The sequence below is a fragment of the Aerococcus vaginalis genome (genome assembly GCF_053762225.1).
Map to the genome: position 1 here is coordinate 1 of NZ_JBSMYC010000004.1, position 57,671 is coordinate 57,671.

General features: G+C 43.5%; 52 protein-coding genes and 1 pseudogene (1 of these 53 running past the window's edge). 38 read left to right on the forward strand and 15 right to left on the reverse strand.

Annotated features, from left to right (window positions below; all coding sequences use genetic code 11):
• Positions 1 to 683: hypothetical protein (locus tag ACWOEX_RS05170; protein ID WP_455298497.1), on the forward strand; the 683-nt coding region annotated here is incomplete at its 5' end.
• Between the two features lie 165 nt (positions 684 to 848).
• Positions 849 to 2,783 carry a family 20 glycosylhydrolase gene (locus tag ACWOEX_RS05175; RefSeq protein WP_455298498.1) on the forward strand — a complete coding sequence of 645 codons (1,935 nt, stop codon included), beginning with the start codon at positions 849 to 851 and terminating at the stop codon, positions 2,781 to 2,783.
• Between the two features lie 133 nt (positions 2,784 to 2,916).
• Here ACWOEX_RS05175 and ACWOEX_RS05180 read toward each other — a convergent pair whose 3' ends face one another.
• Positions 2,917 to 3,438 (reverse strand): N-6 DNA methylase, encoded by a 522-nt coding sequence (locus ACWOEX_RS05180; RefSeq protein WP_455298500.1) that lies wholly within the window; start codon positions 3,436 to 3,438, stop codon positions 2,917 to 2,919.
• Positions 3,435 to 4,640: an AAA family ATPase gene (locus tag ACWOEX_RS05185; protein WP_455298502.1), complete on the reverse strand. Its 1,206-nt coding sequence runs from the start codon at positions 4,638 to 4,640 to the stop codon at positions 3,435 to 3,437. The genes ACWOEX_RS05180 and ACWOEX_RS05185 overlap by 4 nt, the downstream gene beginning before the upstream one ends.
• Positions 4,641 to 4,807: 167 nt before the next feature.
• On the opposite strand from ACWOEX_RS05185, the gene ACWOEX_RS05190 reads away from it, so the two are divergent.
• On the forward strand, positions 4,808 to 5,878 hold the full coding sequence (locus tag ACWOEX_RS05190) for an NCS2 family permease (RefSeq protein ID WP_455298504.1): 1,071 nt from the start codon (positions 4,808 to 4,810) through the stop codon (positions 5,876 to 5,878).
• Here the strand turns inward: ACWOEX_RS05190 and nth are convergent.
• Complete coding sequence (nth, locus tag ACWOEX_RS05195) at positions 5,865 to 6,494, reverse strand: endonuclease III (protein WP_455298506.1); 630 nt, start codon at positions 6,492 to 6,494, stop codon at positions 5,865 to 5,867. The two genes, ACWOEX_RS05190 and nth, sit on opposite strands and share 14 nt — an antisense overlap.
• 156 nt (positions 6,495 to 6,650) lie before the next feature.
• Between nth and trhO the strand changes: the two genes are divergently transcribed.
• The 6 genes and pseudogenes from trhO to fic all read left to right on the forward strand — a co-directional run bounded on the left by trhO (position 6,651) and on the right by fic (position 11,826).
• The gene (trhO, locus tag ACWOEX_RS05200; RefSeq protein ID WP_455298507.1) at positions 6,651 to 7,628 is read left to right on the forward strand and encodes an oxygen-dependent tRNA uridine(34) hydroxylase TrhO; all 978 of its coding nucleotides are present in this window, start codon (positions 6,651 to 6,653) and stop codon (positions 7,626 to 7,628) included.
• A 126-nt stretch (positions 7,629 to 7,754) separates the two neighbouring features.
• Entirely contained in the window at positions 7,755 to 8,309 is a 555-nt protein-coding gene (locus tag ACWOEX_RS05205) for a GNAT family N-acetyltransferase (RefSeq protein ID WP_455298508.1), read from the forward strand.
• A gap of 35 nt (positions 8,310 to 8,344) precedes the next feature.
• The gene (locus ACWOEX_RS05210; protein ID WP_455298510.1) at positions 8,345 to 8,908 is read left to right on the forward strand and encodes a hypothetical protein; all 564 of its coding nucleotides are present in this window, start codon (positions 8,345 to 8,347) and stop codon (positions 8,906 to 8,908) included.
• Between the two features lie 14 nt (positions 8,909 to 8,922).
• On the forward strand, positions 8,923 to 9,954 hold the full coding sequence (locus ACWOEX_RS05215) for a tetratricopeptide repeat protein (protein WP_455298512.1): 1,032 nt from the start codon (positions 8,923 to 8,925) through the stop codon (positions 9,952 to 9,954).
• 19 nt (positions 9,955 to 9,973) lie between these two features.
• A complete protein-coding gene (locus ACWOEX_RS05220; protein WP_455298513.1) occupies positions 9,974 to 11,221 on the forward strand; it encodes a pyridoxal phosphate-dependent aminotransferase in 1,248 nt (415 codons plus the stop codon).
• Positions 11,221 to 11,826, forward strand: a pseudogene (fic, locus tag ACWOEX_RS05225) (protein adenylyltransferase Fic). The gene ACWOEX_RS05220 and the pseudogene fic overlap by 1 nt, the downstream one beginning before the upstream one ends.
• A gap of 51 nt (positions 11,827 to 11,877) precedes the next feature.
• Here fic and alr read toward each other — a convergent pair.
• Positions 11,878 to 13,026, reverse strand: coding sequence for an alanine racemase (gene alr, locus ACWOEX_RS05230; RefSeq protein ID WP_455298514.1), 1,149 nt, complete (start codon positions 13,024 to 13,026; stop codon positions 11,878 to 11,880).
• Positions 13,027 to 13,066: 40 nt separating this feature from the next.
• Here alr and ACWOEX_RS05235 point away from each other — a divergent pair, with 40 nt between their 5' ends.
• Positions 13,067 to 13,393, forward strand: coding sequence for a hypothetical protein (locus ACWOEX_RS05235; RefSeq protein ID WP_455298516.1), 327 nt, complete (start codon positions 13,067 to 13,069; stop codon positions 13,391 to 13,393).
• Between the two features lie 74 nt (positions 13,394 to 13,467).
• On the opposite strand, the gene ACWOEX_RS05240 is transcribed toward ACWOEX_RS05235, so the two are convergent.
• Positions 13,468 to 14,568, reverse strand: coding sequence for a M24 family metallopeptidase (locus ACWOEX_RS05240; protein WP_455298518.1), 1,101 nt, complete (start codon positions 14,566 to 14,568; stop codon positions 13,468 to 13,470).
• 171 nt (positions 14,569 to 14,739) lie between these two features.
• On the opposite strand from ACWOEX_RS05240, the gene ACWOEX_RS05245 reads away from it, so the two are divergent.
• The 10 genes from ACWOEX_RS05245 to ACWOEX_RS05290 all read left to right on the forward strand — a co-directional run bounded on the left by ACWOEX_RS05245 (position 14,740) and on the right by ACWOEX_RS05290 (position 28,988).
• The gene (locus ACWOEX_RS05245; RefSeq protein WP_455298519.1) at positions 14,740 to 15,747 is read left to right on the forward strand and encodes an ABC transporter ATP-binding protein; all 1,008 of its coding nucleotides are present in this window, start codon (positions 14,740 to 14,742) and stop codon (positions 15,745 to 15,747) included.
• Positions 15,747 to 16,712, forward strand: coding sequence for an ATP-binding cassette domain-containing protein (locus tag ACWOEX_RS05250; protein ID WP_455298521.1), 966 nt, complete (start codon positions 15,747 to 15,749; stop codon positions 16,710 to 16,712). Before ACWOEX_RS05245 ends, ACWOEX_RS05250 begins: the two co-directional genes overlap by 1 nt.
• Entirely contained in the window at positions 16,712 to 17,674 is a 963-nt protein-coding gene (opp4B, locus tag ACWOEX_RS05255) for an oligopeptide ABC transporter permease (RefSeq protein ID WP_455298523.1), read from the forward strand. The genes ACWOEX_RS05250 and opp4B overlap by 1 nt, the downstream gene beginning before the upstream one ends.
• A 12-nt stretch (positions 17,675 to 17,686) precedes the next feature.
• On the forward strand, positions 17,687 to 18,637 hold the full coding sequence (locus tag ACWOEX_RS05260; protein ID WP_455298525.1) for an ABC transporter permease: 951 nt from the start codon (positions 17,687 to 17,689) through the stop codon (positions 18,635 to 18,637).
• 189 nt (positions 18,638 to 18,826) lie between these two features.
• A complete protein-coding gene (locus ACWOEX_RS05265) occupies positions 18,827 to 20,623 on the forward strand; it encodes an oligopeptide ABC transporter substrate-binding protein (RefSeq protein ID WP_455298526.1) in 1,797 nt (598 codons plus the stop codon).
• A gap of 217 nt (positions 20,624 to 20,840) precedes the next feature.
• Positions 20,841 to 22,640, forward strand: coding sequence for an oligopeptide ABC transporter substrate-binding protein (locus tag ACWOEX_RS05270; RefSeq protein ID WP_455298528.1), 1,800 nt, complete (start codon positions 20,841 to 20,843; stop codon positions 22,638 to 22,640).
• Positions 22,641 to 22,774: 134 nt separating this feature from the next.
• A complete protein-coding gene (gene rpiA / locus ACWOEX_RS05275) occupies positions 22,775 to 23,458 on the forward strand; it encodes a ribose-5-phosphate isomerase RpiA (protein WP_455298530.1) in 684 nt (227 codons plus the stop codon).
• A gap of 165 nt (positions 23,459 to 23,623) precedes the next feature.
• Positions 23,624 to 25,294 carry a peptide ABC transporter substrate-binding protein gene (locus tag ACWOEX_RS05280; protein ID WP_455298531.1) on the forward strand — a complete coding sequence of 557 codons (1,671 nt, stop codon included), beginning with the start codon at positions 23,624 to 23,626 and terminating at the stop codon, positions 25,292 to 25,294.
• 183 nt (positions 25,295 to 25,477) lie between these two features.
• Complete coding sequence (locus ACWOEX_RS05285; protein WP_455298533.1) at positions 25,478 to 27,145, forward strand: peptide ABC transporter substrate-binding protein; 1,668 nt, start codon at positions 25,478 to 25,480, stop codon at positions 27,143 to 27,145.
• A gap of 184 nt (positions 27,146 to 27,329) precedes the next feature.
• Positions 27,330 to 28,988: a peptide ABC transporter substrate-binding protein gene (locus ACWOEX_RS05290; protein WP_455298534.1), complete on the forward strand. Its 1,659-nt coding sequence runs from the start codon at positions 27,330 to 27,332 to the stop codon at positions 28,986 to 28,988.
• A 133-nt stretch (positions 28,989 to 29,121) separates the two neighbouring features.
• Here the strand turns inward: ACWOEX_RS05290 and ACWOEX_RS05295 are convergent, their stop codons facing one another.
• Positions 29,122 to 29,475 carry a DUF3899 domain-containing protein gene (locus tag ACWOEX_RS05295; protein WP_455298536.1) on the reverse strand — a complete coding sequence of 118 codons (354 nt, stop codon included), beginning with the start codon at positions 29,473 to 29,475 and terminating at the stop codon, positions 29,122 to 29,124.
• Positions 29,476 to 29,539: 64 nt separating this feature from the next.
• Here ACWOEX_RS05295 and opp3b point away from each other — a divergent pair, with 64 nt between their 5' ends.
• From opp3b to dhaM, 7 genes are all read left to right on the forward strand, one after another.
• Positions 29,540 to 30,484 carry an oligopeptide ABC transporter permease gene (gene opp3b, locus ACWOEX_RS05300; RefSeq protein WP_455298537.1) on the forward strand — a complete coding sequence of 315 codons (945 nt, stop codon included), beginning with the start codon at positions 29,540 to 29,542 and terminating at the stop codon, positions 30,482 to 30,484.
• A gap of 1 nt (position 30,485) precedes the next feature.
• Positions 30,486 to 31,532, forward strand: a complete 1,047-nt coding sequence (gene opp3C / locus ACWOEX_RS05305; protein ID WP_455298538.1) for an oligopeptide ABC transporter permease — start codon at positions 30,486 to 30,488, stop codon at positions 31,530 to 31,532.
• 10 nt (positions 31,533 to 31,542) lie between these two features.
• Entirely contained in the window at positions 31,543 to 32,667 is a 1,125-nt protein-coding gene (locus ACWOEX_RS05310) for an ABC transporter ATP-binding protein (protein ID WP_455298539.1), read from the forward strand.
• Complete coding sequence (locus ACWOEX_RS05315) at positions 32,667 to 33,644, forward strand: ABC transporter ATP-binding protein (RefSeq protein WP_455298541.1); 978 nt, start codon at positions 32,667 to 32,669, stop codon at positions 33,642 to 33,644. The genes ACWOEX_RS05310 and ACWOEX_RS05315 overlap by 1 nt, the downstream gene beginning before the upstream one ends.
• Before the next feature lie 103 nt (positions 33,645 to 33,747).
• Complete coding sequence (gene dhaK / locus ACWOEX_RS05320; protein WP_455298543.1) at positions 33,748 to 34,734, forward strand: dihydroxyacetone kinase subunit DhaK; 987 nt, start codon at positions 33,748 to 33,750, stop codon at positions 34,732 to 34,734.
• Between the two features lie 13 nt (positions 34,735 to 34,747).
• On the forward strand, positions 34,748 to 35,332 hold the full coding sequence (dhaL, locus tag ACWOEX_RS05325) for a dihydroxyacetone kinase subunit DhaL (protein ID WP_455298544.1): 585 nt from the start codon (positions 34,748 to 34,750) through the stop codon (positions 35,330 to 35,332).
• Positions 35,325 to 35,705, forward strand: coding sequence for a dihydroxyacetone kinase phosphoryl donor subunit DhaM (gene dhaM / locus ACWOEX_RS05330; protein WP_455298545.1), 381 nt, complete (start codon positions 35,325 to 35,327; stop codon positions 35,703 to 35,705). The genes dhaL and dhaM overlap by 8 nt, the downstream gene beginning before the upstream one ends.
• 47 nt (positions 35,706 to 35,752) lie before the next feature.
• On the opposite strand, the gene ACWOEX_RS05335 is transcribed toward dhaM, so the two are convergent.
• Positions 35,753 to 35,914: a hypothetical protein gene (locus ACWOEX_RS05335; RefSeq protein WP_455298546.1), complete on the reverse strand. Its 162-nt coding sequence runs from the start codon at positions 35,912 to 35,914 to the stop codon at positions 35,753 to 35,755.
• Positions 35,915 to 36,047: 133 nt separating this feature from the next.
• Between ACWOEX_RS05335 and ACWOEX_RS05340 the strand changes: the two genes are divergently transcribed.
• Complete coding sequence (locus ACWOEX_RS05340; RefSeq protein WP_455298547.1) at positions 36,048 to 37,229, forward strand: hydroxymethylglutaryl-CoA synthase; 1,182 nt, start codon at positions 36,048 to 36,050, stop codon at positions 37,227 to 37,229.
• Here ACWOEX_RS05340 and ACWOEX_RS05345 read toward each other — a convergent pair.
• Positions 37,226 to 38,521, reverse strand: coding sequence for a hydroxymethylglutaryl-CoA reductase, degradative (locus ACWOEX_RS05345; RefSeq protein ID WP_455298549.1), 1,296 nt, complete (start codon positions 38,519 to 38,521; stop codon positions 37,226 to 37,228). The two genes, ACWOEX_RS05340 and ACWOEX_RS05345, sit on opposite strands and share 4 nt — an antisense overlap.
• Positions 38,522 to 38,637: 116 nt before the next feature.
• On the opposite strand from ACWOEX_RS05345, the gene pyrR reads away from it, so the two are divergent.
• The 3 genes from pyrR to ACWOEX_RS05360 all read left to right on the forward strand — a co-directional run bounded on the left by pyrR (position 38,638) and on the right by ACWOEX_RS05360 (position 45,975).
• Positions 38,638 to 39,171 (forward strand): bifunctional pyr operon transcriptional regulator/uracil phosphoribosyltransferase PyrR, encoded by a 534-nt coding sequence (gene pyrR / locus ACWOEX_RS05350; protein WP_455298551.1) that lies wholly within the window; start codon positions 38,638 to 38,640, stop codon positions 39,169 to 39,171.
• Between the two features lie 158 nt (positions 39,172 to 39,329).
• On the forward strand, positions 39,330 to 43,574 hold the full coding sequence (locus ACWOEX_RS05355) for an endo-alpha-N-acetylgalactosaminidase family protein (RefSeq protein WP_455298552.1): 4,245 nt from the start codon (positions 39,330 to 39,332) through the stop codon (positions 43,572 to 43,574).
• 124 nt (positions 43,575 to 43,698) lie between these two features.
• On the forward strand, positions 43,699 to 45,975 hold the full coding sequence (locus ACWOEX_RS05360; RefSeq protein ID WP_455298554.1) for a glycoside hydrolase domain-containing protein: 2,277 nt from the start codon (positions 43,699 to 43,701) through the stop codon (positions 45,973 to 45,975).
• 120 nt (positions 45,976 to 46,095) lie between these two features.
• Here ACWOEX_RS05360 and ACWOEX_RS05365 read toward each other — a convergent pair whose 3' ends face one another.
• A complete protein-coding gene (locus tag ACWOEX_RS05365; RefSeq protein WP_455298556.1) occupies positions 46,096 to 46,737 on the reverse strand; it encodes a 50S ribosomal protein L25 in 642 nt (213 codons plus the stop codon).
• Between the two features lie 209 nt (positions 46,738 to 46,946).
• On the opposite strand from ACWOEX_RS05365, the gene ACWOEX_RS05370 reads away from it, so the two are divergent.
• The 6 genes from ACWOEX_RS05370 (at position 46,947) to coaBC (ending at position 52,596) form a co-directional block, all read left to right on the forward strand.
• On the forward strand, positions 46,947 to 48,158 hold the full coding sequence (locus ACWOEX_RS05370) for an NADH-dependent flavin oxidoreductase (RefSeq protein ID WP_455298701.1): 1,212 nt from the start codon (positions 46,947 to 46,949) through the stop codon (positions 48,156 to 48,158).
• 12 nt (positions 48,159 to 48,170) lie between these two features.
• Positions 48,171 to 49,178, forward strand: a complete 1,008-nt coding sequence (locus ACWOEX_RS05375; RefSeq protein WP_455298558.1) for an LLM class flavin-dependent oxidoreductase — start codon at positions 48,171 to 48,173, stop codon at positions 49,176 to 49,178.
• 66 nt (positions 49,179 to 49,244) lie between these two features.
• On the forward strand, positions 49,245 to 49,580 hold the full coding sequence (locus ACWOEX_RS05380) for a glycine cleavage system protein H (RefSeq protein WP_455298560.1): 336 nt from the start codon (positions 49,245 to 49,247) through the stop codon (positions 49,578 to 49,580).
• Positions 49,581 to 49,668: 88 nt separating this feature from the next.
• Positions 49,669 to 50,475 carry a protein-ADP-ribose hydrolase gene (locus ACWOEX_RS05385; RefSeq protein WP_455298562.1) on the forward strand — a complete coding sequence of 269 codons (807 nt, stop codon included), beginning with the start codon at positions 49,669 to 49,671 and terminating at the stop codon, positions 50,473 to 50,475.
• On the forward strand, positions 50,468 to 51,379 hold the full coding sequence (locus ACWOEX_RS05390; protein ID WP_455298563.1) for a deacetylase SIR2: 912 nt from the start codon (positions 50,468 to 50,470) through the stop codon (positions 51,377 to 51,379). Before ACWOEX_RS05385 ends, ACWOEX_RS05390 begins: the two co-directional genes overlap by 8 nt.
• Positions 51,373 to 52,596 carry a bifunctional phosphopantothenoylcysteine decarboxylase/phosphopantothenate--cysteine ligase CoaBC gene (gene coaBC, locus ACWOEX_RS05395; protein ID WP_455298564.1) on the forward strand — a complete coding sequence of 408 codons (1,224 nt, stop codon included), beginning with the start codon at positions 51,373 to 51,375 and terminating at the stop codon, positions 52,594 to 52,596. Before ACWOEX_RS05390 ends, coaBC begins: the two co-directional genes overlap by 7 nt.
• A 70-nt stretch (positions 52,597 to 52,666) precedes the next feature.
• Here coaBC and def read toward each other — a convergent pair whose 3' ends face one another.
• Positions 52,667 to 53,242: a peptide deformylase gene (gene def, locus ACWOEX_RS05400; RefSeq protein WP_455298565.1), complete on the reverse strand. Its 576-nt coding sequence runs from the start codon at positions 53,240 to 53,242 to the stop codon at positions 52,667 to 52,669.
• A 116-nt stretch (positions 53,243 to 53,358) separates the two neighbouring features.
• On the opposite strand from def, the gene ACWOEX_RS05405 reads away from it, so the two are divergent.
• Complete coding sequence (locus tag ACWOEX_RS05405; protein WP_455298566.1) at positions 53,359 to 53,763, forward strand: NusG domain II-containing protein; 405 nt, start codon at positions 53,359 to 53,361, stop codon at positions 53,761 to 53,763.
• Positions 53,764 to 53,824: 61 nt separating this feature from the next.
• On the opposite strand, the gene ACWOEX_RS05410 is transcribed toward ACWOEX_RS05405, so the two are convergent.
• The 5 genes from ACWOEX_RS05410 to ACWOEX_RS05430 all read right to left on the reverse strand — a co-directional run.
• Positions 53,825 to 54,778, reverse strand: a complete 954-nt coding sequence (locus ACWOEX_RS05410; protein WP_455298567.1) for a UbiA family prenyltransferase — start codon at positions 54,776 to 54,778, stop codon at positions 53,825 to 53,827.
• 15 nt (positions 54,779 to 54,793) lie between these two features.
• Complete coding sequence (locus ACWOEX_RS05415) at positions 54,794 to 55,747, reverse strand: UbiA family prenyltransferase (protein WP_455298568.1); 954 nt, start codon at positions 55,745 to 55,747, stop codon at positions 54,794 to 54,796.
• Between the two features lie 25 nt (positions 55,748 to 55,772).
• The gene (locus ACWOEX_RS05420; RefSeq protein WP_455298569.1) at positions 55,773 to 56,834 is read right to left on the reverse strand and encodes an FAD:protein FMN transferase; all 1,062 of its coding nucleotides are present in this window, start codon (positions 56,832 to 56,834) and stop codon (positions 55,773 to 55,775) included.
• Between the two features lie 79 nt (positions 56,835 to 56,913).
• On the reverse strand, positions 56,914 to 57,420 hold the full coding sequence (locus tag ACWOEX_RS05425) for an FMN-binding protein (protein WP_455298570.1): 507 nt from the start codon (positions 57,418 to 57,420) through the stop codon (positions 56,914 to 56,916).
• A 74-nt stretch (positions 57,421 to 57,494) separates the two neighbouring features.
• Positions 57,495 to 57,671, reverse strand: the end of a protein-coding gene (locus tag ACWOEX_RS05430; protein WP_455298571.1) for a polyprenyl synthetase family protein. It continues 813 nt past the right edge of the window; 177 of the gene's 990 nt are visible here — the last part of the coding sequence; its start codon lies off the right edge, out of view; the stop codon is at positions 57,495 to 57,497.

Genomic DNA, 57,671 nt, shown 5'->3' on the forward strand with positions numbered 1-57,671 from the left:
TCAATGGTGAAGAAAAAGACCAGAACCCAGATGGTTCATGGGACAAGATCACTCCAGCAGACAGCAACACGCCAAACCCAAGTTACAGTGAATTGACAGAGCAAGTTGGGACTCCAATCAACGTTCAAGTTGGTGTCAATGGTGAAGAAAAAGACCAGAACCCAGATGGTTCATGGGACAAGATCACTCCAGCAGACAGCAACACGCCAAACCCAAGTTACAGTGAATTGACAGAGCAAGTTGGGACTCCAATCAACGTTCAGATCGTAGACGACGAAACGGCGAAGTTCCAACAACCCGATGGTTCATGGGTAGAAGTTTCCTTGAAAGATCTTCCAATCGATAACGATACGCCAGATGCACCAGTTGTTGAAGAAGAGTGGGTAGACGCAGAAACACCATCTACAGATACGCCTGGTAAGGATGACTCAGCAACCGGAAACGGTCATACACCAGATACTGAAGCACCTTCAAACAATGATAGTGTGACAGGTAATGGTGTCGTTGATGGTGCTGTAGTTACAGATGATACAGTTGCTCAAAACGGCAACCAAACATCTGAAGATCAAATGACTCAAGCACAGAGCACCTTGCCACAGACGAACCTTGGTTTGGCAGGGTTAGGACTTGGTGCATTGATGACTGGTATCGGTTCTGCCTTCGCATTGAAGAAAAAACACTAATAAGGTGAACTAATATTCATCTTTATAACAATATTAAGAGCTCCGGACTCATTGAGTTTGGGGCTCTTTTTTGATTTCTCGGATAACGCTTTATTAATTGTATTTATTTAAGTATAATGAAATGTGATTGTAACCGCTTTATGAAAAAATGGACGGAGGCTAAAAATGTTTGGGAAAAATAATCGCGTAATGCTTGATAGAAAAAATAGTGATCACGTGCGTCGCTATGCAATTAAACGTTTATCGGTCGGCGTGGCTTCAGTAGCTGTGGCAGGATTTTTGATTGGTGGTCATTCTGCTGTAGATGCTGCAGAAACAAGTCACGCAGAGGATATTCAATGGATTGATGAATCCGAACTAAAAACAGAAGAAGTCAGCGTCATTGAAGAAGAAACGATACAGTCTTCAGGATGGATTGAAGATAATGAGCAGGAAGTCCAAGATTATGAAGAATTAATTCCAGAAACAACTGAGAAATCGACACAGATTGAAGATCAAACGCTGGAAGATACTGAAGTTGAGACTCAGGCTGTTGGCGAAGAAATTACGCCAACATGGGTAGATGAAGATGAGGAAGAACCAGTAGATGAGGAACAACAGCAACAGGTAGAAGGGGATACGGCAATGTCTCCTGAAGCTGATGATGAATATGTTCATAAAGAGGCTGTAGTAACACCTAAACGTGTATACTCCATCGACGCTGGTCGTCGTTCATTTACTACCGACGAAGTGAAACATATCATCGATAAGATGAGTGAGTTAGGTTATACGGATCTACATTTGTTACTAGGTAATGATGGTTTCCGTTTCTTCCTTGATGATATGAGTGTTACGACTGAAACAAAGACATACACAGATGAAGAAGTGCGCGAAGGTTTGATCGCTGGTAACAAAGAATTTGGTCAGCGTAAAGGGTACAAACCAGCTGGTGGCCGTGAATACTTCACTCAGGATGAAATGGATGAATTGATGGCTTACTCCAAAGAAAAAGACATCAATATTATTCCAGGAATCAACAGTCCAGGCCACATGGATGCGATCGTGACCGCGATGGAAGCTATCGGTATTGAAGATGCGCGTTTCACATTAAAAGGTAAGGGATCAAACACAACATTAAATCTCGCTGGTGAAGAAGCTGTAGCTTTCACCAAAGCATTGACGAAGAAATACATCGACTACTTCAAAGCCTATGACCATGTTGAAATCTTCAACTTCGGCGCGGATGAATACGCGAATGACTTGGGTAGTGCGCTTGTGAGCGGTAATGGTTTCGATACCTTGATTGCGAACGATCTCTATGATGACTTCATTCAGTACTTGAATGATATGGCCGCACAGATCAAAGATGCTGGTTTACGTCCAATGGTATTCAATGATGGTATCTACTACAACAAGACAATGGATCAAGGTGATATCGACACGGATATCCTCGTATCATTCTGGACAAGCGGTTGGAATGGTTACAACCCGGCCAGCGCAAGTTTCTTGGTAGAACAAGGTTTTGACATCTTGAATACTAACGATAACTGGTACTTCGTCATGGGACGTCACCAGAAAGATCAAGGTTGGTACTCTCTGGAAATGGCCAAAGAAGGTATGGATAAATTTGGCTTCGATGACGTCCTCGGACAAGACGGCAAAGAACTACCAACAGTCGGTAGTATGGTGGCCTTCTGGGCTGACGAACCAGGAAAAGATTATGTTGAAAAACGTATCGATGAACACCTCGAACTATTCGCAGAGAAAAATGCGGATGCCTTTAGTGATGATAAAATTGATAAACATTCAGATAAGACACATGGTGCTGAAGATTCTATAACTACCATTGCAGGCGAAGGTGAGATCGACAAGCATTCAGACAAAACGACTGGCGCCGAAGACTCTACAACAACTGTTGTAGGCGAAGGCACAGTGGATAAACATTCTGATAAAACGAATGAAGCAAAAAATGTCACGAACGTCATTATCACAGAAGCTGCTACACCAGCTGAAGGCGCAACTGCAACATTGCCACAAACTGGCTTCGCAGCTGCAGGTTTGGGCTTAGGTTTAGCGATGACTGGTATTGGTGCTGCCTTCTCATTGAAGAGAAAACACTAATCAGATGAACTAACATTCATCTTCATAACACCCCTGAGAGCTCTGGACTCACTGAGTCTGGAGCTCTTTTTGGTACATGAAACAAAAATCACACGACCAATGCGTAGGGCGTACGATTTTGTTTTGTACAAGATCATTTCAATAAGTCAGCAAGGGTTAGTTCATCTTTATCTCCTTTTTTCCGTATGGATTTATACTTTTTGAGGACTGAAATGAGCTCGTTAAAATTTTTATTCCAGAAATCAAAATTTTCATCGAAACTCTTAATATTTTTGAGATCGTTGTAGTGCTGTTTAGCATAGTCGCTGGGTTTGATTGATTTCTTGTCGTTGGACCATGTTTCATAGTCATCGTGATAAATGATATGTAAAATTTCGATTTCAGGACGTGTACGGACATTATAAGTTGCTTCTACTTTTACTGAATAAGCTGGTGATAAGTTGAAGTTTTCTTTTCTAGAATCAAGTACACGATAAATCGTTACTTTCTCACCAAAGCTTTTGTTTAGATGATGCTTAGCGAATGATTTGGCGCTTCGGGTTCGTAAGACTTTTTCTTCTATTAGATCTTCATAATCAAATTTTAATGCATGATGATCTAATAATGCGGTTAAGATGGCTTGTTCAGCGGCTCCCTCAGCGATTAATGCGATCATTCCCCATTCACCGCCTGTCGTGTCGCTTTTTTCAGAGCCATATAAGCGTCATAGTTTGGCGCGGTATCCCCAAGATAATTCGAATCGAATACATCCGTGCGATTGAGATCCTTGCGAACATCAGCGCGAGAATAACGTTGTAGCGCAAAATGACGATCACGTTTGGTGAAGTAGATTTCATCATTCAGTTCGATACTACTCAATAACTCTGAATAGTGCGTACTGAAGATCAATGTTGCGTGATGTTTATTGATGGTTGGGTCAACAAAATATTCAATAAACGATTGTACGATCACATGATTGAAATGATTCTCTAATTCATCGACGAAGAGTATACCACCAGTTTGGAGAGTGAATAATACATTACCGTATAGCGTCACCCCTTTTGCTGTACCCGATGAGAGGTAATGTTCAATCGTTGCGAAGTTCGTTTCGGTGTATTCTTCCGGATGATTTTTAAATTTTAGACGATAGAAAAGCGTACGCTCTCCATCGTCATTTTTCAGTTTTTCAATTTTTAAGTATTCGATAGTCGGATCTAAAAATTGTAAGATTTCACCAGGTACATCAGAGGGATAGAACAATGCATTAACATTGGTGAACGCTAAGGTATCGATAATAAACGGAATCTGGTATTCGTTCTGATTGACGATCGTTCTGAATATAGAATCATCATTAGCGAGCATAGATGCCGCCACATCATCAAGTTTATTTCTATCAATCTGTGGTTTCTTAACTTCTGAAAAGTCAAAGAGCTGTTTTTTAGGCATCGTCTTTTTGGCTTTCTTTTGATAAATTTTTTCCGAAATGATCAGCCATTGGTTCATCGCTGAACGTTCGAAGGTAATCACATCTTTATAGATGATGCCATCTGATCCATAGAGATAGATCGTGAAAGTGATAGGCTGTTTACCGATAAGCACATCCGTCAGCGGTGTCTGATCAATTGATTTATGATGCAGTAACAAAGTTAATACACCAATAATTGTTTTCAGAATTGTGGTTTTTCCTGTCGCATTTTTCCCGATTAATGTAATGAGCTGGTTTGTCCACACGTTATTGAAGAGATGATGCAGTCTATCCTTATCATCATCTAATACGCGATCTTCATTGACTAGGGAAAATATCGTATTGTCCTCAAACATGGGATGACCAGAAATCTCTAATTGAAGTAGATTGAGTTTCTTTTCCTCAGTATGCATGATGATAACCTCCTATTTACGTCATTATACTGTATCAAATCGGTATTTAAAACAGATTTTATGGTTTCAACGCTAAATTTTAGTGTTTTTTGGTTATACAATATCAGCTATCTACTTTCATTACTTTCGTATAAAATAGGATTATCTTTTTTCAAAGGAGTAGTGTTATGGCGGAATATATTCAAGATATTTTGGCAGTGTTAGGGCAGTCGCTGAATAGTATCTCGCAAGGGGTTATGGCGATGGGACTCGGTTTTTCGATGACGGCGAGTGCATGGGCGTTCGCGATTGCGGCGGTGTTGAGCGTAGTGTTTACAAACGTCGCACCGTTATCGTTTCAGGCAGAGTCTTTGGCGTTGATCGGAACAATCGGTGAGGATTCGAGAGAACGTCGACACATTTTGATCTGGTCATCGATCTTATTGCTTTTGGTGGGAATGACCTCCTTCTCAAACTGGCTCGCTGATTTTGCGGGTGAGCAAGTTCTTGCCGGTATGATGGCAGGGGTCGGACTCATGTTATCGAAGATCGGCTGGCAGAATATTCAAGATGAGCGTGCGGTCGGCTATTCTTCATTAGCGATTGCGCTCGTTGTCTATCTAGTAACAGGCAACTTGGCATGGACGGTAGTAGCCTCCGTGCTTGGTTCGAGTCTGGTTTATTATGTGATGTATCGTGACGATATCAAAAAAAGCGCAACCGAGACGGCCGATCAATTGGAGAAACCAATTAAACCAGTACTGTCATTCAAGATTGCGCGTGGGGTATTGAGTTTTGTGACGTTGAATATTGCGGGGAACTTGTCTTACGGTTTGATTACTGGTCAGATGACGGGGATTACGCCGAACCCTGCCAATATCAATCATATGAATATTATCGAAGGGATCAGTAACTTTGTGTCAGCGCTCTTCGGTGGTGCGCCGGTTGGTGGTGTGATTTCAGCGACGGGTGCAGCGCCGCATCCAGTATTCGCGAACGTCTTAATGACGGCATTGATCGCATTCGTAATGTTCATCAAGTTATTGCCGAAGATGAGCCGCTACATTCCGAAAGAATCACTCGCTGGCTTCCTCTTCATTCTCGGTGTTTTTGTGGTCTTCCCGGATAATGCCGTTGCCGCGTTGACGGCAGGCAGTTTGGTTGGTGGGCTCACAATCATTCTCACCGCGATTACCGATCCGTTCATGGGATTAATGGCAGGAATTATTCTGCAATACGCTTTACTTATTCTTCAGTAAGGCACGTGTAGAGTTGTGGATAGTTTTCGCATTCTGAATTCTTCGGATGACAGATCTGACGGCCGAAGAGAATCATCGCGAGATGCGCATCGAGCCATTCGGATTCCGGCAGACATTCGCAGACGCGTTTTTCGATTTGGCGCGGTGTCCAGTTCGGTTCAGCGATGTGATGATGTTTGGAGACGCGTGAGACGTGCGTGTCCACTGCGAATGCAGGAATATCGAAACCGACGCTCAGTACGACGCTCGCCGTTTTGCGTCCGACGCCTGGGAGTGATTCGAGCGCACGGCGATTGTCTGGCACTTGTCCTTGATAGTCGTTGACGAGTTTCTGTGCGGTTTGAACGAGATATTTCGACTTATTATGGTAGAGGCCGATTGTTTTAATGTAGGGTTCGATGATTTCAGGTGTGGCTTTTGACATGGCTTCCGGTGTTGGGAAATCTTGGAATAAGTCTTTGGTGACTTTATTGACGGCGATGTCGGTCGTCTGCGCACTGAGCAGTACCGCACAGACGAGCTGGAACGGGTTCTCATAGTTCAGGGCCGGTTCAGCGTTTGGGAATAATTTAATGATTTCTTCGATGACATGGCGGGTGCATTCTTTGGTAAGCATGGTGATCGCTCCTTCGTAAACTTCTGTGTTAATTATAGCAAAGTTTAGCATCCGTCTGTGATTTGACACAATGAATTACCGTCAACTAAAATAGAAGAGCGAATGTGCGTTTTGCGCACTGACGATAATGATTATAGGTGAGAAAGAGGCAAGAACATGTCAGAAGAAACACATGATTTTCAAGTATTACTCTATTACAAATACACACCGATCGAAAACGCTGAAGAATTCAAGAATCAAGAACTCGAATTCTGTAAATCTATCGGTTTACGCGGCCGTATTTTGATCAGTGACGAAGGGATTAATGGAACGGTTTCTGGTCCTAAAGAAGTGACTCAGAAATACATGGATCACATGCACGCGATGGAACAGTTCTCAGACTTATGGTTCAAGATCGATGAAGCAGACGGTTACGCGCACAAGAAGATGTTTGTGCGTTACCGTCCAGAGATCGTTTCCTTGAAGTTAGAGGATGATATCGATCCAAACCAAACGACAGGTAAACATTTGAAACCAACTGAATTCCGCGATGCGATTTTGGATGATGAAACGATCGTTATCGACACACGTAATGACTACGAATACGATCTCGGTCACTTTAAAGATGCCGTACGTCCAGATATCCGTGCCTTCCGTGAGTTGCCACAATGGCTCCGTGACAACAAGGAACAGTTCATGGACAAGAAAGTTGTCGTTTACTGTACCGGTGGTGTCCGCTGCGAGAAATTGTCCGGTTGGATTCTTCGCGAAGGCATCACCGATAATGTCGGTCAGTTGAACGGTGGGATCGAAGCTTACGGTCAGGATCCTGAAACACAGGGTGACCTCTGGGAAGGTCAGATGTACGTTTTCGATGACCGTATTTCCGTACCGATCAACCACGTGTCACCATCAATCATCGGCCGTGACTGGTTCGACGGTACACCATGTGAACGTTACGTGAACTGTGGTAACCCAGAATGTAACCGTCAGATCTTAGCATCCGAAGAAAACCAAGAGAAATACCTCGGTGGCTGCTCCCACGAATGCCGTGTTCACCCACGCAACCGCTTCGTTGCGAAGATGGGCTGGTACAAGGCAGAAGTTGAGCGTCGCTTGGAAGCTATCGGTGAATCTCTACCGGTAAATGCTTAATTTTTGATTAAACCCTCTGTATTTTTAGGTCAGAGGGTTTTGTTATGCCGTCTATTGGGGTGGTTTCATGCTATAATTGTGTATAGCATTATGAACAGTTTGCCGAAGTGAGGAGGGAAGAGAACGATGAACCATATGGGAACCAAAACAATCGAGAGCGAACGCCTGTTACTGCGTCGTTTCCATCTCGATGACGCCCACGCCATGCATCAACGCTGGGCGGGTGATTATCAGTTGACCGCTCATATGTCCTGGCGTACGCACGATACGGTTCGCGAGTCAGAACGTGTGATTAAGAATTGGCAGGTCAAATACGCCAAACGGAAGTTCTATCACTGGTGCGTCGAAGTCAAAGCGACACATGCAGTGATCGGTGAAATTTACGTACGTCGTCTCCACAAAAAAGTGGACGGTGTAGAATTGGAATTCTGCATTAATGATGCGTATCAACTGGATAGTCTAACAGCTGAAGCGTGTCGGATCGTTATTCACTTTCTCTTCAATCAAGTGCAGGTGAAACGCATCGAATGTAATATGCCAACCAGTGATGTTGATAAACAAAGGTTTGTTGAAGCGCTCGGTTTTCAGCATGAAGGGCGCAAACGTTTCGGTGTGAAGACCAATCACGGCTTGGATGATCTCGAACTATACAGTCTCCTGCGCGGCGAACAGATGCAGTAAGTTTCTCAGTCAGGACCAGAGAGAGAAGGCTATTCATGAAAATCGATGAACTTTATAGTAAATTAGGTGAGCTAGGTTTTATCGAGAAGGATTACGTCGCGATAAAACACTACGCTAGGCAGAAGAATGGCGAAGAAGAACAGGAAGTATCCCATCGCGTCCTGAAAATTTATAGTGAGCAGGGGAAGATTGCGGAAGTGGTATTGGATTATCCATACATGATGCGGACCGATTATCCAGACTTTGCGCGGTTGAATATGTTAGAGCAGCAAGCGCTCGTCAGCATTCTCAGCGAATTTATGCAGACGCCGGTGACGGAACGCCAGAGTGAAATGTATTTTGCGTACTATTTCGATCTCAATCACCTGCCGCACTTTATCAAGAAACTCCCGAATGGTCGCTTGTCCGACGAAGTGATTCCGACCGCGTATTTGCGGACATTGTCGGATGAAGAATTACAGAAATTTATCTTTACGATGTCTGAAATGATGCAGTTCCCAGCAGACTATCGCCCACGACTCGATTCGGAGTCGTTCGTGAAGGTGATGTCTCACGAAGAGATGTCGGAAGAAATCAACAACCACAATAAAGGAAAATGAGAGGATTGAAATCAATGGATGATCAGCTACTCGAAAAAGTCAAAGCACACCTTTCCGGCGATCCTGAAGTGGATGTGTCGTATGCTTACGAATGCGTGCGCGGACACTTTGATCAGTTGCGTGACGATCCGGAATTTTTAGAACGATTGGTAACGGTATTGGGCGATCAATATCCTGATCGCCGTGAGATGATTAGTGATCTCTGGCACGATATTATCGATCGTTCCGATGAAAAATTTATCGATAAGATGTTCCGTCTGGTCGATCAAGATGAGGCGACACGTGCACAGTTTGAGATGAATTTCTTCATTTCAGCGATGGAGGAAGAATTCAAACAGTACAAACCGACGATGAATGTCCGTGACCTCAGCATCTATCGACCGGTCGATCTCTTTGAATTTAATTTCCATGAACCGCTAGAAACAGAACTCAGACAGACGCCGCGTGATTATTCTGGGATTTATATCTCCTATGCGCGTGTCTTACAAGCGGCGAATGAATGGCAAGAAGCGACGGAAGCCTACCAACAGGCACTGCTCTGGAATCCGTACAACGTGATTGCGATGTTAGATCTCGCGCATTTGTATCTCCATCTGAATCAATTCGGAATGTGCTATGCGACGGCGTTAAATGCGTTGAAACATGCGTTGCGTCCAACCGATCTCGCGCGTGCCTACTATTACATCGCCCGTTTCTACCAGAAGAAGGGTGATCAGGAAACCGCAATGAAGATTTTGCGTATTTCTGAATACTGGGAGCCACACGGTAAAACGACCGACCGTCTGAAGAAATTTGCGGAAGAATACACACTACCAGCAGAAGTCATCAGTCGCGAACAGATCGAAGAGATTCTCAGTCAATGTCATCTCGGTTATTATCCAGATAGCCACCATTTGAACGGGTTGAAGGCGTTTGCGAGTCGTCTCAAAGTGGTCGGTGACGTGAACGGTGCCTTGAAACTCTACCGTTACTACCAAGAACTCGTTCGCACTGAAGACGAAGCTGTCGATCAAATCATGAAATCTCTCGAAAAACAAGTCAATTAATTAGGAAGCGGGAAAGGCCATGTCCTTCATCAAAGAAAATATCAACAAGGTTCCAATTGCGGATCCAGTATTCAGTATTGTCGAAAAAGCCAACGCAGCCAAAGCACGCGATGGCAAAGAAAATGTTGTTGATGCAACGATCGGTACGTTATATGGCGAAGACGGTAAGATTATTGCTTTCGATAGTGTCTTCAAACCGTACGATGCAATCAGTAAAGACGTCAAAGCAGCGTATGCATCAAGTTTTACCGGGAATCCCTCCTTCCGTAAACAGGTTTACAACTGGGTGCTCGGTGATGTGAATTCAGCACTGGCTCATTCTGTCGTTGCTACACCAGGGGCGAGCGGTGCGATTTCAGTGACCATGAGTTCGGTATTGGAAGCGGGCGAGACGGTTATCTTGCCAGAGATCGCTTGGGGTAGCTACAAGCTCATGGCGGAAATGAGTAATTTGAAGCAGGCGACCTACCAATTATTCGATGGTAATCACTTCAACTTGGACGACTTTAAACGTGTCTGTCGTGAAGTGATGGCTGAGCAGGAGCGTCTCTTCGTGGTGATTAATGACCCGTGTCAGAATCCGACAGGGTACTCACTTTCCGTTTCCGAATGGGAGGAAGTTGTGGTGTTCTTGAATGAATGTGGCGAAGAAATGCCGGTCGTTCTCTTGAATGACATTGCCTACATCGATTACGCCTACGATCTCGAACACAGTCGTGATTACATGGAAACGTTCAACCAGTTTAACGAGAATGTGATGGCGGTATTGACGTTCAGCTGTAGTAAAGGGTTTACCTCATACGGTTTGCGTTGTGGTGCGGCGATTATCTTGGCACAGCATCAAGAGGCCGTTCGCGAAGTCGAAATCATCTTGGAAAAAGAAGCGCGTGCCATCTGGAGTAATATCCCGAATGCTGCGATGGAGAACTTCACGTATGTGACGACTGAGAACTACGATGCTTTCATGGCAGAAAAATCTGTGGCGATCGACTTGTTGAAGAAACGCAGTGATATTTTCGTTTCCGAAGCGAATGCATGTGGCCTACCGTACTACCCGTACAAAGAAGGGTTCTTCGTGACATTGGAAGTGCCTGACACGAAGATTCGTGATCAGTTCCACGCCGAAATGATGAACCAAAACATCTTCACGGTGAAATCAAACAAAGGAATCCGTGTGGCGGTATGTTCCTTGAGCGTCGAATCTTGTCACGGTTTGGCACCGCGTATGAAGCAGATCTTGGATGACGTTGTCGTGCAAAATCAATAATGGTTTTAGAAAATAAATTAAGACTGATATCTGATGCTGCTTTAGCAGAGGCAGAAGAACGACTCAGTAAACAAAAGGCGATTCAGTTATTTGATGAGGGAATACTTGATAACGCTGAAGCGGGAACGTTTAACACGCTCGCCTTAATTCATTGTTATTTATTTGAAGAAATGTATGAATTCGCCGGCAAGAGACGTACGGTCAATCTCGCAAAAGGTAATTTTCGTTTTGCGTCCGTGATGTATCTCGACGCCGCGTTGCAGACGATCGAAGCGATGCCGTAAGATTCATTTGGTGCCATCATCGAAAAGTATGTCGAGATGAATATTGCACATCCCTTTCGAGAGGGGAATGGTCGCAGTGTGCGATTGTGGTTGGATCATCTGTTGAAACAAACGATTGGACAAGTCATTGATTGGCAACAAATTGATAAACAGGACTATCTGCAGGCGATGATGCGCAGTCCGATTAATGATTTAGAAATTAAAACATTATTGCGCAGCGCATTGATAACCGACACGGATAGGCGTGAAACATATATGAAAGGGATCGACCAGAGTTACCATTATGAAGGTTATCATACCTACCGTGCTGAAGATCTCTAAGCACACAAAAACACCGAGCGCAATTTGGCGTTCGGTGTTTTGTTTTGGGGATTAGTATTCGTATTGACGTGGGACACGTTCACTGATGGCACAGACGACTTCGTAATCGATGGTTTCGAGTGGGACGCTCATCGTATTAATCGAATTAAAGGCATCGTCGTTCTGACCGAGCAGGGTGACGGTCGTACCGATCGACAATTCCTTAGGTAGGCGCACCATACATTGATCCATGCACACGCGGCCGATGATTGGACAGCGTTCGCCATCAATTAACACTTCAAATCCTGAAAGTTTGCGGTTGAAGCCATCCGCATAGCCGACTGGAATCGTACCGATCCATTCACCAGGTTCAGCAGTGTAAGTTGCACCGTATCCGATGGTATCTTCCTGTTCCATCTGTTTGACCCAGACGAGTTCGGTCTCCCAGGACATCACTTGTTTCAAGTCGACATCTTCGGGTAGCGTGTGTGCACCATTCGATGGGTTGATGCCGTAGAGTGCACAACCGAGACGAATCATATCGAGAGACTGTTCGGGACGCCAGATCGCCATGGCGGAGTTGGATTGGCTGATGATCGGGCGTTTTGATAATTGACTGAAGTCGAGTTGATCGATGATTTCTGTGAAGCGCGACGTCTGCATTTCGGTATGATCAACTTCCATCGTGCTGTCACCGTCTGCGGTTGATTGATGCGTGAAGATACCTTCGAGACGGAAGCTGTCTTCATGTTCTGTGATAAAATCAATAATTGCTTGGCCATCCGCGGCGTTCCGCACACCGATACGTCCCATACCGCTGTCAATTTTAAGGAAAATCGGTAAAGCTGGCACACCGGCTGGTTTAATATCTAACGCTTGTTTGAGCCATTCAACGGATGAAATCGTCACGGTGATGGATTCCGCAGCGTGCAGCCAAGCATCTTCGACAGCGGTATGACCGAGAATCAGAATCGGTTTAACGATGCCGGCCTGACGAAGTTCCAGCGCCTCATCACTGATGGCAACATTAAACATATAAATAGCATCGTCTTTTTCGAGATATTCTGCGACGGGAACTGCGCCGTGACCGTATGCATCAGCTTTGATGACTGCAGATATTTTGGTGTTTTCGGACAGACGGCGCTTAATCGTCTCTAAATTATGACGCAATGCGGGAAAAGATATTGTACAATGTGTAGGACGATGTGTTCCTTGAACCATGAATGACATTCCTTTCTTGAGTGATAACGGAGGTGAAGAGATGCGCAGACAAACGTATCGCGAGGGTGTCAAAGCACGCAAGCGTGAACAGAAACGCAATGAACGACAGAAGATGAAGCGGACCGTCGAACAGGATACGGCGACGTTCGATCGTGAGCAGTTCACGGATACGTCGGTGGCGCACTGTGACGACTCGCTCCAAGTGCAGAGTACCACAGAAATCTTCTATGAAAAGCAGAAGCGCAGACAGTGGTTCTGGTCGGGAAATTCTTATTCCTGGCGCCACGTTCTCGTCCTCGTTCTAATTATTATTGCGGTTTGGCTCGTCATCTGGCTGTTACCTGGCGTTATCGATATATTATTCTAGTAAACAAAAAGCATGATACCGAAATGCTTCACACAAAATCAATGTGCGACGTCTCGAATCATGCTTTTTTATGATTATTTTGTTTTTGGTTCGATGACTTGTAGTTCTTTGGTGTAGTGGTTAATCACTTCCGGACCTTTTTCGGTAGCGATCAGAAGATCTTCGATACGAACGGCCGTGTTACCTGGAAGGTAAATGCCCGGTTCAACAGAGAAGCAGTTACCCGCTTGAATTTTGGTCTGGTTACTTGAAGACACGTCACCTTTTTCGTGTGTTTCACGACCGATGAAGTGACCGATACGATGCGTGAAGTATTCACCGTAACCTTCAGCGTCGATGTGATCGCGACCGGCTAAGTCAACTGCTGACAATGCTTCGCCGACTTTGGCTGCTTTAAGTCCGCGTTCCTGCGCTTCGAGAGTAATATAGTAGATTTTCTTCGCTTCTTCACTCGGTTCGCCGTAGTAAACCGTACGTGTCATGTCCGAGCAGTAGAAGTCATGACGGCAACCAACGTCAATGACCACGGAATCGCCCAGTTTAGGTAAACTGTCGTCCGGTTCGTGGTGTGGATCCGCACCATTCGCACCATATGCGACAATCGGTTCGAAGCTGAAACCTTGGTTGGCGCCTTCCTCTTTGTAGAGGCGGAGTAACTCATTGCAGGCTTCGATCTCGCTGACACCATAAGGAATGACTTCCTTGATCAAACGTTCAATTGCGCGGTCGTTGATTTCAGACGCAATGCGCATTTTTTCTTGTTCCTCCGGTGTCTTGATCGCACGTTGGTCATCGACAATATCACTCGCTACCGCGAAGATGATCTCAGGATACGCCTTGATTAACGGCAATAACTGACCGGCAATCATTTGCTTGTCGACACCGACCTGCTTGGCGCTGTCGAAGAGACCGGTGCCTTTGAGGATGTCGATCGGTGCATCGCTATCGTATACCCATGTCACATCGACGCCCTCGGGATCATCGAATACAAATAATTTATTAGCAAGCAATTGTGGCGTACCGGATTGTGGCACGAGGAACAACCATAGACGTTCCATCGGGTCGAATTCAATGTTTAGATAATAGGAAATCGCTCCAGGATCGCTCACGATCATTACGTCGAGAGATGCTTCCTGGAGGTGTTGTTGTAGTGTTTCAATCTTTGTTTGTGCCATCACGCAAACCTCCTTGATAGAATGATTATAGCATAGTCGTGTTATCATATAGATAAATCTAAGAATCTTTTACAAATTGTTGAAATTGTTTATCATTTACAGTAATATATTACACAATTCGTAAAGAATATTTATACAAATCAAAAAATACAGAGGGAGTTGAGGGAGCCGATGAGTCAGGAAGAGTTGCTACAGGTGAATCATTTGAGTACGGGTTATCGTACGGGTGATAACTATTATAATGCGGTTGATGACACATCAATTACGCTGCATCGCAATGAAGTGCTCGCGCTTGTTGGGGAATCAGGCTGTGGAAAGAGTACACTTGCGACCTCCATTGTCGGATTGCATGATGCCAAAAACACACGCATTACTGGAGAGGTTCTCTATAAAGGGAAAAATTTATTAGAGTACACGGAAGACGAATATAACGAATTACGTGGCCGTGATATCGGTATGATCTTTCAGGATCCGATTGGGTCATTAAACCCATTGATGACGGTCGGTGAACAGATTAGTGAATCATTGTTTTATCACTCCGATTTGAATAAACAACAGCGCTATGAGCGTGTATTAGAATTATTGGATCGGGTTCAAATTGTAAATCCTAAACGTGTTTATAAACGTTATCCTCATGAATTGTCCGGTGGGATGCGCCAGCGTGTAGTGATCGCTCTGGCGTTGGCGAATGATCCGAATATTATTATCGCCGATGAACCGACCACCGCATTGGACGTTATTATTCAAGCCGAAATTTTACAATTAATGACAGATATCCAGAAGAAGAGCGATTCCGGTATTATCCTGATCACTCACGACTTAGGTGTGGTGGCGCAGATGGCGGATCGTGTCGCGGTGATGTATGCAGGGCAGATTGTGGAAGAAGCGGACGTATTCACACTCTACAAAAATCCGCTGCATCCATACACGCGCTCATTAATGAAGTCAATCCCTCAAGATCTAGACGGTGGCGAAGCGCGTGACAATCTCCATGTGATTCAGGGAACGGTACCATCACTCAGAAATATTCCGCGTACGGGCTGCCGTTTTGCGGATCGTATTCCATGGGTGCCTGCAGAAGCACATGAGGAAAATCCAACGTTACATGAAGTAGAACCAGGACATCTCGTGAGATGCACGTGCTGGAAGGATTTCGAATTTGAAGATGGTGAAGCATAATGTCAGTGATTGAAATTCAAAACTTAAAAGTTCACTTCCCAATCCGCGGCGGTTTTTTCAACACGATTCAGGATTGGGTGTACGCCGTTGATGACGTTAGTTTGTCAATCGAACCTGGTAAAACATATGGTTTAATCGGCGAATCTGGCTCAGGAAAAACAACGATAGGTCGTGCGATCGTTGGCTTAGAAGATGTCACCGATGGAAAGATTCTCTACGATGGTCAGGACGTCACCCACAAGGCACGCAGTAAACGTGGAAAATTAAAGGAATTTAACCAAGCCGTACAGATGATTTTTCAGGATTCAACGTCGGCCTTGAATCCTAAAAAACGCATCATCGATATTATTAAGGAACCGATTATTAATTACTCCGAGAAAAAATTGAGTGATCAGGCGATGAAACATCGTGTGATTGAATTATTAGAAATTGTCGGCTTGAATGAGGAGTCACTCTATAAATATCCACATGAATTCTCTGGTGGACAGCGTCAGCGTATCGGTGTGGCGCGTGCAGTCGCCAGCGATCCTAAATTAATCATTGCGGACGAACCGACATCGGCTTTGGACGTGTCGGTGCAGGCGCAGGTGTTGAACTTCATGAAACAAATCCAAGATGAATATAATATTAGTTATTTGTTCATTAGTCATGATTTAGCGGTGGTCCAGCATATGGCGGATCATATTGCGATTATGCATCACGGTCGTTTTGTGGAACAGGGAACACGTCGTGAAATCTTTAGAGATCCGACACATATTTATACGAAACGATTATTAGCGGCGATTCCACAGACGGATCCAACGAAACGTCAGGCAACACTTGAGTTGCAACGCCAGGTTCAAGCAGAAGCTGCACAGAATCATTTACGTTACTATGACGAGAATGATCGTGCGTATGATTTGATGTCAATCAATGCTGAACATTATGTTGCGTTGAATCCGAATAGTAATCGAGGTGAAGAATAATGTGGAAAACGGTTTTACGAAGAGTCCTATTGATGATTCCACAAATTATTATTTTAAGTGTCATCGTATTCGTCATTGCACAGATGATGCCGGGGGACCCTTTCTCTGGAAAAATTAACCCGAACACCGATCCTGCCCAGATCGAAGCCTTACGTGAGCAATTGGGATTGAACGATCCCGTTCTCGTACAGTATGGTCGCTGGGTGAAGAATGTTTTTCAAGGGGATTTCGGTCAGAGCTTTACGTATAAAGTGCCCGTCACCCAGTTAATCGGCCAACGTGTCGGGAATACGATTTGGTTATCGATTTTAACGTTGATTTTGACGTATGCGATCGCCTTACCACTCGGCATGCTCGCAGGACGCTATGATAATTCCAAATTGGATCGCGGTGTCGTGTTATACAACTACATCAGTTATGCCATTCCAACGTTCGTTCTCGCATTATTATTCGTCTGGATTTTCGGTTACAAGCTCGGTTGGTTCCCAACACAGGGATCGGTGGATCTTGGGATTGCGAAAGGCACTTTCCAATATGTGGCCAATCGTTTCTATCATATGATCCTACCAGCGATTACGGCCGCATTGCTCGGAACGACAGGGATCATCCAGTATTTGCGTAGTGAAGTCATTGACTCCAAGCATGAGGATTACGTTAAGACGGCGCGTTCTAAAGGGGTACCCGTTGAAAAAGTTTATTCCAAACATATTTTCCGTAATTCGATTTTACCGGTCGCCTCATCATTCGGTTACCAGATTACGGGGTTGATTGGCGGGTCAGTATTTATTGAAAATATCTTCGCCTATCCGGGAATGGGACAGTTATTTATTCAATCGATTACTAGCCGTGACTACAGTGTCGTACTCGCAACGATGCTTCTGACAGGAATCATGGTACTCTTTGGGACGTTGATTTCAGATATCATCTTGAGCATCGTAGATCCTCGAATTCGTATTGATTAGGCGGTGAAACACATGTCAAAATTAAAAAAACAACAGGAAACTATCGATAATGCAAAGGATATTGCTGTGGTAGATTCACCGCAAGTATCAGACGATCAGCCGGAACAAGCGATCGGTTGGCGTGTCATTGCACGCGAATTTATGAAAGATAAAGTCGCTTTATTCTGTCTTATCTTATTACTCGTTCTTATTTTTGGGATTTTCATCTGGTCATTCTTTATTGACCAAGAAGAAGTTATGACGGTCAGTTTATTAGACTACTATATGCCGCCGAGTGCCGAGCATTGGTTCGGAACCGATTCGGGCGGTCGCGATATTTTCGGTCAGCTAATTATCGGGGCGAAAAATTCGATCTTAATTGCGATTTCAATCACATTAATTACGAGTGTTATCGGTATTATTGTCGGTCTCGTGGCAGGGTACTACGGTAGCTTCGTTGATAATGTCATTATGCGTATTATCGACTTTATTATGATTTTGCCACTCGACATGATCATCATTGTTTTTGTCACATTGATCCGTGACTACAATGTTTCTTCCTTTATCTTTATTATGTCGGCCTTCAACTGGGTCGGACAGGCGCGTCTGATTCGTAGTCAAGCACTATCCGAAAGTCGTCGCGATTATGTCAGTGCGTCGAAAACGATGGGGACGTCCGATTTTACCATCATGTGGCGTGAGATTATGCCGAACCTCAGTTCGTTGATCATTGTCAATCTGACCTTAAACTTTGCCGGAAACATCGGTATCGAAACCGGGCTCTCTTACTTGGGATTCGGGTTACCGACTTCTGTGCCGAGTCTCGGAACATTAATTGGTTATGCACAATCGCCAGATATTTTAGCGAACCGCGCCTGGGTTTGGTTGCCGGCATCGCTCTTGATTCTAGTGATGATGATTTCAATTAACTATGTCGGACAAGCCTTGAAACGCTCTGCTGACGTGCGTCAGCGTCTAGGTTAGGCTCTGTACAATCTATTGTTTCAAACGCTATGGTTATTCGCCGTAGCGTTTTTTGTTGCGTGATGCTATTGGTGTTCCTTGTAGACCTTTTTGTGAATTTTTAATATAAACGCTTGCAATTAGTAAGCACTATCCGTTATACTCTAGAATACATTTTCATAAAATACTGTAACGAAGGGAATGAGAAGTATGTTCAAGAAATGGCTAATCGGATTATTAGCGACAAGTAGTTTGGTGGTTGCAGGCTGTGCTAGTCAGGATGCTGGAGATAACTCAAATGGAACGGAGAAAACTGCTGAAACGGGACCGGCTGTTGCGATCAATGAATCCGTTGAGCATGAAGGCGAACCGATTGAAGGCGGAACGCTGAAAGTCGCACTTGTGCATGATTCTCCATTCCAAGGGGTATTCAGTGAAGTCTTCTCAGAAGAGGGTTACGACGGTAACTTAATGGCCTATTCACATGAAGGCCTATTCCACATCGATGAGAACTATCTCGTAACGGATGGTGGAGCCGCAAATATGTCAATCGATGAAGAAAATAAGATCGTGACCGTCAAATTGCGTGATAATCTCAAGTGGTCTGATGGGGAACCTGTGACAGCCGATGATGTGATTTTTAGTTATGAAATTCTTGCTTCACCTGAAGCTAACAGTGAATACTTCGATATGACGGAAATGAGTAATTTAGAAGGTGTACTCGAATATCGTAACGGCGAAGCGGATCATATCTCAGGACTCGAAAAAGTTGACGATCAAACGGTTAACTATCATATGAAAGAAATCAATATGGATATTAAGTATGGTGGCGGCGGTTTATGGAGCGAGGTGCTGCCGAAACATTACCTAGAAGATATCACGGTTGATGAATTATCCGCGAGTCCGCAAATTCGTCAAAAACCAGTCAGCTTTGGGCCGTTCCGTGTCAAGGAAGTTGTTGAAGGGGAATCGGTTGAGTACGAAGCTAATGAGTATTACTACCGCGGACGACCAAAATTGGATAAAATCCAACTAACGCGTGTCCCAAGTACTAACATTGCTTCAGCATTGCAGAATCACCAGTTTGATATGGTAAGTGCGATGCCGAGAGATAGTTACGACCAATACAAGGATATCTCAGGTTACGATTATCTCACAGCGCCGGCCTTGCAGTATGGATTTATGGGATTCAAACTTGGGAAGTGGAATGCTGACAAGGGAGAGGTTGAACCTGATCCAAATGCGAAGATGGCGAATCCAAAATTGCGTCAGGCGATGGGATACGCGCTAGATAACGATGCAATCGGTCAGCGCTTCAATCATGGATTAACATGGAATGCGAATTCCGTCATCGTTCCTGGATTCGAAGACTTGCATGATAAAGAACAGCCAGGCTTTTACTATGATCCAGAAAAGGCGAAACAACTACTAGACGAAGCAGGCTATGAAGATGTTGATGGTGATGGACTGAGAGAAACACCTGAAGGCGAAAAACTGCAGATTAATATTGCGATGGGTGGCGGCAAACCGACGAGTGAACCGACTGCGCAGTATTACATACAGGCGTGGAAAGAGGTAGGCTTAGATACACAGTTAACGAACGGCCGTTTATTAGACTTCCAGGATCTGATTCAACGCATCGATAGCGACGACGAAAGTGTTGACGTGTTTATCCTATCGTGGGCATTGGGTAATAATCCGAAGCCACAATCGTTCTCTCGTACCACACAGCAGAACACGCCACGTTACGCAACTGAAGAGAGTGATCAGCTGTTAGAAGCGATCAGTAGTCAGGAAGCCTACGAAAACGATGACTATCGTCGTGAACAGTATAAGAAATTCCAGCAATACATGGTAGACGATCCAGCAGTGATTCCATTGAATTACTTGATGTATGTGACGCCTGTGAACAAGAGTGTGAAAGCATACAACTCTTCCAGTGCGGATACCGAACGCACGAACTGGGCGGATGTACAATTGGTATCTGAAGAACCATTGTCAGAGTAAGAATAAGCATCATTATCGAATAACAAGACATTGAACCGGTAAGGCCAACGTGTGCCTTTACCGGTTTTTGTTTTATATAAAATCTTCCGCCATAAAAATTCAGAAAATATTAAATTTATATAAATAATTGTTGAAGAAAGAATAAAAACATGTTATTATCTAAATTGTCAGAAAAAAGAGAATAATTGAATTTTTACAAAAGAAGGGGAAGTTGTATATGAAGTTCAAGAAATGGATGATCGGGCTAGCGACCTTGAGTGCGCTAGCCATCGCTGGATGCGGTAATGGCCAAAGCGATGCCGATACGAGTAATCAAGCTTCAGCAGAAGGTCCAGCAGTCGGAATTATGGAAGAAGTACAAAATGAAGGCGAAGCGATTGATGGGGGTACATTGAAGGTCGCGTTAGTCACCGATGCACCTTTCCAGGGTATTTTTAGTTTCTCATTAGCATCGGATGCTTACGATACACAATTGATGCAATTCTCTCACGAAGAATTGCTCAAGACCGATGAAAATTTCCAGATCACCGATCAAGGACCTTCAAAGGTTGAGATTGATGAAGAAAATAAAACGGCAACCTTGACCTTGCGTGATAACTTGAAATGGTCAGATGGCGAACCGGTAACAGCAGATGATGTGATTTTCGGTTATGAAGTGTATGCTTCACCGGATTCGCAGAGTTTACATTTTGACCTTGAAGAAAATGGTAATGTCGAAGGTGTCGAAGAATTCCACAATGGTGAAGCCGATCATATCTCTGGTATCGAAAAAGTCGATGATCATACGGTGAAATATCATTTGAAGGAAATTACACCAGATCTGAAATACGGTGGCGGCGGATTACATAGCGAAGCACTGCCGAAACATGATTTGGAAGATATTCCAGTGGAAGAATTGTCATCAAGTCCACAATTACGTCAACATCCAATCGGCTTCGGTGCCTTCCGCGTGACGCAAATTGTAGATGGTGAGTCCGTAGAATATGAAGCGAATGAGTATTACTACGGCGGTAAACCGAAGATTGATAAAATTCAACTGACTCGTGTACCGTCTGCGAATATCGCTTCAGCGCTGAAGAACCAACAGTATGATGTTGTTTTAGGGATGCCGAACAGTAGCTATGAAGACTACAAAGATGCAGCAGGCTACGACTTCTTAACCGTTCCAGCAATGGCATACTCCTTCATGGACTTCAAGTTAGGTAAATGGAACGATGAAAAACGAGTCGTTGAACCGGATCCAAATGCAAAAATGGCCGATCCAAAATTGCGTCAAGCCATGGGTTACGCTGTTGATAATGATGCGGTCGGTGAACGTTTCTACCACGGTTTAAGCTGGAATGCCAATTCGCTTGTCGTGCCAAGTTTCCAAGATTTACACGATAGTGAACAGAAAGGGTTCTACTACGATCCAGAAAAAGCCAAACAATTATTAGATGAAGCTGGTTATAAGGATACCGATGGCGACGGTTTACGTGAAGATCCAGAGGGTAACAAACTAACGATCAATTACGGTATGGCAGGTGGTGACGCTGTTGCTGAACCACAGTCACAATACTACATGCAAGCATGGAAAGAAGTCGGACTAGACGTTCAATTGACAGACGGACGCTTACTCGATTTCAATAACTTGAGCGATCGTATAGAGAATGATGATGATAGTATCGATGTGTTCATGCTAGCGTGGTCAGTGGGTACCAATCCAAAACCAGAAAACTTCTCTCGTACGAGTCAAATGAATATGACACGTTACGCTACCGAAAAAAGTGAAGACATCCTGGCACAGATGAGTACCACTAAAGCCTTCGAAGATGAAAACTACTACAAAGAGTTGTTCAAAGAATGGCAACAATACAATGTGGACGATCCGGCAGAGATTCCATTGCGCTTCTCGGTTGAGGTCACACCAGTCAACAAACGTGTGAAATTCTTCAATGCGTCAAATGACAATACAAAAGCCACCATAGCGAACTGGGCGACGGTAGAATTGACCGCAGACGCACCAGTCGCTGAATAGAAAAACATACTACTTCCCACTCATATAATAAATTCACAGTATGTTTTATTAAGCGAAAGTCATGAATAGGCTTTCGCTTTTTTGGTTTTCGGGATAAAATGGGCAGATAGAGTATTTTTAAAAGGAGTATATCAATGGAAGATAAAGCATTAGTTGGCCAATCTGCCGCGAAATTGGTTGAAAATCACACGACGGTTGGGATCGGTTCCGGCTCAACCGCACAATACTTCATCGTAGCCTTGGCTGAACGCGTGAAAGATGAAAACTTGGAATTGACACTCGTCGCCACTTCTGAAGAATCCAAAAAACTCGCCGAATCTCTCGGTATGCCAGTGAGCGACATGACTGATATCGATCACGTGGATTTAACGATCGATGGGGTGGATGAATTCACTGATAATAACGATGGAATCAAAGGTGGTGGTGGCTGCCTTCTCGAAGAAAAAATCGTAGCGATCAATAGTGAACGTGTCGTCTGGCTCGCTGAAGAACGTAAACACGTGGAAACACTCGGTCAATTCCCATTGCCGATCGAAGTCATCAAAAATGGTAGTGAACAGTTGAAGGAACGTTTGGAAGCGAAAGGCTACAAACCAGAATGGCGTATGACGGATGAAGGCGAACGCTTCCGAACCGACAACGATAATTACATCTTGGACTTACACCTCGAACAGATCGATGATCCGAAAGCTCTAGCATTGGAACTGATCCAAATGGTCGGCGTTGTTGAAACTGGATTGTTCCTAGGAATTACGGAGCGTATTCTCTTAGCACGTGACGGTAAAGTTTACTGGAACGACGGGGAAAGTTTCGAATAATAGATGACAAATGAATAAAAGGAAAGGGTACTCAGTAATTGATATTGGGTACTCTTTTTTTTACTTTTGAAACATATAACTAATTTATCATAAAACGCTTGATTAAATTTTCAGAATTTATTAAAATATATTCAACGTTCAAACAATATGTGTTGAGGAGGATGCATGATGAGAAAATTTAAGCGTGGAATGTTGATTGGTTTGGCTGCTATTGCACTAGCGGCGTGTGGGTCGGGGAATAGTACATCTGATAATAATAGCGGCGATAGTGCTTCGAATAGTGAGGATAAACAAGTCCTTAACTGGAGTGAAAGTGCTGAATTACCAACAATGGATACCACAATGGTAGAAGATGTTGCCAGCAGTGATATCTTAGCGAATACTACGGAAGGATTATATCGCAAGACTTTAGAGGAAAATGAATATGAGAATGCAATGGCTATCGGGGATCCTGAGATTAGCGAAGATGGTAAAACATACACCTTTAAACTTCGTGAAGATGCGACTTGGTCAAATGGTGATCCAGTAACTGCCAATGACTTTGTATTTGCATGGCAACGTTTTGTTGATCCAGAGCAAGCGGCACCAATGAACTTTCTGATTGATGGGTTAGTTGCTAATGCAACAGAAATTATTGCAGGTGAAAAACCAAAAGAAGAACTCGGGGTCAAGGCTGTTGATGATCACACGTTGGAAGTCACTTTTGAAAATGTGTACCCATACTGGAAACAATTATTATCAATGACCTCTTTTGCGCCTCTAAATCAAAAATTTGTGGAAGAGAAGGGTGATCAATACGGGACAAATTCAGATAACACCCTCTATAATGGACCATTTATTCTTGATAACTGGGATGGTACAGGCTTAGAGTGGCAGTTAGTGAAGAACGATAGCTATTGGGACAAGGATAAGGTACAACTCGACCAAATTAACTACAATGTCGTTAAAGAAACGAATACAGCAATGAACCTATTCCAATCTGGTGAAATTGATTACGCACCAATTAGTGGCGAGTACGTACAGCAAGTTCAGGGTGATCCGCAGCTTAAAGAGTTAGCAGAATCATCAGTTTTCCATATTCAAATGAATCAACAAAGAGATGGTGGGGAAACGCCATTAGCTAATGAACATATTCGTCGTGCCATTACGAGTGCGATTGATCGTGAAAGTTTAGTTAAAGATGTTTTGAAGGATACCTCAATTCCATCTAATTACTTTGTTCCTAAAGGCATGACGAAGGATGAAGAAACAGGTAAAGATTTCCGTGAAATTAGCGGTGAGAACATGACACAATTCGATCCAGAATTGGCACAAGAAGAATTCAAAAAAGGTTTGGAAGAAATCGGTCAGGATAGCATTCAGTTAGAATTGCTTGGTTATGATACGGACGCGGCAAAGAGTAATATGGAATTCTTGCAAGGACAGCTGCAACAGAACTTGCCAGGACTAACGATTCAGATCACTTCTGTGCCGTTCAAGAATGGAATCGCTAAAATGAATGCTGGTGAATACGATATCAACTTGAGAGGTTGGGGTGCAGACTTCGCAGATCCAATTAACTTCTTAAGTCTGTATGAACAAGGTAACTCACAAAACACTGGAAGTTACGAAAACCCAGAATACAACCAGTTGATCCAACAGGCACAAAATGAAACAGATGCTTCTAAACGTCTAGAGATGTTAGCAGAAGCAGAAAAAATCTTGGTAGAAGATGATGCAGCAGTCGCACCACTTTATCAAAGATCCCAGAGCTACTTGTTGAATGACCGTGTACAGAATGTTGGACTATATCCAGTAGGTGACCACGTTAGCTTTAAATGGGCATCAGTAAAATAGAGATATAGGGATTGATACTTGAATGCAGAACACTTGGTTTGTCGCCGAGTGTTCTTTTTTATTGAAAAAATGTCGTGATCGTAAAAAGTGATCATTAAGATAGTTTATTCCTACTTGTGTAAATTGTCAGAATTAAGTAAACTGTATCAAACTTTTAATACTAAATTTTAAGGAGGAAAAGAGATGAAGGGTTTAAAACGAGGGGTATTGATCGGACTCGCTACTATTGCCTTGGCAGCGTGTGGATCGGGGAATGATGCATCTAATAGTGGCGGTGGCGGCCAATCTGCTGATGGCGATGGCAAACAAGTATTAAATTGGAGTACGAGTTCAGAATTGCCAACAATGGATATTACCATGGCAAGTGATACAGCAAGTAGTAACATCTTAGCGAATACGAGTGAAGGCTTGTATCGTAAGACGCTAGAGCCAGATACGTATGAAAACGCGCTAGCTACTGGAGAGCCAGAAATTAGTGAAGACGGAAAGGTATACACGTTCAAACTTCGCGATGACGTGAAATGGTCGAATGGCGATCCAGTAACAGCTAATGATTTCGTTTACGCATGGCAACGTATGGTTGATCCTGACCAAGCAGCACCGATGAACTTTTTAATAGAAGGTTTTGTAAAGAATGCCACAGAAATCATTGCTGGTGAAAAACCAAAAGAAGAACTTGGGGTCAAGGCAGTTGATGATCATACGTTGGAAGTCACTTTTGAAAATGTATATCCATATTGGAAGCAATTGTTATCCATGTCATACTTTGCGCCTTTGAACCAGAAGTTTGTGGAAGAGAAAGGTGATCAATACGGAACAACTTCTGATAATACGCTCTACAATGGCCCATTTATCTTGGACAACTGGGATGGTACAGGTTTGGACTGGCAATTAGTCAAGAATGATAGTTACTGGGATAAAGATAACGTGAAGTTGGATCAGATTAACTATAATGTCGTTAAAGAAACCAACACAGCGATGAACTTGTTCCAATCCGGCGAAGTAGATTACGCACCAGTTAGCGGTGAATATGTGCAACAGGTTGAAGGAGATCCACAACTGAAAGAATTACCGCAAGCTTCCGTATTCTATGTACAGATGAATAGAGAACGTGACGGTAAAGAAACACCTTTAGCAAATGAACACATTCGTCGCGCTATCTCCGCAGCGATTAACCGCGACAGTCTGATCAAAGATGTACTGAAAGACAGTTCTCTACCAGCGACCTACTACGTGCCGAAAGATATGACAATCGACGAAAAGACTGGGAAAGATTTCCGTGAAATTAATGGCGATCAGATGGTGAAATTTGATCCAGAATACGCTAAAGAAGAATTTAAGAAAGGACTCGAAGAACTCGGTCAGGATAGCCTTCAATTAGAATTGTTAGGATATGACTCTGATACAGCGAAGAGCATCTTGGAATTCATGCAGGGACAACTCCAACAGAACTTGCCAGGATTGAGCATTCAAATCACTTCTGTACCATTCAAGAATGGATTAGCAAAGATTGATGCTGGGGATTATGACTTGAATGTTAGTGGTTGGTCTGCAGACTTCTCTGATCCGATTAACTTCCTGAGTCTCTACCAAAAAGGGAACCCGCAAAACAGCAGTGGCTACGATAATCCAGAATACGATGCATTGATCCAACAAGCACAGAATGAGACGGACGCTTCGAAACGTCTAGATCTTTTAGCAAAAGCTGAAAAGATGTTAGTCGAAGATGATGCAGCCTTTGCGCCACTGTATCAAAAAGCAGCGAGTTACTTACTCAACGAACGTGTTGAGAACGTAGGATTGTACCCAGCAGGAGACAACTTGAGCTTCAAGTGCGCGTCCGTAAAATAAACTAAAAATTAACACCAATTCCAGAGGTATTTCGTTTGATAAATGAACGGAATACCTTTTTATGTGAGGAAAAATAACATGATCTATAAAAACTATCATAATAAATAGGATATAGTCTTGCGAAAAGGTTCAGAATTCGATAAAATATAATCAATATTCAAAGATGGTTATGAGGGGGAGAAGTATGAAAGGATTAAAAAGAGGCGTGTTAATCGGATTAGCCGCCATTGCATTAGCAGCCTGTGGGTCAAATGGTGATTCTTCTAATGGTGGCAATGCATCTGGTGGTGAAGGTCAACAAGTCCTCAATTGGACAGAAAGTGCCGAATTACCAACGATGGACGTTACACTATCGAGTGACACGGCAAGTAGCAATATTTTAGCGAATACGAGTGAAAGTTTGTATCGTAAAACGCTAGAACCGAATGAATACGAAGATGGTATAGCGGTCGGCGATCCAGAAATTAGCGAAGACGGTAAAGTGTATACTTTTAAACTTCGTGAAGATGCCAAATGGTCGAATGGGGAACCTGTCACTGCTAATGATTTTGTCTATGCATGGCAACGCTTTGCTGATCCTGAGCAAGGGGCTTCAATGAACTTTTTGATGGACGGATTGATTGAGAATGCAACTGAAGTCATGGCAGGTGAAAAACCTAAGGAAGAACTTGGCGTTCGGGCAGTTGATGATCATACGTTGGAAGTGACGTTTGAGAATGTGTACCCGTATTGGCAACAGGTACTCTCTATGACTTACTTCGCACCTTTGAACCAAAAATTTGTGGAAGAAAAGGGCGATAAATATGGTACAACATCCGAAGATACGCTCTACAACGGACCGTTTATTTTGGATAATTGGGACGGTACGGGTCTCGAATGGCAGTTAGTGAAGAACGATAATTACTGGGATAAAGATACCGTACAGTTAGATCAAATTAACTACGATGTTGTTAAAGAGACCAATACTAGAATGAACTTGTTCCAATCTGGGGAATTGGACTACGCACCAATCGGTGGAGAATATGTTCAACAGGTTCAAGGGGATCCACAACTCAAGGACGCTCCGGTAGCAGGTGTGTTTTATGTTCAAATGAATAGAGTACGTGATGGTGAAGAAACGCCTTTATCCAATGAACATATTCGTCATGCGATTACGTCCGCAATTGACCGTGAAAGTTTAGTACAAAATGTTGTTCAGGATAATTCAATTCCATCAAATTACTACGTGCCAAAAGATATGAGCTTTGATGAAGAATCAGGAAAAGATTTCCGTGAAATCAATGGTGATAATATGGTTAAATTTGATCCTGAATATGCCAAACAAGAGTTTGAAAAGGGATTGGAAGAACTTGGGCAGGATAGCATTCAATTAGAGTTACTCGGTTATGATACAGATGGAGCGAAGAGTGCTATGGAATTCCTACAAGGGCAATTGCAACAAAACTTGCCAGGATTGAGCCTTCAGATCACTTCCGTACCATTCAAGAATGGAATTGCCAAAATCAATGCTGGTGATTATGACATCAATGTGAGTGGATGGGCAGCCGACTTTGCGGATCCAATCAACTTCTTAAGTCTTTACGAGAAGGGTAATCCACAGAATACTAGTGGTTATGATAACCCCGAGTATGATGCATTAATCGAACAAGCTCAAAATGAAACGGATGATACCAAACGTTTGGAAATCTTAGCACAGGCAGAAAAAATGTTAATTGAAGACGATGCAGAACTGGCACCACTGTATCAAAATGTACAAAGTTACTTATTGAATGAACGTGTTGAAAATGTAGGTATCTTCCCAGCAGGAGATAAATTGAGCTTTAAGTGGGCATCGGTTAAGTAATAAGTGTCTAAACAAAAAAGAACACTTGGCGGTGTATAACTGCTGAGTGTTCTTTTTCGATAAAATGACTTAAAAAGTGCGAATATTGTATAAAAAATGTAATTTTCGCACATATGAACGACGATTTGTGGTATTATTTCCCTAATAGCCAAAAGATTACTGCAATTATCAACCAAAGACTACCGATGAAGAGACCTTTGATGTACCAATGTCCAATGCGACGAGATAGTGGTTGCTTTGGCTCGGTGTCATCTGATGTCGCTTCTCTTGGTGAGAACAGTCGCGTACCGACGCGTTGCCACATTGCATAGAAGGTATCGAACGTTCCATCGTTCAGCACCCACATGAAGAGACAGACGATGAGGACGGTCGCACTGAATGCGAAAAAGTGGTTACTGAGAGTTGTCCAGAGTGAATCATCGGACGGTATGATGAGTGCAGTAAACAGAGGCAAAAGGCAAAATGCTAGGGACCAAAATTTATTCATGTAATATCCTTTCTACGTCATTATGCTATTTAAATTAATTATACCTTAGGAGGTGAAACAATCGATGAAATCATATGCAAAGTTTCTTTTGAGACGTATCTTTTTTATGATTCTGACATTGTTTTTAATTGCGAGTGTCACATTCTTCTTAATGAAGTTACTACCAGGGACACCATTTACAAACGAAAATAAATTGTCACCAGACCAGATCTATATCATGAACGAAAAGTATGGGTTGAATGATCCGTTAATTGTTCAATATGGGAATTATATGTTGAATTTGTTGAAGGGTGACTTAGGCATTTCCTTCCAGTTCAACAACACACCAGTGACACAGTTATTGAGTAATCGTATCGGGCCATCTCTACAGCTCGGTGCACAGGCAATGGTTGTCGGAACACTCATCGGGACGGTATTCGGTGTGCTATCTGCCATGTACCGTAATAGTTGGATCGATTCTTCATTGACTTTCCTATCTATCCTAGGTCAGTCAATTCCAAACTTCGTGTTCGCAGTGGTTCTTCAGTTGATCTTTGCGGTGAAATTAAATTGGTTCCCAATCGCATTGTGGGATCAGGGATTTATGAGCTCTGTTTTACCAACGATTGCTCTAGCAATTGCACCGCTCGGAACTTCGGCACGTTTCGTACGTACTGAAATGGTCGACGTGATGAGTTCAGACTACATTGAATTGGCACGTACGAAAGGGTTGAGTACCACATCCGTAGCGTTTAAACACGGTGTGCGTAATGCGTTGATTCCGCTGGTAACGATCCTCGGACCAATGGCGATCGCATTGATGACTGGTTCGATGGTTGTGGAAAACATCTTCTCCGTACCAGGGATTGGGGAACAATTCGTTAAATCAATCACGACGAATGACTACCCAACAATTATGGGTGTGACATTACTTTACTCAGGATTATTAGTGTTTATCTTATTAGTGGTCGACATCTTATACGGAATTATCGATCCACGTATTCGTGTCAGTTCAGAAGGAGGTCGTTAAGATGAGTGAAAAAGTGACGACAAACTATCCAGAAATTAGTGCAGATAAATTCCGTCCAGCTGGTGATAATAGTACACATCACGAAGCTGAAAAAATTGCTGCACCATCTTTGAGCTTCCTCCAAGATTCATGGCGCCGTTTGAAGAAAAATAAAGTCGCTGTTTTCTGTTTGTTCGTATTGATTATCGTGTCAATCGTCGCATTTTTAGCGCCGGTCTTAGCACCATATAACTATGCGGAACAGAATCCATCCTTTTCAAACTTGCCACCAAAGATTCCAGGATTAGAAACCCTCGGTATCTTTGATGGTACGCAGAAGAATACGTTAGGGACGGCAATTGATGTCTACCAGAATAAAGGTGTTCCAGAGGGGACTTACTTTTATCTTGGTACGGATGCGCTCGGTCGTGACCTGTTATCGCGTATCTTATACGGTACCCGTGTATCATTGATTATCGGTTTTGTGGCAGCAATCTTGAACTTGTTCATCGGTGTACCATACGGCATTATTTCCGGTTGGTGCGGCGGCAAGATTGATACAGTGATGCAACGTATCATTGAAGTGCTCTCCGGTATTCCTAACTTAGTGGTCGTTATTTTGCTCTTGTTAGTGTTGCGCCCAGGGATTATCTCTATCATTATCGCGTTGGCATTGACCGAATGGATCACTATGGCCCGTTTAGTTCGTGCGGAAACATTAAAGGTTAAGAACATGGAGTATGTCCTCGCAGCAAAGAGTCTCGGTGAATCACCGTTCAAGATTGCGATTAAACATATCTTGCCGAATATTTCCGGTGTGATTATTATTCAAACGATCTTCGCGATTCCATCGGCCATCTTCTTCGAAGCGTTCTTGAGCTTTATCGGTCTCGGTATTCCGGCGCCGGAAGCTTCGCTCGGTACGTTGATCAACGATGGTTACAAGACATTCCGCTTCTTGCCACACTTGATGTGGTACCCAGCTGGTGTTCTTTGTATCGTAATGATTTCGTTCAACATGTTGGCTAATGGTCTGCGTGACGCGCTCGACCCTAAGACAACAGATTAGGAGGTAAGCCATGAGTGAAAAAATATTAGAAGTCAAAGACTTAGAAATTGGATTTGACACCTTTTCCGGTGAAGTCCAAGCGATCCGTGGCGTCTCCTTCGATCTGAAAAAAGGTGAAACACTGGCCATCGTGGGGGAATCCGGTTCAGGTAAATCCGTAACGACACGAAGTATTATTAAGTTGTTGGCATCGAATGCGAACTACAATAACGGACAGATCCTATTCCACGGTGATGATCTATTGAAGAAATCTGAAAAAGAAATGCAAGACATCCGTGGTAACAACATCTCGATGATTTTCCAGGATCCGATGACCAGTTTGAATCCAGTCATGCGTATTGGTGATCAGATTGCTGAACCGATTCGTATTCACCAGAACGTGTCTAAGAAAGCAGCACGTGAGCGCGCACTGGAATTGTTGAAGGCAGTGGGTATGCCAAACGCTGAAAAACGTATGCGTGACTATCCGCACCAATTCTCCGGTGGACAGCGTCAGCGTATCGTGATTGCGATTGCGATGGCGAGTGAGCCGGAAATTTTGATCGCTGACGAACCGACAACAGCGTTGGATGTAACGATTCAGGCGAAGATTTTGGATATGATGAACCAATTGAAGGAAGAAAAGGAATCCTCCATCATCTTCATCACGCACGACCTCGGTGTTGTTGCGAATATCGCTGATCGTGTCGCCGTTATGTATGCCGGAAAGATTGTAGAGTACGGAACTGCCGAAGAAATCTTCTACAACCCGCAACATCCATATACGTGGGGATTGATTACTTCTATGCCAACGCCTGACACAGAGGATCGTTTATTATCTATTCCAGGGACACCGCCAGATTTATTGGATCCGCCAAAAGGTGATGCCTTTGCCTTGCGTAGTGATTATGCGATGGCGATCGATTTCGAAGAAAAACCGCCATACTTCCAGTTGTCTGAGACGCATGCAGCTGCCACGTGGCTCTTGCACCCAGATTGTCCGAGTGTGGAACCACCGCTTGAGATTTTGAATCGCTATAAGACCTTCCAACATCTCAAACAAGAAGGAAAAATCGAAAATATCACATCAGTTGGTACAGTGAAAGACCAATATCAACGTTATTTGGAATCAAAAAGTAAGGGGGCAGACGCCTAATGACAACAGAACGACAACCATTACTTGAAGTCAAACACTTGAAACAATACTTCAATGCGGGGACCAAGAAGGAAGTTCGCGGTGTCGATGACGTCTCCTTCGAAATCTATCCGGGTGAAACGTTCGGACTTGTTGGGGAGTCCGGTTCTGGTAAGACGACAACCGGTCGTACCATTATGCGCTTATTGGAACCGACAGATGGTGAAGTTAACTTTGATGGTACTAACGTCTTAGATCTCAAATCTCGCAGTGAGATGCAGCAGTTCCGTAAAGACATGCAGATGATTTTTCAGGATCCTTATGCTTCATTGAATCCACGTATGAAAGTGGAAGATATCATTGCAGAAGGATTGGATATCCATGGTTTGGCTGGTAATAAAGAGGAACGTAAAGCGCGCGTCAGAGAATTATTAGAGACGGTAGGATTGAATGCGGAACATGCGACACGTTACCCACATGAATTCTCAGGTGGGCAGCGTCAACGTATTGGTATTGCGCGTGCGATTGCGGTTGATCCAAAAATGATTATTGCCGACGAACCGATTTCGGCGTTGGACGTATCGATTCAGGCACAGGTCATCAATTTATTGGAAGAACTCCAAGACAAATTTAACTTGACGTACTTATTCATCGCTCACGACCTCTCAATGGTGAAATACATCAGTGATCGTATCGGCGTTATGTACAAAGGTAAATTAGTCGAACTCGCTGAAGCGGATGAATTGTACTACAACGCCTTGCATCCATATACGGAGAGTTTATTGTCCGCAGTGCCATTGCCGGATCCAATGTACGAGGCAACTCGTCAGCGTATCGACTACGACCATCAAGACTTTACAGGAAACGAAGAAATGCTGGAAGTTGTTCCAGGACACTTCGTATATACTGAACCGGATAAGTTGTACGAATTAGTCAACAAACATGCCGCAAAGTCTAAATTAGATAAAAACCAAACCACAATTGAAAAAATCAATTAAAAAAGTATTAAAACAGAGCTTCTGCCTGAAAAATAGGCGAAAGCTCTGTTTTTTGTTGGTATAATAGATTGAAATGAAAGCGCTAAAGAAAGAAGGCTAGACAATGAAAAAGATTATTAATCAAACAGATACGGTTGTCTCTGAAATGGTCAGCGGACTCGTACGCACACACGATGAACTTGTCCATCGCATTGAAGGTACAGAGGTAGTGGCGCGTAATTTACCACATTCAGGAAAAGTTGGCTTAATATCAGGTGGCGGTAGTGGTCACGAACCGGCGCATGCTGGCTTTGTGGGAGAAGGGATGCTTTCTGCGGCCGTCTGTGGAGAAGTTTTTACTTCGCCAACACCAGATCAAATTCTAAAAGCTATTGAAGAAGCTGATGAAGGGGCAGGCGTGTTCATGATCGTTAAGAATTATTCTGGCGATGTCATGAACTTCGAAATGGCTGAGGAAATGGCCGAAATGGAAGATATTACAGTTAAACATATTGTGGTTGACGATGATATCACTGTCGCTAAGACGGCTACCCAGGGGCGTCGCGGTGTTGCGGGGACAATTCTTGTACATAAAATTTTAGGTTATGCTGCTCAACGAGGCTATTCGCTCGATCAGATCAGCGAGCTCGCAGAACAACTCGTCGCCAATATTTGGACGATTGGCTTGGCGTTATCTGGTGCAACCGTACCAGAAGTCGGTAAACCAGGTTTTGAATTAGCTGATGACGAGATTGAATTTGGTATTGGTATTCACGGTGAGCCAGGGTATCAACGTGAAAAAATTCAACCCTCTAAAGCCATGGCTAATGAACTTGTGGACAAATTATTATCAGAAGTCGCAACGAATGCGCCAAAAGGTTATGGTATTTTAGTCAATGGTATGGGTGCTACGCCACTTATGGAACAATATATTTTTGCAAATGATGTGATGGATTTACTTGAGAATAAGGAAATGACGGTAGCGTTCAAAAAAGTCGGTAATTTGATGACATCGATTGACATGGCTGGGATTTCTTTGACCATCATTGCGTTGCAAGATGATCTCTGGGTAGAAGCGCTCAACGCACCAGTTGAAACGATCGCATGGTAGGAGGTAATGATCGATGAATACAGAACAAGCGATGACATGGCTCAAAATTTTTAACGAAAGAATTCAAGAGAATAAGGCTTATTTATCTGAACTCGATACACCAATCGGCGATGGCGATCATGGGAGTAATATGGCGCGTGGCATGTCAGCATGCATGGAAATGTTAGAGAAACAATCACCGGAAACTAGTGCAGAGGTATTGAAGACAGCTGCTATGCAGTTGTTGAGTAAAGTTGGTGGGGCATCTGGTCCGCTGTACGGCTCTGCTTTTCTCGGTATGTCTAGAGCAGCAGACGGCACGCTTGCGGATATGATTCAAAATGGTGCTGATCAAATTGCGCATCGTGGAAAATCAACAACAGGTGAAAAAACGATGCTTGATGTCTGGACACCAGTGGCAGAAAAGTTACATGATGAATCATTGGCAACAGAATATATTCAATCGTTGGTGGAACAAACAAAGGATATGAAAGCCACAAAAGGACGTGCTTCCTACTTAGGAGAACGCTCCATCGGTCATATTGACCCAGGCGCTGCATCATCTGGATTATTATTTGAAGCACTGGTTGATGCGTTAGCAGGTGAAAACAATGAGTAAAGAAACAGTAGGTATTGTACTGGCCTCACATTCAAAATCACTGGTGGAAGGTGTGATTCAGCTACTCGAAGCAGTCGGACAAGATGTTTCCTTAACGTATGCTGGAGGATTGCCAGATGGTGACTTAGGATCTGATTTTGAAACCGTTACAACAGCGATTGAAAGTAATGAAAAAGAACAGTTATTAGCTTTTTATGATCTCGGTTCTGCTAAAATGAATTTAGAAATGGCTGCAGAAATGACGGATAAAAAAGTACAACTGATGGCCACAGCCTTTGTGGAAGGTGCTTATACAGCGACTGCTTTGTTGCAGGCAGATGCTGAAATCGATGAGATTATGGCACAATTAGATGATGTAAAGATTAATAAATAACCAACATAAAACCGTGTAGCGTGGGATGCTACACGGTTTCTTTATGCTTAGTGTTTCGCTTTAGCTGGTGATTTCGCGAGTTTTTTCTGTTTCTTCGCTTCGCGTTCTTTTTCGTCTTCTTTGTCCATCATACTCTTAATGGCGATACCAGCGATTAAAGTGACATACCATAAAATTTTGAGGTTACGTTTCTTCTGTTGGCTACTCATAGTCATGTTCCTTTCTTTTGGGACTTCTTCGTCAGTATATCAAAAAAGTTACTTTAAGGCATATCAAAACCGTGTGATTGCAATGTGTGATAGAATAATTCAGTATAACAATTTTGAGAAGGAGCGACCATCTATGACAGTAGTAGGTATAGACAAGATTGGATTCTACACTGCCCCATATTATCTCGATATGACCGACTTGGCTCACGCTAGAAATGAAGAGCCTGACAAATTCAAAATCGGCTTAGGCCAAGAAAAACAAACTGTGACGCCTGTGACGCAGGATGCGGTCACTTTAGCAGCAAATGCGAGCGAACCGATTTTAGACGATACCGATAGAGAAAAGATTGATTTAGTAATCTTTGCGACAGAGAGCGGTGTCGATCAATCAAAAGCGGGTGCTATCTACTTGCATCATTTATTAGGCATTCAATCACATGCGCGTTCGATCGAAGTAAAGGAAGCGTGCTACAGCGGTACGTATGGTTTGCAGGCAGCCTGTGATTATATCCATCGCCATCCCGAGCGTCGTGCATTAGTCGTTGCCTCTGATGTGGCGCGTTACGGACTTAAGAGTGGTGGCGAAGCAACGCAGGGTGGCGGTGCCGTCGCTATGGTTGTGAGCGCTGATCCACGTATTGCAGTGGTGAATGATGATGCCGTCTTTTCATCAAAAGATATCATGGATTTTTGGCGTCCAAACTACCGTAGTACAGCGGTAGTCGATGGGCACTATTCTAATGAACAATATCTCGCACAGCTGATGGATGTTTGGGGTGCTTACGAACAACGTACCAATAAAGCATTAGCTGATTTTGATGCCTTGTGCTTCCACTTGCCATATACCAAAATGGGAATCAAAGCGATGCGTGAATTGATCGCAAATGAAAACGTGCCTGAAGAAGATCAGACACGTTTGAATGAGAATTTAGAGATTAGCCGTTACTATAATCGCTATGTGGGGAACTTGTATACGGGCTCGCTCTATCTCAGTCTATTAAGTTTACTTGCACGTACGGATACATTGGCAGCTGATGATACGATCGGTATGTACAGTTACGGTTCCGGTGCAATGAGTGAGTTCTTCTCATTAACTTTGGTTGACGGTTTCCAATCTGAAATTGATCGCCAGGGTATCGAAGAATTACTCGATGCACGCCAGAAAGTTTCTGTTGCTGAATACGAAGAATTATTCAGTGAAGAACGTCCGACTGACGGTAGTCATGTGACATTTGAGCCACACAATGACGGTGATGTTTTCCGCTTATTAGAGATGGAGGGACATCGTCCACATTACGGCAAATCAAACGCTTAGTGTGTTTGTCGCCATTCATTTAATATACGAATCGCCTCGTCTTCACTGACGTGTGCGACATCATCAAATTGGGCGCTGACCGGTTGAATTTCTTCCGGTTTGGCGCCTATTTTTGTGAGCAGTGTGCGGAGTTGGAGTTTCATATGGCCGTGCTGGATCCCTTCACCGACCAGTGCACGTAAGGCCGCAAAATTCTGTGCTAAGCCAACAGCAGCGATAATACCCATTAAAGTTTCCGCATTTGGCTGACGTAATAATTCATGTGCTGTCTGTGCGGTTGGATGCACTTTGACCGAACCACCCACTGTCCCAATTGGCATCGGCAGTGTTAATTCACCGTTAAGTGTTTCATTTTCCATATCGAGCGTCCAGGTGGCGAGACCGCGGTATGAGCCGTTGTGTGCGGCGTAAGTGTGTGCGCCAGCTTCAATCGCGCGCCAGTCGTTACCACTCGCTAAAACGACCGCATCGACACCGTTCATAATCCCCTTGTTGTGGGTTGCAGCACGGTAAGGGTCTGCTTGTGCAAAATCAGATGCCTGGGCGATGCGTTTAGCTACACGTGGTTGTTTTGGCTCTTTATCTAGTGCTTCAAATGGAATCTGAACCTTTGCGGTGACGAGACTCTCAGTCGCAAGGTTCGAAAGGATAGCCATCAGTACTTCTGGGGTTTGATCAATCAATGTTTGGAAGTGTTCAGTGAGGTACTGTCCGGTTGCTTCTAACATCGTATTGATCGTATTAGCACCCATTGCTTCTTTGGTATCAACGACGAAGTAAAGGATATAGAAATCACCTTTATATGCCGTCTTGATATCTACAGCACCACCGCCGCGTTTGACAAGGCTCGGTTTCATACTATTGGTGAATTCGAGGACGTCAGATTTATGCGCAGCCATCCACTCATCCAAAGTCTCGGCATCATCTGAATGAATATTTGAAAAAGCGAGTTGCCCAATCATGCGACGGGAGTGGATCGTCGTTTGGATCCCACCGTTTGCGCGCATGAAACGTGCGCCGTTGCTAGCAGCGGCGATGACGCTCGGTTCCTCGATGGCCATCGGAATGACATATTTCTCACCGTTGATTAAGAAATTAGGCGCAACACCGAACGGTAGGGCATAGCGTCCAATCACGTTCTCCGAGAGTTGGTCAGCGAGTGCGACGGGTAGCGTCTCCCCGTTTAATAGTGCGGTGTACTGTTCGTCAGTGATAAGTTTCTGATCTTTTAGAATCTGTAGCCGTTCAGTGACTGGTTTTTGATAAAAATGATGAAAGGTTTGATTAGCCATCAGAAAGCCCCCTTATTTATGGTTACGATCCCAGTATAACAAATTTCACAAAAAAGCGAGTCAACGTGGCGTGTGGTCTATGCTAGAATAGGTAAGATTATATGGAGGTGAATGGTGTGAGTGAAAAACAATTACTTGATGTGAATGATATGAAGCGTGCGTTGACACGTATGACATATGAGATTCTCGAACGTAATCACGGGACAGAGAATTTAGCCATCGTCGGTATTAAGACGCGTGGGGAAGTGCTGGCTAAATGGATTCAAGGGCGTCTCTACGAACTCGAAGGTATCGAAGTCCCATTCGGTGTGTTAGATATCAGTGGTTATCGAGATGATCAGGATGGCGTACGCGATGTCAAAATCTCGAAAGACGCATCAGATATGAACTTCGATGTGAATAACAAACACATTTTTATTGTTGATGATGTGTTGATGACGGGACGTACCGTCCGTTCAGCAATGGACGCGTTGATCGATTACGGTCGTCCAAGCAAAATGTCTCTAGTGACATTAATTGACCGAGGTCACCGTGAATTACCGATTCGTCCGGACATTGTCGGTAAAAATATCCCAACCAATATCAAAGAATCCGTACACGTCTACGTGCCATCTATCGACGAAAAGACGGGTGTATTCTTATCACAGTAATAAAAAATCTCCTAGCTCTAGACGCATGGTTGTCGAAACTGGGAGATTTTTTTTGTAAGTGAATTCATAATTTATAATGAAAGCGATAACTTAATATGTTAACATATGTGAGTAAATGTATTTGTTAGTGTTTGTTTTTGAGAGGAGGAATAACCTATATGGTAAGTCGCAATAATCATTTAATGCGTGCAAATCGCATGAATGATAAGAAACACCGTTTTGCTGTGAAACGTTTATCGATCGGTGTTGTGTCTGTATTTGTTGGATCGGTCTTTGCTTTATCTAACCAACAAGCACAGGCTGCGGGAGTAGATACGGAAATTCCAACAGCGGAGCAAGTGGATGAAGTTAAAGCTAGCTTCTCCGATGTGAGTGAAATCGCAACCCTCGAAGACATTGAAACGAGTGAAGCTGTTGATCAGACGATCGCTGCTCCTGTAGAGGAAGAAGAAACTGACGTCGAAAAAGAAGTCATCGATGAAAAAGCACTAGCAGCTGATGCAGAAGTAGAGGCAGAAACTGAAGAAGTCTCAGAAGAAGAAGTCTCAGAATCTAAAGAAACAAAAGAAATCACAGCTTATGCGAATGATGACGCAGATACTGAAGAAGAGGTTAACGATGATATTGCTGATGAAGCAGTAATCGCATCTGAAGATCTCAAAGCAGTTATCGACACGCATTTCCCACGCGTGAAGGAATACACCTACAAGGGAGACTACTTCCAAGGTGCGGTTAACGAATTTAACGTGATCGCTGTAAACGGTCAGGCAGTTGCACCAGATGTTGAATTTGAACAAATCGATGAAAAGACCGCACACTACAAGATGTCCATCTTGGACGAAGCTAAGAATATCAATGCATCCTTGACGGTAGAATTGGCAGTCGACAAGAATGCGTTGAAATTCAAAGTTATCGAACTACAAAACCACAATGATGTTGTACCAGGCGAAACAATCGATGACACTACTAAATTGTTAGAAACCATCGCCTTCCCTGACTACTTGATTTCCATCTCCAATGAAGAAGAGGGCGCACACTTTGATGGTGCTAAGATGTCCGTAAATACGCACCAATCTGGAGACCGCCACTTCGATATCAATGGTGAAATCTCAAACAATGATCTTGGCGGTTACATGTATGGCTTCTTAACCAACGGAAACACTAGTGCCGGGGTTTGGACAAACTCACAGTATAGCTTCAGTAGTAGCTACACGAACGACTATACGCGTTTAACAGTGGCACAGCAGGATGCTAATGTCGGTATTCTCGCTTCACCATACTACTATCAGCGCCATCACGAAGGTAAAGTTTACGATGAACGTACGTTCAATGAATTACCAGAAGCGATGGTTATCTTTGCGGACGACTTGAATGAAGACGGTACTGTTGATTGGCAGGACGGTGCGATTGCCTACCGTGACGCAGATGGTGTGAATCATCCATACGGTTACGAATCGGTTCCGGAATTGGTTGCTTACCGTATTTCGATGAACTTCGGTTCTCAAGCACAAAACCCATTCTTAATGGCTTTGGACAATGTGAAGAAGATTGCGTTACACACAGACGGCCTCGGTCAATCCGTTCTCTTGAAGGGTTACGGTAGTGAAGGTCACGACTCTGGTCACTTGAACTATGCAGACGTCGGTGAACGTATGGGTGGCGCTGATGATCTCCGCTTCTTAATCGAAAAAGGTAAAGAATGGGGCGCACGTTTCGGTGTTCACGTGAACGCATCTGAAACATACCCAGAATCACAATACTTCGAACCAGATCGTCTACGTAAAGATAACAACGGTAACTATGCGTACGGCTGGAACTGGCTCGATCAAGGGATCAACATCAATGCCCGTTACGACCTCGCATACGGCCGTTTCGATCGTTTCAAAGACTTCAATAAAGTTGTCGGCGATGATCTCGACTTCGTTTATGTCGACGTTTGGGGTAACGGTCAATCAGGTGACAACAACGCTTGGATGACACACCAATTAGCGAAAGAATTAAACGATCTCGGTTACCGTGCAGCCTTTGAATGGGGTTATGCGGGTGAATATGACTCTACCTTCCAACACTGGGCGGCCGACTTGACATACGGAGGTTACACATTCAAGGGTGTCAACAGTGATATTGCGCGTTTCATCCGTAATCACGAAAAAGACTCATGGGTTGGTAACTACCCACAATACGGTGGTGCCGCATACTACCCATTGCTCGGTGGTTATGACATGAAAGACTTCGAAGGATGGCAAGGACGCAGTGACTATGCGGCTTACATCCACAAACTATACGAAGTGAACTTGCCTTCTAAATTCATCCAGCACTTCAAAGTGGTGAAATGGGAAAAAGGTTCGCCTCTAACATTCACCTTCACTGAAGATGGCAAAGAGAAGAAATATGACTACACACCAGATAAACACATCGTATTAAAAGACGATGATGGTCGTGTATTGGATATTACACGTCAATCAATGGATCCATCTAACAAAGGATTCAAGAAACGTACGATCACATTGGATGGCCGTACCGTGATGGATGGCGATGCTTACTTGATTCCATGGTCATGGGATGCGAGTGGTGAAACACTTGAAAACGACAAGTACTACTACTTCAACTTGGCTGATGGTGAAACCACATGGACATTGCCAGATGAATGGGCAAACAAAGAAGTTTACGTTTACGAATTGACCGATACGGGTAAACAAAACGAACAGAAGATTACCCTTGACGGTACAACCTTGACGTTGAACTTGAAGAAAGATACGCCATACGTTGTTTACAGTGAACCTGCTACAGATCCAGAAGTGGTATGGTCTGAAGGTATGCACATTGTCGACCAAGGATTCAACAGCCGTAATTTGGATGCTTGGGAAATTGAAGGTCAAACTGAAAAAGCCAACATCGTGAACTCTCAAGGTGACAACCCGATGTTAGCGATGGGTGACAACACAGAACGCGTTTCTGTTTCTCAGAAGTTAACAAATTTGAAGCCAAACATGACCTATGCGATCTACACAGGTGTTGATAACCGTAGTAAAGCTAACGCAACGATTACGATTAACACGGGTGAGAAAGTCCTCTCTAACCAAGTAGGACAATCGATTGGTCGCAACTTTATTAAGGCTCACGCTCACAACACTAATAAAGCTACTGCAACGGTTGATAACACCAGTTACTTCCAGAACATGTATGTTTACTTCACAACTGGTGACAATGTTGATAACGTGACGGTGACGCTTTCTCGTGAAGCTGGCGACGGCTTAACTTACTTCGATGACATCCGCATTATGGAAAATGACTCGAAGATGTTCGATGGCCAACACGATACGGATGCTGACGTCCAGATATTCGCACAGGACTTCGAAGACGTGGCACAGGGTATCTTCCCATTCGTTATCGGTAACGTTGAAGGTGTTGAAGATAACCGTACGCACTTGGCAGAATTCCACGAACCATACACGCAACGTGGCTGGAACGACAAGAAGATTTCTGACGTTATCGACGGTAAATGGTCTGTGAAGACAAACGGTCTAGTCGGCAAGGATGCGCTCGTTTACCAGACGGTTCCAGAAACGTTCCGCTTCGAACCAGGTAAAGAATACACGATTAGTTTCGACTACGAAGCTGGTGCGGATGATGCGTATGCTTTCGTTATTGGTCATGCACCGTATGACTACAGCAAGAAAGCATCTGCTGCTGAAAATGCGGACAACATGGAAGTTCACAACATGAAGAAAACATGGGGTGAAGGCAAGGATGAATCAGGTCACTTCGAAGTTACCTTTACTGCAAATGAAAACGGATTGACATGGATCGGTATTGTGTCAACAGCTAAAGGTGTAAGCTCCGAAGAAATGGAAGGTACATCAGGGAATATTGCTAACTTCCGTTCCTACAAAGACTTCATGCTCGACAACTTGCAGATTGAATTGACTGAAAAAGGCGTTAAAGACGACTGGATCACTCGTCCAGAAGATAACGAAATCTTCGAAGAAAATCTTGGTGACTCCACTGATTCTGAAGGTGTCAAGGAAGAATGGATCGATGATGACTACGTTGATCACCGCGATGAAGCATTCGTTGATGAAGAATGGATTGACGATACTGAACAACCAGCTGTTCATGAACAATGGGTGGACCGCATCGAAAATCCAGACGTTGAATCTGAATGGACAGACACAGACATCGAAGCGACATTAGACGAAGAAAACACAGCAACAACGGATGATGCTGTGAAACCTTCAACCGATGCATTAGCTGAACATCATGCCACAGATGCAATTCAAGCTCAGACACCGGAAGCTTCTGCAACACCAGAATTACCACAAACTGGTTTTTCAGCTGCTGGCTTCGGCCTCGGCTTACTCATGTCTGCTGGTGGAGCACTGTTTATGAAGAAGAAACACTAATTCCTTTTTCCTCATAAGTGATTAGCGAAGAGACACAGACTCAAATGAGTTTGTGTCTTTTTTATTTTGAAAAATCATGTATACTAGATATTGAAAACGTTAACAGAAAGTATGAGGTATGGAGATGAAAAAAAGACATTTCACACAGCTGTTGGGATCGACGCTGACAATTTCGAGTTTACTCGTGGTCGCGTCGACACAGGTGCACGCTGAAGAAACCGAAGTCGCTGAATCATTTGCGGTGGAAGTCATAGAAGAGCCATCAGCAGCGGTAGCTACGGAGAATAAAGCACCTGCAACCACTGAATCGAAGAGCGTTAAAGAAGAACTAACAGAACAGGGAATTGCGGGTCGTGTGGTCAATGAAGGTTTACACCATAAACAGGATGACTATCAATCAATCGTTGATGAAGAAGCGCAGTATGACGAAACGAACGTCGGCTTCCAAGGTGATCAATTGAACGGTGAGATCGCCTTAGTCACTGGCGAAGAGGGATTTGAAGAAGTCACAGCTACTGCTTCCGATTTCTATGCCGGTGAAGAAAAAATTGCGAGCGAAAATATTAAAGTGAATTTCTTGAAGGAAACGAGTGCGCATATCGGTCGTGGTGGTAACCATGGAACGATTCCAAAATATCCGAAAGAAAATATTCCAGATATTATTAGTAAACAGGAAACGGTTTCGATTGATTCTGAATCTGTACAACCGGTTTGGCTTGAAATTAATGTACCGAAAGATGCCAAAGCTGGCACATACCAAGGAACCATTGATTTTACTGTCTCAGGCAAAGCAAAACCAATCAAAGTACCATACAGCTTTGAAGTGTTACCACTCGAATTACCAGTGGATAACCGCTTTACCGTGGAACTCTGGCAATATCCATACACTACAGCGCGTTACTACGGTATCTCAGAAGATGAACTCTTTGGAGAAAAACACACTGAAATTTTGCGCGAACACTTGAGAGAGTATAAACGTGCAGGTGGTGATGCGATTACCACTACGGTTACGCATGACCCATGGAATCACCAGACTTACGACAAATACCCTGGCATGGTGAAATGGACGAAACACGAAGATGGCACATTCAGCTTCGACTTCACACAGTTTGATCAGTATGTAACGATCGCTGAAGAAGAAGGCGTCGCAGAGAAGATCAAAGCTTTCTCCATGCTTCCTTGGAATAACCAAGTGCGCTACTATGATGAAGCAGCAGGAAAGAATGTTACTAAGAAGTGGACGAGTGGCACATCAGCTTGGGAAGATGCTTGGGGGCAATTCCTTGAAGCTTTCATTGCGCATTTGGACGAAAAAGGTTGGTTCGACAAGACGTACATTGCGCTCGACGAACGTCCAATTAACGAATTAGGTGCCGTTATCGATCTCGTTAGCATGTATCCAAACAAAGAGGGCAAAATCATTAAAATCAGCGCGGCCATTAACTACGGTGCGACAGATCGCGATATCTTGAATGAATTGGATGATGTGTCGATCAGTATGGATGAATTAGCTGATAAAGAAGATGTACGTGACTTTATTGCGGAACGTCAGGCAGCAGGCAAGCCCACTACGATGTACTCAATGGTCGGTCAATATCCAAACTCCTTCACACGCAGTAATCCAATTGAAGCCGCATGGGTACTCTTATATGCGCGTAGTTTAGGATTCGACGGCTATATGCGTTGGGCGTATGACGCATGGGTAAAAGATCCACTGACAACAGTTGATCACTGGTATTGGGAAAGTGGTGACCCATTCTTCATCTATCCAACTGATGTTGAAGGTGATTACTCACCGAATACCTCACCGCGTTACGAATGGTTGAAAGAAGCTTACCGTCTGATTGCGAAAATTGATTTCCTAGAATCAAACTATCCAAAAGCTAAGGAAGTCTTCCAAGAAATTTTTGATTCATGGGAGAAACTGGAAGGAAAAACCAATCAATATAACGCGATGGAAGCTGCCAGTCCTGAACAAGCGAAAGCTGTGGAAGAAGATGTGCGTCAGCTCATTGAGACAGTCAATCAATTAGCGCGTGAATATGCGGAATCATTGGGTACTGATGACACAGAAGATACTGAAATACCAGCTGAACCAGAAGCACCTGTTTTCGATGCCACATGGGTGGACCATATCGAAAATCCAGACGTTGAATCTGAATGGGCAGACACAGATGTTGAAGCGACATTAGATGAAGAAGACACAGCAACAACGGATGACGCTGTGAAACCTTCAACCGATGCATTAGCTGAACATCATGCCACAGATGCAAATCAAGCTCAGACACCGGAAGCTTCTGCAAAACCAGAATTACCGCAAACTGGTTTTGCAGCAGCTGGACTCGGCCTCGGCTTACTCATGACTGCTGGTGGAGCACTGTTTACGAAGAAGAAAAAATAATCACTGATAGCTATTAATGATTTGAAGCGCAGCCATGTGAGAATGGTTGTGCTTTTTGAATGCACAAAAAAACCGACCACACAATAGGGTCGGTTAATGAGAAGTTTACAGTGAAGATTATTATTCGTCTTCGCCGTCCTCTTCAGATTTTTCGTTGATTACTTCTGGTTCTTCCTCTTCGAGGTTTTCTTCTTCGTCTTCAGCTGGTTCTTCATCTGGAACGGAGATAGCAAGAACTGTTTCTTCTGGGTCGTCCAAGATTTCAGCATCTTCGATACCGTCGAATGTTAAGTCAGCGATCGTTACGTTGTCACCAATGTGGAAGTCTTTAACGCTAACTTCGATAGTTTCAGGCGCTTTTGCTGGGTCGATACGAAGACGAACTTCCCACATAGAAGTAGAAACGACACCGTCTTCATCAGCCAATTGATCTTCATCAACGACTTGAACAGGTACGTCGATGTCGAGCTTGTCACCAGCTTTAATTGCTTGGAAGCTGATGTTGTAGATGACAGGTTTCAAAGCACTACGTGAGATTTCACGTAAGAATACAGTACGTGTTTCGTCACCTTCGATGTCTAATTTCAATACAGAATTGATCCCGTAGTCACGTTCCAATAATTCAACGTCAGCAGTGGACATTTGAATCATAATTGGGTCGATGTCGCGTGAGTAAACGATACCTGGAACTTGGTCTTCCTTACGAATTTTCTTGGATGCGCTTGTTCCTGCATCTTCACGTTTAGTTGCAGTAAATTTCATTACTTATTAACCTCCTGAATGATAATGATCGCATGGATTACTCAATGATTTCACAAATAAAGAAATAAAAATCCATATTCCTTTTAATTCTATAGAGCAGAGCTTGAAATGTCAACCGCTAGAGCGATACTTAGTGATTGTGTTACAATATATTAATGAGAAAAAAGCACTTTTATTAAGCGAGGAAAGAAGATGCATCAGATATGGGAATGAATGCGGACTATCAACCGCTATATGAACCGGTCACATTACCGAATGGGATCACATTGGAAAATCGTTGGGCGCTCAATCCAATTACAACTAATAGTTCGACGTCTGAGGGTGAGATTACCGAGGAAGATACGGCTTATTTGAGACGACGTGCAGGATCAGCACCGCTTCAGATGACGACGGGTGTTTATATTGAAGACTACGGACAGTTATTCGAATTTGGACCGAGTATTACGACAGACGCTCATATTCCAGGGCTGAAGAAGATGGCGGACGCGATGAAGACAGAAGGCGCGAAAGCGATTATTCAGTTGACGCATGCTGGACGTTTTTCACGCATTGCTTTAAAAGACTTCTATGCGGTGTATGGCCCATCTGAGATGACGCTTCACACACCGATCGAGCATACGGTCATTCCAATGAGTGAACGTAAGATCAAACATGTGATTAAACAGTATGGTGAAGCAACAAGACGCGCAATTCTTGCTGGATTTGATGGCGTTGAAATTTCTAATGCGCAGCGTCTCTTACCGCAGCAATTCTTTTCACCGTTCTCTAACCATCGTGATGATCAGTACGGTGCTAAAACGTTTGAAGATCGTGCACGCTTTGGGATTGAAGTGATGGCTGAAGTGCAACGTGTTGTGAATGAATATGCGGATGATCCTAGCCAGTTCATTATCGGTTTCCGTGGTACGCCAGAAGAGACACGTGGCAGTAATATCGGCTATACAGCAGAAGAATTCAATGAATATGTTGATGAATTATTGAAGGTGTCAGATATCCAATACTACGCGACGGCGAGCTGGGGACATAATATCTATGCACAGAAGTTACGCGCGGGTAAATATGAAGGCCAATTGATGAATCAAGTCATCCACGATCATTTCTCCGATCGTCTGGTCACGATTGCGACAGGTGGCATTAACTCACCAGAAAAAGCACTCGAGGCGCTTCAACATGCGGATATGGCGGGGATGTCTACCGCATTCATTACGGAACCAGACTTTGTATCTAAATTACAGCAGGGCGAGGCGATTGATTTATCGCTTGCGAATAAATCATTAGAAGACTTAGCGATCCCAGACCGTGCCTTCAAGAACCTAGTCGAGATGATGGACATCGGTGAGTCGCTACCTAAAGAAGCGCGCGATCGTTTCCGCCGTCTAACGGAACAAACTAAGGTACAATATTTCAGGGATTATCAATAGGAGGTCCTGTGGATGACAGACATCAGTTTACTCGACTATGCGATGATCGATGAGGGTGAAACACCGGAAGAGGCGTTAGCGCATACTGTTGATCTCGCTAAACATGCGGAACAATGGGGATACAAACGTTTTTGGATTGCGGAGCACCATAATGTGCCAGCATTTGCTTCGTCCAAACCAGAAATTATTATGACAAAAATCGCGAGTGAAACGTCAACGCTCCGCGTAGGCAGCGGCGGTGTGATGTTGCCGCATTATAGTCCGTACAACGTGGCGGAAGAATTTCGATTGATGTCCGGCTTTTTCCCAGGCCGAATTGATCTCGGTATCGGCAATAATCCCGGTACTCGTCCTGTGATGCATGCGATGGAAACTGAAACCGATGATGCTAAAAATCATCATGAACGCGTGCGCAAATTACGTGATAATTTAGCGACAGGTAAGGAAGGCCACTTAGCCGTTAATCCGATGGTAGAAACTACACCAGAAATGTGGCAATTATCGACATCGGTAAATAGTGCCAAACAGTGTGCAGAATTGGGGCTGAGTTATTGTTACGGCTTATTCCCGTATGCACGCCAAGATGCGGTTGAAGTGGGACAGAAAGCAATTAAAACCTATCGCGAAAATTTCCAACCCTCAGGTATTCAATCTGAACCGCACACGATGGCAGGGATCTTTATTTCATCCTCAACAGATCCGAATGAAGTCGATGATGTGGTCAAAACGATTGATGTGTGGTTACTCGGACGAAAGCAGTTTACGCAATTCCGGCAATTCCCATCGATTGAAACGGCAAGAGTAGACCAGATCACGGATGAAGAACAACAAGCGATCAAAGATAACCGTACGCGTATGGCGCACGGTACGATTGACGAAGTTGTCGAACAGCTCAAGGCTATCCAGAAAGAATTAGATGCGGATGAGTGGCTGTTGATGCCGTTAATTCCTGGTCATGAGCGTCGCTTGAAAGTGCTCGAAGCGCTCAGCAAGGCTTTTGACTTAAAGCAAACACATTGACAAGCAATCATGTACTCGATACTATAACTTTTGCATGAAATGACGAATTTTAAAGGAGAGATAACCATGGCAAAACGTGGAAATTACTTATCAATTACTGAACAGAACAATGTCTACACCATCTCAATGACACCTGAATTACAGGATGATTTGGGAACAGTGGGCTACGTTGAATTGACCAAAGAAGATCATATCGATAAAGATGGTGTGATTGCGAATATTGAAGCTTCCAAAACCGTAATGGAAATTCAATCACCAATCAGCGGTAATATCGTTGAACGTCATGAAGCAACTGAAGATGAACCAGCATTATTGAACAGCGCAAACGCTGACGAAAACTGGTTGATTCGTGTCGCTGAAGTTGACGCAGACGAATACAATGCGTTAGAGGACGACGAATAATTCCTTATCGATACTAATGTGAAAGTACTGTAGTTTCACGAGGAAGCTACAGTGCTTTTTCATATCAACAGCATGAAAGGTAGATTTCATGATTACGTATGCCGAACAACAAATATTATATGAATGGCTCAAAACGCAGTCGCCGGCCTATGCAGCAACATTACCGGATGAATTACCAGAGAACGAGACAGACATTGAAGCGTTACTGCATGGCTTAATGAATGTTAGAAAAGCAGGGAACGTGCCAACAGAGATTTTAGCGATCCAAGATGCCTATCTCAGCACATTAAATGAAGATGAGCCGACTGTCACTATCGAGACACTCGAACCTCTCCAACCACAAATGTATCTCTGGCGCGGTGACATCTTACAGCTCGATGTCGATGCGATCGTCAATGCAGCTAATTCACGATTACTTGGCTGTTTCATTCCTAATCACCTTTGTATTGATAATGTGATTCAAACACGCGCAGGGATGCAGATGCGAAACGATTTGGATCGATTAATGTCGGAACGTCCTTATACGAAGGAACCAGTGGGAAAAGTCACGGTGACAGATGGATACAATCTTAAAGCGCGACATGTTTTCCATACAGTTGGTCCGTATATTGAGGATAAAGTCACGCCGATGCGCCGCAATTTATTGAAACAGTGTTATCTTTCCTGTTTAAAGCAGGCGGATGCAATGGGATTAGAGACATTAGCATTCTGCTGCATTTCAACGGGGGAATTCAATTATCCACAACGTGAAGCGGCAACATTAGCTACGGAAATAGTCTCTGAGTATTTGAATGAGACGGGGAGTACACTGAAGGTGATCTTTAACGTCTTTAAATCAGAAGATGAAACGTATTATCGTGAGTTTTTGACAGAAGGGAGTCAATCTCATGACTAAATGGCAAGCAATGATTACGCCAGCAGCGAATGAATCAGAACAATTAATGCATTTAATGAAAGAAGCCGATGCGATCGTTGTTGGCACAGGTGCTGGTATTGCAGCGGCAGATGGTTTTACGTACAGTGGCGAACGCTTCACATCGAATTTCCAAGATTTTATTGATGAAAAAGGATTCTTGGATATGCTTCAAGCTTTTGTCAGCGACGAAGCATATGATTCGTGGGAAGAATATTGGGCGTTCAAGAGCCGTTTCGTCATTCTAAATGGCCTAGAACAGCCGACCGGTGAAGGGCATGTGGCACTCAAAAAGTTACTGAATCATAAGCCTTGGCATATGATTACGACGAATGCGGACAATGGGTTCTATCAAGCGGATTACCCAATGGATCAGGTCTTTTATTATCAAGGAGAGTATCGTTTGATGCAGTGTAGCGCATTCTGTCATCGTTCGACGTACCGCGATGATGCACTGATGTATCAGATGGCCCAGGAGCAAAAAGATATGCGTATTCCGAGTGATTTGATCCCCTATTGTCCCGTCTGTGGCGCGCCACTCGAGATTAATAAACGTGTCTGGGGGCGAGGCATGGTTGAGTCTGATCACTGGATGGTGCAGCGTGCGCGCTATGAACAATTCCTATCAGAACATCGAGAGGGTAAGGTATTGTATCTAGAAATTGGTGTAGGAAATACGACGCCTCAATTCATTCGTTACCCGTTCTGGCAGGCTACACAAGACAATCCAGAAGCGCTGTACGTGATGATGAATGCAAAACATTATCGCGTCAACCCAAAGATTAAAGAACGAACGGTTCGGTTATCGGGGAATATTCATGATAATTTAGTTGGTGCCGAAAAATTGTGGGCACAAGAAATCAAAGAAGGGTCAGCAATATGCTAGCGAATAAGAATATTTTACTTATCATTACAGGTGGTATTGCTGCTTATAAAATGCCGTTACTCGTCCGTTCATTGATTAAGCAGGGAGCGAATGTACGTGTAGCGATGACACCGGAAGCAGAATTGTTTGTAACACCTCAGACGCTGGAAGTACTGACAAAACATGAAGTATTACGCGATGCGACAACAACCGTAACGCTCGATTCGGTACCGCATATTGATTTTGCGGATTGGGCGGACTTGACCATTGTTGCACCAGCTACTGCAAATACGATCGGTAAGTTGGCTAATGGTATCGCTGATCATCAAGCGTTGAGTACGTGGTTGGCACTAGCGACACCGACCATTATTGTGCCAGCGATGAATGGTAATATGTGGGCGAATGCCGCCGTGCAGCGGAATATTGAAACACTCAAAGCAGATGGTCATCTGGTCATTTCACCAGACTATGGCTTCTTAGCAGAGGGTTACGATGGCAGAGGGCGTATGGTACAGCCGGAAGCTTTATTGCATGTGGTGGAAGCTTATGCAGCGATTCAGTCTCTGGAAGAGAACATATCCCTCCGCGGTAAGACGGTTGCGATTAGCATGGGAGGTACCGAAGAAGCGATTGATCCGGTACGGTATATTACAAATCGCTCCTCAGGAAAAATGGGATTGGCGCTTGCCTATACCGCGCAATTGTTAGGTGCCGAAGCTGTGCATGCGGTGGTGACACCAGTAGCCAAGCAGTTACCGACTTTACCGGATATTCATTATCACTATGTCAATGATGCCCGCGAACTTGAGCGCGAAATGCGTCGTTGTAATGAGATAGCGGATATTATCGTCATGGCTGCTGCAGTGAGCGATTATCGTCCAGCCAATGCTTCCGATCAAAAGATTAAGAAGAATCATGATGCTGAACTGGGGATGACGCTAACGTTGGTTGAAAATCCAGATATCTTAAAATCGCTCGATCGCAAGCAATCATTCCTGGTCGGCTTTGCAGCGGAAACAGAACGTGTCATTGAATATGCGAAGAAAAAATTGGCTTCTAAGGATGTTGACCTCATTGTTGCTAATGATGTGAGTGACACATCAGTCGGTTTCGGTAGTGATAACAATGCAATTACATTGGTTACAGAATCAGAGGCACATCGTATTCCAAAACAATCGAAATTTAATATTGCTGCAGAGATTTGGCAGGCAGTTGCTCATCAAGTAAATAAAGATTAACCATACAAAAAACGATCGCTCAGCATGGCAATATCCGTGTTGTTGAGCGATCGTTTTTTTATGTTATGTATTAATATTCATCACCGAGTAAGAAGGTGTGTTCATCTGGAAGTCCCCATGGATCCTCCTTATCGATGTGGTCGTAGTAGAGTGCGCCGTTCAAGTGGTCAATTTCATGTTGAACAACAATTGCAGGGTAGCCTTTGAAACGTTTTTTGTGATGATTACCTTCAATATCATCATAAGTCACCGTGATGCGTGCATAGCGTGGCACGTATCCTGGCACGTCTGAATCAACGGATAGACAGCCTTCACCTTCACGCAAGCAAATTTTTTCAACAGAATGGCTAATGATGCGAGGGTTAACCATCACTTCTTTCAGGACGATTTCTTCATCTGTACTCTCAATATTTGGTACGAGTACAGCGACCATTTGTTTGCCTTGGTCAATCTGTGGTGCAGCGTAACCAACACCTGGACGAATGTCATATTTTTCAGCGAGATCATCTTGCTGACTAATCTCTAAATATTCCATCATATCGTGTGCGAGTTTTTGATCTTCCTCAGACAGTGGGAAAGTTACTTTTTCTGCCTTACCACGTAATACGGGTGCGCCATCTTTTGTAATATCATCGCGTAGAATCATATTGTTATCCTCCTCATTTGTCCTTATTATTCCATGGAATCACCCTTAAAGTCAAAAAAGCTATCACGTTTTTCGATAATCTGATAGAATGAAAGGTAATACTTAGGAGTGAGTCGATGAAGCAAATCATCAAAAAAATGCGACCGTTCGATTTTGTATTTATTGGATTGGTCATTTTATTATCGTTCTTACCAGCAGCGGTTCTCGCTTACCAACTCGGTGATGACGGTGGCAAAGCTGTCGCTGAGGTGAAGATTGACGGTGAAGTCGTTGATCGCTACCCACTAGAGCCAGGGCAATCTGTCGAGAAGAGATATACTCCTGGCAAAGGTAAGTACAATATCATCGAGGTAAAGGACGATCAAATTCGTATCAAGGAAGACAATACGCCAGATCAGATCGGTGTACGCACTGGTTGGATATCACGACCAGGGCAAACGGCGGTTTCGCTCCCACATCATTTCGTTATCGAAGTCAAAGGGGAACGACAATCCGATGATTTGATCCTACCATTACCATAATAAAAAAGTGATTGACTACACCACAATGGCGTAACCAATCACTTTTTTTATTAGTTAATCGTTAACGAACGATTAACGCAATAATCAACGTTACAGCGTAGATTGTCGCAAACAATGCGAAATGTTTGAGCGCTTGTGGGAAAGCGGCAGGCTGTCCAATCAATTGCGCGTATTTTTTATTGATTGCAAGAAATGGAATTAAACCGATGAAGGCGAATAGTGCCCACCATGGCAATAAACCGAAGATAATAAATAGCAACCAGCAGACCCACGCTAACATGCTTAAACTGTGGTAAAGCATATGCGCATTTTTACGTCCGATGTAGTAAACCAGAGTATAGCGTTCGTTTTTAATATCCGTCTCCAAGTCACGCGTATTATTGGCTAACATGATATTAGCGGTGAGCGCGATGAGTGGTAATGACATGAAGATGAGCTGTAAGAGCTCCATCCAGTTCAAATTGATGGTGACAGCGTCCCACGTCCATTCACTAGAGAGGATATATGGATAATTGGCCATATACACAGCGAGATAGAAGATCCCAAATCCCATCGCCGTACTGGACGCAACCTCACCGAACGGCGTACGTGAGATTGGCACCGGACCGAATGTATAGCTGATGCCGATTGCGAATAGGAATGCGCCGATAAACAGCAACATTGGGTCAGTCAAGAAGACCAATAAAATCGAGAAGACAAGGGAAATACCGAGTAAGGTGAAGACGGTTAACACCATGCGACGTTCATCTAATCCTTCGCGTCCGATAACGTTATGGTTATCACGATAATCTTCGTCAAGTGCTTTCTTGAAGTCCATCGTATTATTGATGGCTGTGGTACACATATCGAAGAAGAAGGCAGCGAGGAAGAAGACAATTGCATTCAGCCAACTAAAACGTTGATAGTGATAGGCTGACCAGAGAAAGCCGAGGAGCATCGGGAAAAAACTAATAATTTTTGTACGGATTTCAACAAATTCTAAAAAGATACTGAGTTTACGTTTGAAATCAGTCATAAATACTTCCTTTCTTTAGAGAATAATTGCGAGCAATACAGTCAATAAATACCCAATGGCAAAAATCATAAAACCTTTAATTGATTCTTCGAAAGCTTCAGGTTTTCCTACCAGCTGACTGTATGTTTTCACTGTCTTGAAATAAGGGATGGTGAGAACGAGGGTAATTAATGCCCACCATGGTAACCATCCGAGAATGATGAAGAGTATCCAAGAAATCCAAGGCACAAGACTCAAGAGTTGATAGAGAAAACGTGCGTTTGAACGTCCAATATAGTGAACCAATGTATAACGTTCATTAATCACATCCTGATCAACATCGCGAGTATTATTAGCCAACATGATATTAGCGACAAGTGCAATGAATGGCGTGGCGAGTAGGATAATTTGAAGTATCTTTCCCCATCCGATATGAATCTGCACCATTCCGTTATCCCAGATGCTTGAGAAGAGTGATTGGTAGCGTGTGATATAAACAGCGAAGAAGAAGACACCGAGTCCTTGCGCGAGTCCAGAGGCTACCTCACCGAATGGCGTTCTAGAGATTGGTACGGGACCGTATGTATAGAAAATACCGATAGCGAATACCAAGCTACCGAGTACAGCAAGCATCCAGTCAGTACGTAGTACGAGAATTAAAGATATCAAGATAGCAATAACAACAGCTACGCAGACAAATTTAACCATCTTATTATAGTCTAGATGATATTTGCCGATAACATTCACATTCTGTTGAAAATTAACATCTTTAGCCTTTTGATAATCCATAACGGTATTGATGGCTGTGACACTCATATCAAAAATAATCGCTGGAATGAAAAACAATAGCGCGTTAATCCAATTAAATTCACCGTAATTGTAGTACGTCCACAAAAAACCAATCAGCATCGGAATTAATGTCACCAATGATGTTGGCAATTGGATAAATTCCACAAATATTTTTAGTTTATTTTGTGTCGATTCATTCATTCAATTTTCCTCCTTTCTATCATTACTATGATTCTACCACGTGATATTGCTCATTAGTGATTTCAAGCTTGTCTTTTAGACCATCTGAGAGATAAATGTTTTTTTGATCGTCGATATAGAGTACTTCGAAGCCCTCTTTCTGATTGATAAGGTCAATACCTTTGTCGATACCGAGCGCAAATAGGGCGGTGGAGTAAGCATCACCTTCGAACGAGCTTGGCGCAAACACACTAACACTTGTAATATTTGTTTCGACTGGATAACCCGTTTTTGGATCGAGGATATGATGGTAGGTCTTACCGTCTTCTTCGATGTAACGCTCATAGATTCCCGATGTCACAACCGCGCGATCACCAGCAGACATCACCTTGCCGACCACTTGGTTGCGTTCTTTGGTTGGATCTTGGATACCCACTGCCCAGCCGTCCGGATTGGATGGGTTATCACCGAGTAGGGCGACGTTACCGCCGAGGTTTGCGATGGCGTTTGTCACACCTTTCGATTCGAGAAATTCGATGACTTTGCTACCGATATAACCTTTTGAAATCCCACCGAGTTCGATCTTCATGTTAGGGCGTTTTAAGAAAACGCTGTGGTCCTCTTCATTCAATTCCACATCCTGATAGTTGACGAGTGGTAGGGCAGCTTGAATTTCGTTAGCTTCAGGCACGCGCGCATCATCCTCACCGATACGCCAAAGTTCATTGATAGGGCCGATCGTGATATCAAATAGCCCATCGCTTTCTTCAGCGATTTCTAGTCCGCGCTTAATGATTTCGAACGTATCTGGATGAACGCTGACTGCATGATCTCCAGCTGCTTGATTAATTTGGTAAACATCCGAACCTTCTTTGTTGGTGGTTAGCTGATCTTCGTAACGTTTCATTAAATCGAATGCTTCACTAATAATGTCTTCGGTATCAGGATTAAAAACTTGTAATTGTACCGAAGTATGCAGTACTTCTTGTACTTCACTCACAGGTGTTGTCACTATATCCCCTGAGGTATTCTCATCTTTCGCACAACCAACACCGATCAGTAATACCAAGAGTATAAGTAGACTGTACCATCGTTGTTTATGTTTCATTATTCTGTCCTATCTAAATCATTCATATCAATAAAAAAAGGAGGTGGGCTCGCCACCTCCAAACGTCCAATACGTAAGATTATTCGTTAAATTCGATAACGTCAGTGTTACCCTCTTTAGCAGCGTCAAGTAAAGCTTGTGCTTGTTTCTTGAAGCTTTCAGAAGTGTGGGTAGCACCGGATACAACGTCAACTTGTGCTGGGTCACCAGTTTCAACAAATTGAGAAGTTAACTGTTCAACAGCTTCGTTTGAAGAAGTACCAGATTCGTCTTTCATGTTCTTCTGGTATTCTTCGTCTTCACTCTTCTTGTTGCCGTCTTCGTCGTAAGATTCCATATCTAAGCTGGCAACCTTACCATCTGTAACGGTCATAATCATTTCTGTACGCCAACCGTTGTCACTCATCGGTGTTTCTAATTTGTATTCACCATCTTGAAGTTCAGCATTTGCGTTGTCTGCGGTAGCAGTTTCTTCAGTTGCTGGTTCTTCAGTTGTGTTAGCAGCATCGTCGTTGTTGCTACAAGCAGCCAACGTAATGAAAGAAGTGAATAATAAAGCAGATGAGAGTAAACGTTTCTTCAACATAAGTAATCCTCCTAGAAACCTTTGTGTAAAAATTTATTTGCTAATAGCATTTTACAATAAAAACGGTTGCATGTCTACAGGTTCACATTATTTAATTGTTCTAAAAAATGATTTCCTAACGTTTTGATTATTTCGCGATCTTCTGATCGTCCTGGTAATCGGTCGAGATGTTGATTCGCTTTCTTTAGGAAATTAACAGCGAGTTCAGCGCTTTGTTTAAATCCATCAGCAGCAATAATCGCTTGATCAAG

Coding starts and splice junctions, on each gene's coding strand:
- ACWOEX_RS05175 (WP_455298498.1), top strand. CDS start 849: ATGTTTGGGAAAAATAATCGCGTAATGCTTGATAGAAAAAATAGTGAT.
- ACWOEX_RS05180 (WP_455298500.1), bottom strand. CDS start 3,438: ATGATCGCATTAATCGCTGAGGGAGCCGCTGAACAAGCCATCTTAACC.
- ACWOEX_RS05185 (WP_455298502.1), bottom strand. CDS start 4,640: ATGCATACTGAGGAAAAGAAACTCAATCTACTTCAATTAGAGATTTCT.
- ACWOEX_RS05190 (WP_455298504.1), top strand. CDS start 4,808: ATGGCGGAATATATTCAAGATATTTTGGCAGTGTTAGGGCAGTCGCTG.
- nth (WP_455298506.1), bottom strand. CDS start 6,494: ATGCTTACCAAAGAATGCACCCGCCATGTCATCGAAGAAATCATTAAA.
- trhO (WP_455298507.1), top strand. CDS start 6,651: ATGTCAGAAGAAACACATGATTTTCAAGTATTACTCTATTACAAATAC.
- ACWOEX_RS05205 (WP_455298508.1), top strand. CDS start 7,755: ATGAACCATATGGGAACCAAAACAATCGAGAGCGAACGCCTGTTACTG.
- ACWOEX_RS05210 (WP_455298510.1), top strand. CDS start 8,345: ATGAAAATCGATGAACTTTATAGTAAATTAGGTGAGCTAGGTTTTATC.
- ACWOEX_RS05215 (WP_455298512.1), top strand. CDS start 8,923: ATGGATGATCAGCTACTCGAAAAAGTCAAAGCACACCTTTCCGGCGAT.
- ACWOEX_RS05220 (WP_455298513.1), top strand. CDS start 9,974: ATGTCCTTCATCAAAGAAAATATCAACAAGGTTCCAATTGCGGATCCA.
- alr (WP_455298514.1), bottom strand. CDS start 13,026: ATGGTTCAAGGAACACATCGTCCTACACATTGTACAATATCTTTTCCC.
- ACWOEX_RS05235 (WP_455298516.1), top strand. CDS start 13,067: ATGCGCAGACAAACGTATCGCGAGGGTGTCAAAGCACGCAAGCGTGAA.
- ACWOEX_RS05240 (WP_455298518.1), bottom strand. CDS start 14,568: ATGGCACAAACAAAGATTGAAACACTACAACAACACCTCCAGGAAGCA.
- ACWOEX_RS05245 (WP_455298519.1), top strand. CDS start 14,740: ATGAGTCAGGAAGAGTTGCTACAGGTGAATCATTTGAGTACGGGTTAT.
- ACWOEX_RS05250 (WP_455298521.1), top strand. CDS start 15,747: ATGTCAGTGATTGAAATTCAAAACTTAAAAGTTCACTTCCCAATCCGC.
- opp4B (WP_455298523.1), top strand. CDS start 16,712: ATGTGGAAAACGGTTTTACGAAGAGTCCTATTGATGATTCCACAAATT.
- ACWOEX_RS05260 (WP_455298525.1), top strand. CDS start 17,687: ATGTCAAAATTAAAAAAACAACAGGAAACTATCGATAATGCAAAGGAT.
- ACWOEX_RS05265 (WP_455298526.1), top strand. CDS start 18,827: ATGTTCAAGAAATGGCTAATCGGATTATTAGCGACAAGTAGTTTGGTG.
- ACWOEX_RS05270 (WP_455298528.1), top strand. CDS start 20,841: ATGAAGTTCAAGAAATGGATGATCGGGCTAGCGACCTTGAGTGCGCTA.
- rpiA (WP_455298530.1), top strand. CDS start 22,775: ATGGAAGATAAAGCATTAGTTGGCCAATCTGCCGCGAAATTGGTTGAA.
- ACWOEX_RS05280 (WP_455298531.1), top strand. CDS start 23,624: ATGATGAGAAAATTTAAGCGTGGAATGTTGATTGGTTTGGCTGCTATT.
- ACWOEX_RS05285 (WP_455298533.1), top strand. CDS start 25,478: ATGAAGGGTTTAAAACGAGGGGTATTGATCGGACTCGCTACTATTGCC.
- ACWOEX_RS05290 (WP_455298534.1), top strand. CDS start 27,330: ATGAAAGGATTAAAAAGAGGCGTGTTAATCGGATTAGCCGCCATTGCA.
- ACWOEX_RS05295 (WP_455298536.1), bottom strand. CDS start 29,475: ATGAATAAATTTTGGTCCCTAGCATTTTGCCTTTTGCCTCTGTTTACT.
- opp3b (WP_455298537.1), top strand. CDS start 29,540: ATGAAATCATATGCAAAGTTTCTTTTGAGACGTATCTTTTTTATGATT.
- opp3C (WP_455298538.1), top strand. CDS start 30,486: ATGAGTGAAAAAGTGACGACAAACTATCCAGAAATTAGTGCAGATAAA.
- ACWOEX_RS05310 (WP_455298539.1), top strand. CDS start 31,543: ATGAGTGAAAAAATATTAGAAGTCAAAGACTTAGAAATTGGATTTGAC.
- ACWOEX_RS05315 (WP_455298541.1), top strand. CDS start 32,667: ATGACAACAGAACGACAACCATTACTTGAAGTCAAACACTTGAAACAA.
- dhaK (WP_455298543.1), top strand. CDS start 33,748: ATGAAAAAGATTATTAATCAAACAGATACGGTTGTCTCTGAAATGGTC.
- dhaL (WP_455298544.1), top strand. CDS start 34,748: ATGAATACAGAACAAGCGATGACATGGCTCAAAATTTTTAACGAAAGA.
- dhaM (WP_455298545.1), top strand. CDS start 35,325: ATGAGTAAAGAAACAGTAGGTATTGTACTGGCCTCACATTCAAAATCA.
- ACWOEX_RS05335 (WP_455298546.1), bottom strand. CDS start 35,914: ATGAGTAGCCAACAGAAGAAACGTAACCTCAAAATTTTATGGTATGTC.
- ACWOEX_RS05340 (WP_455298547.1), top strand. CDS start 36,048: ATGACAGTAGTAGGTATAGACAAGATTGGATTCTACACTGCCCCATAT.
- ACWOEX_RS05345 (WP_455298549.1), bottom strand. CDS start 38,521: ATGGCTAATCAAACCTTTCATCATTTTTATCAAAAACCAGTCACTGAA.
- ACWOEX_RS05355 (WP_455298552.1), top strand. CDS start 39,330: ATGGTAAGTCGCAATAATCATTTAATGCGTGCAAATCGCATGAATGAT.
- ACWOEX_RS05360 (WP_455298554.1), top strand. CDS start 43,699: ATGAAAAAAAGACATTTCACACAGCTGTTGGGATCGACGCTGACAATT.
- ACWOEX_RS05365 (WP_455298556.1), bottom strand. CDS start 46,737: ATGAAATTTACTGCAACTAAACGTGAAGATGCAGGAACAAGCGCATCC.
- ACWOEX_RS05370 (WP_455298701.1), top strand. CDS start 46,947: ATGAATGCGGACTATCAACCGCTATATGAACCGGTCACATTACCGAAT.
- ACWOEX_RS05375 (WP_455298558.1), top strand. CDS start 48,171: ATGACAGACATCAGTTTACTCGACTATGCGATGATCGATGAGGGTGAA.
- ACWOEX_RS05380 (WP_455298560.1), top strand. CDS start 49,245: ATGGCAAAACGTGGAAATTACTTATCAATTACTGAACAGAACAATGTC.
- ACWOEX_RS05385 (WP_455298562.1), top strand. CDS start 49,669: ATGATTACGTATGCCGAACAACAAATATTATATGAATGGCTCAAAACG.
- ACWOEX_RS05390 (WP_455298563.1), top strand. CDS start 50,468: ATGACTAAATGGCAAGCAATGATTACGCCAGCAGCGAATGAATCAGAA.
- coaBC (WP_455298564.1), top strand. CDS start 51,373: ATGCTAGCGAATAAGAATATTTTACTTATCATTACAGGTGGTATTGCT.
- def (WP_455298565.1), bottom strand. CDS start 53,242: ATGATTCTACGCGATGATATTACAAAAGATGGCGCACCCGTATTACGT.
- ACWOEX_RS05405 (WP_455298566.1), top strand. CDS start 53,359: ATGAAGCAAATCATCAAAAAAATGCGACCGTTCGATTTTGTATTTATT.
- ACWOEX_RS05410 (WP_455298567.1), bottom strand. CDS start 54,778: ATGACTGATTTCAAACGTAAACTCAGTATCTTTTTAGAATTTGTTGAA.
- ACWOEX_RS05415 (WP_455298568.1), bottom strand. CDS start 55,747: ATGAATGAATCGACACAAAATAAACTAAAAATATTTGTGGAATTTATC.
- ACWOEX_RS05420 (WP_455298569.1), bottom strand. CDS start 56,834: ATGAAACATAAACAACGATGGTACAGTCTACTTATACTCTTGGTATTA.
- ACWOEX_RS05425 (WP_455298570.1), bottom strand. CDS start 57,420: ATGTTGAAGAAACGTTTACTCTCATCTGCTTTATTATTCACTTCTTTC.